Origin of the sequence: Kitasatospora sp. NPDC006697, from assembly GCF_042869935.1 — a bacterium.
In the GTDB taxonomy this organism is placed as follows: domain Bacteria; phylum Actinomycetota; class Actinomycetes; order Streptomycetales; family Streptomycetaceae; genus Kitasatospora.
Genome location: NZ_JBIAGU010000007.1, coordinates 1 through 54,881, shown reverse-complemented (window position 1 = coordinate 54,881; position 54,881 = coordinate 1). Strand labels below are relative to the sequence as shown.

Sequence of the window (54,881 nt, the reverse complement as noted above, 5' to 3'; positions counted from 1 at the left end):
AGCCGGTGTTCGATGGCGAGGGCGCCGATCGCCGCCGGTTCGAGGCCGGTCACGGCCAGGGCATCCGGGCCGTCCGCCGCCACCGTGGCACCCTCCCGCGCCAACAGGCCCGCCAGCCGCTCCGGTTCGGGCGTCCGCACGGTCACCGAGGAGCGGGTGCCGCGGGCCGCGAAGGCGGCGAGCGGTTCGCAGGCCACCAGCCGCCCGCGGCCGACCACCACCAGGTCGTCGGCGGTGTGCTCCATCTCGCTCATCAGGTGGCTGGAGACGAAGACCGTCCGCCCCTCGCCCGCCAGCCGCCGGAACAGCCCGCGCACCCAGTGCACGCCCTCCGGGTCCAGCCCGTTCAGCGGCTCGTCGAAGAGCAGCACCGGCGGGTCGCCGAGCAGCGCGGCCGCGATGCCGAGCCGCTGCTTCATGCCCAGCGAGTAGCCGCCGATCCGCCGGTCGGCCGCGCCCGCCAGCCCGACCTCGCCCAGCACCTGCTCCACCCGCTCGCGCGGCAGCCCGTTGCCCAGCGCCAGCGCCCGCAGGTGCGCCCGGCCGGTGCGGCCGCCGTGCACCTCGCCCGCGTCCAGCAGCGCGCCCACCCGGCGCAGCCCGCGCGGCTGCCCGCGGAACGGGCGGCCGCCGATCGTCGCGCTGCCGGCGGTCGGGGCGGCCAGGCCGAGCAGCAGCCGCAGGGTGGTGGACTTGCCGGCGCCGTTCGGCCCCAGGAAGCCGGTGACCCGGCCGGGCCGCACGGTGAAACTCAGGCGGTCAACGGCCGTGGCACGGCCGTAGCGCTTCGTCAGCTCATGGACTTCGATCATGCCCACCACAGTGCCCGCGGCGGCACCCGCAGGGCATCGGAGCAGGGCTGACACTTCGTCCGACCCCGGTTGTACACCCGCGGTCGGATGGCCGTTCGGATGCGACTGGCTAGGATCGCGGACATGACTCCGGCGCTGCCCCTGCTCAGACGCGTACCGCCCGCGGTGTGGACGGTGCGCCTGGTGCATCTCGGCGTTCTACCCGGCGGTCGCGGTCGGCGGCCGGCCATCCGGCGGCCACTGGGATCCGGGCACGCTCACCCTCGCCACGCTGCTCGTCCTCGCCGCCGCCGCCGCGCTCCGGCGGTGGCCGCTGCCGGCCCTCGGCCTGCTCACCCTGGCCTCGGTCGCGGTGGCCGGCGGCTGGCGCGCGCAGACCCAACTCCCGCCCTCCGCCCTGCTCGCGGTGGACGTGGCGCTCTGCCTGGTGACGGCCCGGCAGTCGCGCCGCACCTCGCGCGCCGCGCTCGGACTGGTGCTCGCCGTGCTGCTGCTCCACCTCGGCCTGGTCCGCGACAACGCCATCGGGCTGACCACCGAGACCTTCGACGGCGCGCCCGCGCCCGGCACCCTCTTCGCCCTCGGCCCCTACCAGGTGACCAGCGGCGCCCCGCACCTCGGCAGCTCCGACCAGGGCGTGCTGCTGGCGGTCATCGCCTGGCTGGTCGGCCGCTCGATCCGGCAGTCCGCCGAGCACGCCCGGGCGCTGGGCGAGCAGCTCGCCGCCCGCGCCGTGACCGCCGAACGGCTGCGGATCGCCCGGGAGATGCACGACACCGTCGCGCACAGCATCGGCGTCGTCGCCCTCCAGGCGGGCGCGGCGCGGATGGTGCTCGACACCCGGCCGGACCGGGCCCGCACCGCGCTGGCCGAAATCGAGACGGCGGGCCGGGAGACCCTGGCCGGGCTGCGCCGGATGCTCGGCGCCCTGCGCGCGGCCGACCGCGCCGACGGGACGGAGGCGGCGGCCGGGCTCGCCGACCTCGACCGGCTGGCCGCCGCGACCACCGCCGCCGGCGTCCGGGTGGAGGTGCACTGGGCGGGCGAGCCGCGCCCGCTGCCGCCGGACGTCGACCTGGCCGCCTTCCGGATCATCCAGGAGGCCGTCGCCAACGTGGTCCGGCACGCCGGCGCCCGCTCCTGCCGGGTCGCCGTCGACTGCGCCGACCCGGACCGGCTGGCCGTGGAGATCACCGACCGCGGCCGTGGCCGGGGCACCGGCCAGGGCGGCGGCTACGGCCTGATCGGCCTGCGCGAGCGGGTCGCGCTGCTGCAGGGCGAGTTCCAGGCCGGACCGCGCACCGGCGGCGGCTTCCGGGTCGCCGCCCGGCTCCCGCTGGCAGGCCGATGAGCACCCGGGTGCTGCTGGTCGACGACCAGCCGCTGGTCCGGGCCGCGCTGGAGATGGCGATCTCCGGCACCGAGGACGTCGAGGTGGCCGGGGAGGCCGGCAGCGGGGCCGAAGCGGTCCGGCTGGCCGCCGAGCTGCGCCCCGACGTGGTGGTGATGGACATCCGGATGCGCCCGCGCCCGGACGACCCGCAGGGCCCGGCCGTGCCGGACGGCATCGCGGCCACCCGGCTGATCACCGCCGCCCCGGACGCCCCGCGGGTGCTGGTGCTCACCACCTTCGACGAGGACGAGAACGTCTACGCCGCGCTGCGGGCCGGCGCCTCCGGGTTCCTGGTCAAGGACATGGCGCTGGCGGACATCCTGGCCGCGATCCGAGTGGTCGCGGCCGGCGAGGCGCTGCTCGCGCCGAGCGTCACCCGGCGGCTGATCGCCGAGTTCGCCGGCCGCCCCGAGCCGGCCGCCCGGCCCGCCCCGCAGACCGGGGCGATCAGCGGACTCACCGACCGGGAGCGGGAGTTGCTGGCCCTGATCGGCCAGGGCCGGTCCAACTCCGAGATCGCCGCCGACCTGGTGATCAGCATGGGCACGGTGAAGACCTACGTGACCAGGCTGCTCGCCAAGACCGGCGCCCGGGACCGGGTGCAGCTGGCCATCCTGGCCCACCGCTGCGGACTGGTCTCCCTCGACGGATGAACCGCCGTTCGCAGGCGTGTATAACTCCTGTCATGGCCGACAAGCCCGACAGGTCCGAGAAGCCCATGAGCGGGGCACAGGTGACGCTCAACGACGTGGCCAGGGTGGCGGGGGTGTCGCGGGCCACCGTCTCCCGGGTGGTGAACGGGAACTCCTCGGTCGCCGCCGAGCTGCGGCGCTCGGTGGAGAAGGCGATCGAGGCGACCGGCTACCTGCCCAACCTGGCCGCCCGCTCGCTGGTCACCCGGAGCAGCGGCTCGATCGCGCTGGCCGTCTCCGACATGGGCGCCGGGCAGATCTTCGCCGACCCGTTCTTCGGCCGGGTGGTGAACGGGGTGACCCAGACGGTCCGGCCGCGCGGAGTGCAGCTGGTGCTGGCGATCGTCGACGACGAGCCCTCCCGCCGCCAACTGCTCAACTACCTGCGCCAGGGCCACGTGGACGGCGTGGTGCTGGTCTCCACCCACACCGACGACCCGCTGCCGGCCGCGCTGGCCGAGGCCGGGGTGCCCGCGGTGCTCACCGGGCGGCCGGCCGATCCGCTGCCGATCAGCTTCGTCGAAGTCGACCAGCGGGCCGGGGTGTTCCTCGCCGTGGACCACCTGGTGGCCCGCGGGCGGCGCCGGATCACCACCGTCTCCGGGCCGTTGGACACCCCTGGCGGACGGGAGCGGCTGACCGCCTTCCGGGACCGGCTGGCCCACCACGGACTGGTCGAAGAAGGCTGGGCGGAAGGCGACTTCACCCAGGTCGGCGGGGCGGCGGCGATGCGCGAGCTGCTGACGGCGGCGCCGGAGGCGGACGCCGTCTTCGTCGCCTCGGACCTGATGGCGCTCGGCGCGGTGGGCGCGCTGCACCGGGCCGGGGTGCGGATACCCGGGCAGCTGGCGGTGGTCGGCTTCGACGACAGCGTGGCGGCCGTGACCTGCGACCCGCCGCTGAGCACGGTGCGCCAGCCGGTGGAGGCGATGGCCGCGCAGCTGGCCGAACTGCTGCTGGACCAGATCGCCGACCCCGGGCGGGTGCTGCAATCCCGGGTGTTCCAGCCCGAGTTGGTGGTGCGTGAAAGCAGCTGACGGGCCGCCGGCCAGTGGGCCGGCGGCCCGTCGGTTCTGCTTGGATGGTCCTCCTACGGGTCAGTAGCCGACGGCGACCTCGAGCCACTGCGGGTTGCCGTGCGAGATGAAGGAGGACTGGCCGGCCACGTCGTCGTACGGGAAGCCGTAGGCCAGGTTGTTGATCGCGTGGTCGTGCCAGAACTTGGCGTAGTAGTTGGCGGGGGCGGACCGGTAGTACTGGGTGGGGTCGGACCAGGTGGACTGCGGCAGGGTGGCCACGTGGCGGTTGAGTGCGGCGCACTCGCTCGGGTTGCTCGCCAGCGCCCCGGCGCAGCCGAAGATGTCCGAGGTGGCGGCCGAGACGCCGGCCGAGTTCGCGTACGCGGTGAAGTAGTTCGCGTTCACGCCGGCGGCCTGGAAGCTGGGGTCGCTGCCCGGCGCGATGATCCGGTTCGGCGCCTGGGTCTGGGCCAGCACCTTGAACTCCTGCGGCACGGCGTTGGTGAAGTCCTGGAAGAGCTGGGTGCGGCTCTCGTTGAAGACCGACTGGGTCTCACCGACCTGCACGTCGTAGCCGTCCTTGGCGTGCAGCCGCATCGCGATCGGCAGGCCGAAGGCGTCCACCCGGGTCGTGTTGCCGTTGAACACGCCGGTGCCGACGGTGAACTCGATGAAGTCGAAGAGCGGGCCGTTCGGGGCGCCGAGGTAGAAGTACATCCGCCCGGCCGAGTTGGCGGGCATGTCCAGATAGGGCTGGTCGGCGACGGAGTGGGTCTGGCCGTTGAAGCTCCAGTAGACCTGGCTGTCGGGGTAGGCGCCGTTGGTGCGGTTGAGGATCTTCACCTCGATGACGTTCTGGGCGGCGGGAATGGTGCTGGTGTCGCCCCAGAACGGGTCGGAACCGCCGCCGCCCGCCGGGCTGCCGTAGACCTGGAACTCCCAGAGCGAGTAGCCCCATTGGGTGGCGCGCTGGGTGCCGTACAGCCGCACGTAGCGGCCGGTGCCGGAGACGTTGAGGGTCTGGTTGCCACCGGTGCCGGTGGTGGTGGAGTAGAGGGTGGTCCAGGTGGAGCCGTCGGTGGAGGCCTGGATCTGGAAGGCGGTGGCGTAGGCGGTCTCCCAGTCGAGTTGCACCTGGGTGATGGAGTCGGTGCTGCCGAGGTCGATCTGCAGCCACTGGGGGTCGTTGAACTGGCTGGACCAGCGGGTGCCGGTGTTGCCGTCCACCGCCGCGGAGGCGGGGAAGGCGGCGCTCTCGGTGGAGGAGGCGGTGGCCGGCTTGCCCTGCGAGAGCAGGGTGTCGGCCGCGCGGGCCGGCTGCTGGCCGAGCACCAGCAGCAGGCTCGCGAGCAGGGCGGTGATCAGCACGGCGGCGAGGCCCGGGCTGCGGTGCGGGGTCGAGGTGGTGCGACGGGACCCGGTCATGGTGCGGCTCCTTGGGGCGCGCGAGGGTACGGGTGGGGGTCGCGCGGTGGAAGGCGCCCGCCGACCGGACCTGGCGGCCTGAGGGTAGGTCAGAGAGCGCTTTCTCGCAGGAAAGTTTCTAGGAGCCAATCGGGTTGATGTCAAGGCATGAAACCGTGGAGTTGTGGTGAGAGAGCGCTTTCTCGGCCGTTCCCGAAGTAGCGAAAAGGTCCGGACCGGGGTGGTCCCGGGTGTGGATCCGGTGCGCTCGTGGCGTAGCGTGTGTCACCTGCCGCGGCCCCGAGCAAGGTGGAACTCCGGGGCCGCGGCGTAGAACTGTCGGTCCGTCAGATCACGTTCTGACGGTCCGTCAGTGTGTGCTGATGCCGGGCAGCGTGGTGCCGGCGGGGGTGGACCAGCTGTCGATCGGCCACTCCTTCTCGAAGTTCAGGAACGGCAGGTCCTGCTCCGCGAGGGTGGTGCCGAGGATCGCCAGCCGGGCGAAGAGCGCGCCGTTGATGTCCAGGCCGCCGTAGAGGCCGACCGTGCCGTGGACCACCGGCGCGGCGCCGGTGCCGTCCAGCACCACCGAGCCCTTGAGCGAGGTGCGCAGGTAGGGCTCGATCGAGGCCTTGACGCCGAGCGCGTCGTAGAGCGAGACCGAGGCCTCGGCCTCCAGGCCGGTCCTGATCGAGCCGTCGCCGCTGAGGTCCAGCTTCAGCGGGGTCACGGTGGAGGTGCTGGGGTCGGTGCTGGTGGTCCAGCCCTTGCCCTGCGCGTAGTCCGAGTGGACGCCCCAACTGCCGTCGTAGCTCTGCTGGGCGTCCACGCTGACGGTGCCGTCGGCGCTGATGTCGGCGGTCAGCACCAGGTCCAGGTTGACCACCACGGGCAGCGCGCCGACCATCACCACCGGGCTGGCGCCGAGCGTGGCGATCGGGATCCTCAGCGGGGTGCCGGTGGCGGTCAGCCCGGCGGCCACGTGCCAGTCGGCGTGCGCGCCCAGCGTGAAGCCGACCCGGGCCTGCTGCGGCGCCAGCGCGCCCAGGCCGCCCTGGTAGGAGAAGTCGATGGTCGGGTTCAGCTCCACCGAGCCGTCCAGGGTGGCACTGGAGCCGTTCGGCAGCGGCACGGTGGCGTTCGCCGTCAGGCCCAGGCCGCCGGAGATCGAGCCGTTGCCGCTGGTGATGCCGGTGGCGTTGAGGCTGACCTGCAGCCCCTGGATCTGCGGCTGGATCGAGAAGGCGGCCGGGGCGACGGGCGCCTGGAGGCTGGCGTTGGTGTGGCCCAGCAGTTCGGGCAGCGTGGCGGGGCGGGTGGTGACCCTGGCCCCGTCGGGCGTGTGCTGGACGCCGGTGACCTTGACCAGCGCGCCGTGCGGGGCGCCGGCCGAGGGCGGGCTGTCGATCAGCTGGCCGGGGTGCAGCCCGGCGGCGGCCTTCGACGAGGCGGTGTCGTGCGCGGTGAGCACGGCCTGGCCGCTGTGAGCGTCGTAGGAGGAGAGCGCCAGGTCCGGGGCATCGGCCTTGGCGGCCGGGCCGGAGCCGGCGGGGGTGGCCACGGTGACGCCGGACGCAGTGGCGCCGGGCGCGGCCAGCGCGGTCCGCGCGGTGGTGGCGGGAGCGGCCTGCGGCGCGGCATCGGCGGCGTAGGCCGAGGGCAGGGCGCAGCCCCAGGCCGTGATCAGCGCCGAGGTGGCGAGGACGGGCAGGGTGAACCTTCGGACGGGCAGGGTGAACCTTCGGATGGACACGGGTCGCCTTCGGGGTCGGAAGGGTGCGGAGGGTGCGGAACGGCGGCCGTGCCGGGATCCACGACGCGGCCGCCGAGCCGCCTCACGTGCGGGAACCGCCGGCCGGCCCCGTCCGCCGGAACGTGCGCGGACAGGCCGCATCGGCACCCGCCGAGGGTGACGGCGGGCGCGCGATGGGGCGGGTGAAGGTGCGTGAAGCTGCCTGAGAACCGGTTACCGGACCGTAGGGTAGCGTGTTCGGCCGTGTTCGGAAAAGTGCCAAGTTCCCTCAGGCTGACCCTTTTTGATTCTTCATGTCTATGCAACTCTTGGTTCGCCACCGCGTCGGACGGTGCCACTCTGATGGGCCGCCGGATGTCGGGACGGGGCCGCCCGTTCGCCGGGCAGTGCGAGCGGCGGCCGGTCCGTTCCGCCTCCGACGGCCGCTGCACGTGCCCCCGGGAGCCGGTTCCCGACGGGCCCGACCAGCCGTCCGACCCCGTTCACCCACCCTCCTGGGAGCCGTGATGACAGCGCTTCGCCGCGCCCGCGTTCCGATACCCGCCCGGCTGGTCGCCCTCGCGGCCGCCGGTGCCACCGCCCTGCTCGGCCTGCCGGCCGCCGCGGTTGCCGCCGGTCCGGCCAACTCGCCCACGCTGCTTGCCCCGCAGAGCGGGTCACAGCTCTCCGCGTCCTGGACAGGTCCGTTGAGCACCCGGGGCCGCTACATCGTCGACGCCGACGGCAACCGGTTCAAGCTGAAGGCCGGCAACTGGTCCGGCGCACAAGGGACCTGGGAGGGCAGCGGTTCGACCACCGACCCGGCGGACAACCAGGCCGGGCAGGTCTCCAACGACATCCCGCTGGGCCTGGACCGCGCCCCGCTGGCCACCATCATGGCCGACCTGCACGGCCTTGGCCTGAACGCGATCCGGCTGCCGTTCGCCGACGCGCTGATCCACGACACCAGCACCGTGCCGGACTCCGCGGTGGCCGCCAACCCGCAGCTCAAGGGCGACACCCCGCTGCAGGTCTACGACGCCGTGGTGGCGGCGCTCACCGCCGACGGCTTCGCGGTGATCCTCAACAACCACACCACCAGCTACCGGTTCTGCTGCGGCCTGGACGGCAACGAGCGCTGGAACAGCGGGCAGAGCACCCAACAGTGGGAAGCCGACTGGCTGTTCATGGTGAACCGCTACAAGGCCAACAAGCGCGTGGTCGGTGCCGACCTGCGCAACGAGGTGCGCCGCGACACCTGGGACGACCCCAACTGGGGCATGGGCGACAGCCACGACGAGTACAGCGCGTTCGAGGAGGCGGGCAACCAGATCCTCCAGGCCGACCCGGACATGCTGGTCGTCATGGAGGGCATCAACTGGTACGGCATCCCGACCGCCGTCACCTCGCACGGCCGGCCGATGCTCACACCGGTGGCCACGCTCTCCAACACCCTGATCGACTCGGGCAAGCTGGTCTACTCGGCGCACTTCTACGCCTACACCGGCCCGGCCAACACCGGCGCGGGCAGCGGCCTGGGCGCCACCTCCGACCCGCGCTACGAGGACTTCACCCCGGACCAGTTGGCGCAGGTGGTCAACCAGGAGGCGCTGTTCGTCACCCAGTCCGGCCAGCACTTCACCGCGCCGGTCTGGGTGAGCGAGTTCGGCGCGGCCGGACGCGGTGAGAGCGACACCAAGGAGCAGGCCTGGTTCGACAACTTCACCGGCATCCTGGCCGCCAACGACACCGACTTCGCCATCTGGCCGCTGATCGGCTGGCTGGACGGCAACGGCAACCCGCAGGACAACTGGGCGATGGTCTCCTACAGTTCGGCCGGCCGGCGGTTGGGCGTCGAGGACGGCGGCGACTGGCGGGCGACCGACTGGAACAAGCTGGTCTCCGCGCCCTCGCTGACCGGCCCGGTCGCGCCGGTGAACCACTGGAACCTGCTCGACCTGGACCACACCGACCAGGACGTCTCCGCCGCCATGCTTGCCCAGCCCGACTGGTCCTACGGCAACCGCAAGGGCAACTGCCCCGACACCGAACGCCTGGTGGGCCTCGGCCGCAGCGACAGCCGGGGACTCTGCACGGACGCCGGCCAGCCCGCACCCTCGGGCGCGGCACCCACCGCGGTGACCGACGAGCGCTACGTCACCGAGGGCGACTGGGCCTCCGGCTACAACAAGCTGCAGTGCCCCGACAACACCTTCGCCACGGGTTACAGCGTCAACGGCAACGCGATGTCCGCCCTGCTCTGCACCCCGGCGGCGAAGGCCCTGCCGACGGGCGGCCACGACGTCTGGTTCGACCACGGCGACAACCGTCCGGCGACTGGCGGCTCCACCGCCAGCGACTGGGCACCGGGCTACTACAAGGGCCAGTGCGCCGACAACGAGTACCTGGCCGGCGTCGCCTACACCTGGAAGTGGCTCCACTACGGCGTGCCGGACGCGCTGCTCTGCCGTCCGCTGAACTGACGCGCGGACCGGGTAGGCCGTGGGGGTCTCCGGTCCCCACGGCCTACCCTGTCCCCGTGAACGCACTCCACATCGACCTGCGCGGCCACGACCTGGAAACCCTCGACGACTTCTGGGACGCGGTCACCACCCCCTGCGGCCTCCCCACCTGGTTCGGCCGCAACCTCGACGCCTGGTGGGACACCATCGACACCCGTGGCATCTCGGAGCTGATCGACCGCCACGACCAGCTGATCATCGAGGTCGACGCCCGCGGCCTCTTCGACGGCACGAACCCGGACGGCCACCGCCTGGCCGAGACCTTCGACGGGGAGACCAACCAGCTGCGGGTCCACCCGGCGTGAAGGGGAGACTGCCAGGTGCACGTCCCTGCTCGAGTGGGAGAGCGTCTTCACCGGCCGGAGCTTCGGGGTACTCGGCGATGACGATCTGCCCGAGATCGTCGCGGAGAGTGAGGACGGAGATGATCCGCTGGTTCTGGCGGTCTCCGCTGCTCTCCAGGAGGTGCTGGCCGCTGCTGATGGCGCCCGGCTCTCGGAGGTCGGGCGGTGGTGGGTCCGGGAGCGTGCGGAGGACGGTGAGGTCCTCGCGGCAGAGATCGCGGCCCGGATCATCGGCGACCTGGCCGAGCTGGGGCGGGGTCTTCGGCGTCGGCCTCGCCGCGGTCGGCGCAGGCCTGATGGTGTACGCCCGGCTCGACAGCCTCTGGATCGCCGTCCCGGTGATCGCCCTGATCGGCGTTTCCCTTGGGGCGATCAACTCCGCCCTCTCGCCGATCCTGCTGCGCGCCACCCCGCGCGAGTACCTTGGCCGGGCGATATCCACCTTCGCCCCCGTCCAGCAACTCGCCTCGCTGACCTCGGCGATCGGTGTGGGCTGGCTGGTCAGTACCGCTTGGCGGAACTTCCACCACCAGGTGGCGGGAGTCCGGTTCGGGCGGATCGACACCGTCTATCTGATCGGCGGATTCGCGATCCTGCTCAGCAGTGTGCTGGCCCTGGCCGTGCTGCGCAGAGCGGAGGCCGAGGCCCGGAGCGGGGAGGCCCGGGAAGCCGTCCCGGCACACCTCCTCGAGGCGGTGGTGCCGCAGGACCGCGCTGCGCAGCACGGGTCCGACGCCGCCACGGGATGACCCGGATCGCGCACCATGCGGCCAGTGCGGTCGCGCTCGACAGGATGACGAGTGCGACCCGGTCCGCCGAACGGAACGGAGCGGTGGCCGCGGTGAGGATGCCCGCGATCGTGGTGGCAGCCCCGAACAGCGCGGCGAACGCCAGTAGGGAGCCCAGCGCGAACCGGAGGGCGATCTCTACCCGGGTGGGCGGGACGGCCTGCGGGGACGCCTTCCGGGCCCTTCTGCCGATCGGGACCAATGGGGCCGCGATGGTGGGCATGAGCAGGATCGGAACGGTCTCGAACCAGAACCAGTAGCGGTGCATGAAGAGCCCGCCGGCGTCCCGCACGCGACCTGAACCAGGCCAGCACGCTCTCCACGAGCAGGCTCGCAACGCCTTCCACGGCGCCGGCGACGAGGGCGTCGGTGAGAGTTCCCATGTGCTCGGGCTCTGCGAGACTGGCCCGATGGACATCAGAACCGCCCGTGAGCCGGACGCCCCCGGCATCCTCGCGCTCGCCGGGCAGGTGGAGCACTGGTTCGGGCCGATGGTCGGGGAGCCCGGGTTCCACGAGGCGGTGGCCAAGCAGATCCGGCGGGGGACGGCGCTGGTCGGGGTCGAGGGGGACGGGGGAGTCGTCGGCGGGCTGCTGTTCGGGGTGAAGCCGCCGGTGTACCACGTGTACTGGCTGGTGGTCGCCGAGCGGATGCGCGGGCAGGGGGTCGGGCGGGCGTTGCTGGCGGAGGCGGAGCGGCGGTTCGTGTGCGGGGTGGGGCAGTTGGAGGTGGTCACGTTCGGGGCGGACCACCCGGGAGCCGTGGCCAGTGGTGCGCGGGTGTTCTACGAGCGGCTCGGGTTCAGCCCGGCCGAGGCCACCGGGCCCGGGCCGGAGGGCGGTTCACGGCAGGTCTTCCGCAAGGGCATCACCGGACGGGGAAGCGGTGCCGTCGGCTGAGGACGGCTCGACGGTCAGGTCGGAGGCCGCGACCAGCACCTCGCCGTTGCCGAGCCAGAGCAGCCAGTGGTCGAACTCGCCGTCCTCCGGGTCGCTGCGGTAGATCGGGAAGGTGACCAGCCGCAGGCCGTCGAAGTCGAAGACCGCCGCCAGCGAGGGCGGCTGGATGGTGACGGCGGTCAGCGGCCGGCCCTCCAGGCGGGACAGCGCCTGCTGCAGGCCCTGGTCCTCGGAGCCCGCGATGACCCGGTCGGCCGTCTCCAGGCGCCAGGCGGCCATCTGGATCCACAGGTGCCACCGGCCGTGGACGAACCCGCCGGTGTCGGGCGGCAGCGGCGGGCCGAACTCCATGGTGACGTAGCTGCCGTAGCCCTGCTCCACCCGCCAGGCGGGCTCGCCGAGCAGCGGGGCGATGAGCCGCTGGGCGCGGGCGAGGTCGACGCTCCTCGCCGTCACCCCGTCACCGCCCAGCGCGGCCCCGGGCCGGCGACCAGCAGCCGGTGCGAGGGCAGCCGCAGGGTCCAGTCCGGGAGTGCGTCCGGGGTGCGGTGGTAGAGCGGGAAGACGGTCAACTCCAGCTCGCCGAAGCGGATGTGCGCCTCCCAGCCGGGCGCGAGCAGCTCCACCGAGGTGATCTCCCGGCCGGTCAGTACGGCGAGGTCCGCCGCCAGCCGCCCCTCCCGGTCGCCGGAGGCGGCCAGCACGGCGCCCTGGCCGTCGCCCGCCGCGGCCGGCAGCCGGTCCAGGCGCCAGGCCACCGCGTTGACGCCGAGCCAGCGCAGGGCGGGCAGCCTGAGCCGGAGGCCGAAGGCACCGCCGCCCGTGGGTGGCACGTGCACCTCCGCCACCGGCGCGCCGACCAGGCCGGTCAGCAGGCGGCGGAGCCCGTCGATGTCCGTGCGCTCTTCCATTGCCCGGAGTATCGGGGACGGCGGGGCCTCCCGTACAACGGAATTCGGCGGGTGCCCCCGGTCAGGGCCCGTCCTCCCGGTCCGCCTCGTCCGCCGCGTCCTCCGCGTTTTCCTCGGCCATCCCGCTGGCCCGGGCGATCGCCTCCACCGTGTCGCGGTCGCTGCGGCGGCGGGCCTCGGCGCTGTCGATCTCGTCGCGGATCGCCCGCAGCCGCTCCGGGTCGCCGGCCACCTCGGGCGGGACCAGGCGCATCACCTGCTTCGCCGCGTCCCCGTCGCCCAGGTCGGCCACCACGTAGTCGGACCGGTCCTCGCCCTCGGGGTTCACGCCGCCCAGCAGCCCCAGCAGGACCAGCAGCTCCCGCCGCACCTCGGGGCCGAAGAGCTCGCGCTCGTGCGCGTCCATCCGCACCGAGATCCGCCCGCCGCCGGCCGCGAGGTAGCCGCGCAGCACCTCCATCAGCAACTCGTACTGGGGCCCGGGCATCCGGGCCTTCAGGGTCTCGACGTAGAGCGCGAAGCGCATCCCCGCCAACTCCTGCGGGTCGGGCTCCTCGTCGGCCGGCCCGTCCGCCGCGGGCTGGTTCTCCGCCACCTGGTCCTCCCAGCGCAGTCCCGGTGCTGCTCGATGGCTCGATGGTACGGCGCAAGCGTCCGCCCCGGGCCGAGGGCCGGCCCCGCCCCCGGGCGGAAAAAGATTTCCCGGAAAATCCTGCGCCACGATGTCGAGAACGCGCGCCCGGCTCCGTCCCCGGGGTGAGAGCGGCCAGAATGGGTCGCACCGCACCGAGGAGAGAGACCATGGCCAAGTACCTGCTGCTGAAGCACTACCGCGGCGCCCCGACCCCGGCCAACTGCGTGCCGATGAGCGAGTGGACCCCCGAGGAGGTCTCGGCGCACATCAAGTTCATGCAGGACTTCGCGGCCGAGCTGGAGAAGAGCGGCGAGTTCGTCGACGCCCAGGGGCTCGCGCCCGAGGGCACCTTCGTCCGGTACGACGGGGAGGGCCGGCCGCCGGTCACCGACGGGCCGTTCGCCGAGACCAAGGACCTGATCGCCGGCTGGATGGTGATCGACGTGGACGGCTACGACCGCGCCGTCCAGCTCGCCGGGGAGCTGTCGGCCGCCCCGGGCGCCGGCGGCGAGCCGATCCACGAGTGGATCGAGCTGCGCCCGTTCATGGCCGCGCCGCCCACCATCACGGACTGACCGGCAGCATGGACGAGGCCCTGGTCCGCAGCCTCACCCCGGGCGTGATCGGGGTCCTCGTCCGCCGCGGAGCCGACTTCGCGGCGGCCGAGGACGCCGTCCAGGACGCGCTGGTCGAAGCGCTCCGCAGCTGGCCCGGCGAGCCGCCGCGCGACCCCAAGGGCTGGCTGGTGACCGTCGCCTGGCGCCGGTTCCTCGACGCCACCCGCGCGGACGCCGCCCGGCGCCGGCGCGAGGACCAGGTGGAGGAGGAGCCGCCGCCGGGCCCGGCCCGCCCGGTGGACGACACGCTGCAGCTCTACTTCCTCTGCGCCCACCCGTCGTTGACACCCGCCTCGGCGGTGGCGCTGACCCTGCGCGCGGTCGGCGGCCTGACGACCCGTCAGATCGCCCAGGCCTACCTGGTGCCCGAGGCCACCATGGCCCAGCGGATCAGCCGCGCCAAGCGCACGGTCTCCGGCGCCCGGCTCGACCGGCCGGGGGACGTCGCCACCGTGCTCCGGGTGCTCTACCTGGTCTTCAACGAGGGCTACTCCGGCGAGGTCGACCTGGCCGCCGAGGCGATCCGGCTCACCCGCCAGCTCGCGGCCGCCATCGACCACCCCGAGGTGGCGGGCCTGCTCGCCCTGATGCTGCTGCACCACGCCCGGCGCGCCACGCGCACCGCGCCGGACGGCAGCCTGGTCCCGCTCGCCGAGCAGGACCGCCGCCGCTGGGACACCCGCATGATCGCCGAGGGCGTGGCCATCCTGCAGTCCGCCCTGGCCCGCGACCAGTTGGGCGAGTTCCAGGCCCAGGCCGCCATCGCCGCCCTGCACGCGGACGCGCCCACGGCGGAGGAGACCGACTGGGTGCAGATCGTCGAGTGGTACGACGAACTCCTCCAGCTGACCGGCAACCCGGTCGCCCGGCTCAACCGCGCCGTCGCCGTCGGCGAGGCCGACGGCCCCCGCGCGGGCCTGGCGGCGCTGGGGGAGCTGGACGACGCCCTGCCCCGGTACGCGGCGGTCGCGGCCCACCTGCACGAGCGCGCCGGCGACCCGGCCCGCGCGGCACGGCTCTACGCGGAGGCGGCGGAGAAGGCGCCGAACCTGGCGGAGCGGGACCACCTGACGAAGCAGGCGGCGCGCCTCAACACGCTGCTGCGGGAGGGGCGGAGCGGATAGCGACGCGCCTTGATCGGCACGGCCCGTGGTGACACCATGCTCGTTCTCGCTGAAAGGCACCGCCATGACACCCCCAGCCACCGCGTCCACCCGGACCGGTACCGCGATCCGGATGCCACGGTGAAGGCCGTCGTCCTCGCCGAACTCGTCAGCGCGCAGGCGGCCTGATGGACGAGGAGGAGAGCCTGCGCCGCTACGGGCTGCGCCCCCGGCGGGCCCGGCTCGGCGAGGTCCGGGCGCTGCTCCGCGAGCAGACGGAGCGCGAGCGCCGCGCCCAGGGCGAGGGCGACACCGAGCTGATGAAGCTCTGCTGCGTGCAACTGTTCAACAGCGGCGAGCCGGCGGACGTGCTGCTCATCTGGGCGGCGAAGCAGGCGAGCTTCGACGCCGCCTGCTCGATCGACGTCCAACTCCTGCTCGGGCAGGGCTTCGAGGCCACGACGGCCCAACTGGCCGCCCACCCCTCGCCGTTGGCGGCTGCGGCGCTGGCCCACCTGCAGGAGCTCGACGCCATGGGCGAGTTCGAGGGCTTTACGCCGGAGAAGCACTCCGCCGGGTACGACCGCTACTACGGCGAGGAGTGACCCGGCTGCTCCGACGGCACGTCGCGCATCCGCCGCAGCGGTGAGAAGAAGACCAGCCACCCCGCCGCCCAGAACCCCAGCACCGACACCCACATCGCCGGCCGCACCCCGAACCGCGCGCCGAGCAGGCCGCCGATCAGCGCGCCGATCGGCATGGTGCCCCAGACCACCCACCGCACGGCCGCGTTCATCCGGCCCATCAGCTCCGGCGGCGTCACCGACTGGCGGTAGCTGACCTGGGCGATGTTGTAGACCATCATCGCGAAGTAGCCGCTGCTCCAGCCCAGCGCCACCAGCAGCACGCCCCAGCCGGGCCAGGCCAGCGCCGTGACGGTCTGCGGGACGGTGAAGACCAGCGCCGACACCCAGATGATCCGGGCCGAGCCGACCCGCTTGGCCAGCCGGCCGGCCAGCATCCCGCCGGCGATGCCGCCGATCGCGCCGCCCGCCAGCACCAGCCCGGCGAAGGCGGGCCGCACCTGCAGCACCCGGATCAGGTAGACCATGGCCAGTGCCGCCGTCATGCTGCTGAACAGGTTGGCGGTGGCGGTGCAGGCCACGATCCGGCGCAGGATCGGGTGGCGGATCACGAAGCGCAGGCCCTCGGCGATCCGGCTGCGCAGCGTCTCGTCCGGCTGCCGGGCCGGCGGCGGTTCCTCGCGCTTGCGGATGGCCGCGATCGACAGGACCGAGGCCAGGTAGGAGAGCGCGTCGGCGGTCATCGCGCCCGCCGCGCCGACCATCGCGACCAGCCCGCCGCCCAGACTGGGGCCGCCGAGCTGGGAGAAGGCGCTGGTGGTGCCGAGCTTGCCGTTGGCGTCCATCAGCTGCTCGCTGTCGACCAGCACGGGCAGGTAGCTCTGGTAGGAGACGTCGAAGAAGACCGTGCAGACACCGGTGACCAATGCCACCGCGTACAGCTGGGCCATCGTCAGGACGCCCAGGGCGGCGGCCAGCGGGAGCGAGCCGATCAGCAGCAGGCGCAACAGGTCGCAGGCGATCATGACGGACCGTTTGTTGCGCCGGTCCACCAGCGCGCCGGCCGGCAGCGCGATCAGCGCGAAGGCCGCCGTGCCCGCCGCGGTCAGCAGGCCGACCTGGAAGGTGCTCGCCTTGAGCACCACCACCGCGAGCAGCGGCAGCGCGACCTGGGTGACGGCCGAGCCGAGTTCGCTGACGGCCTGTCCGCTCCACAGCAGCAGGAAGTCGCGCCGGCGCCAGAGGGAGGGCGGACCGGCCTCGGAACGGTCGGCTTCGGGCGGGTCCTGCGCTAATTCGATCACCGGGTGAACTTAGCAGCGTACCAACGACGGTGCACGATCGGTTCGACCGCGAGCACCGCCGCGGCCGCCGGCACGCCGACCAGCAGCGAGCCCGCGCCGCCGCCGTTGAGCACCGCGCCCAGACAGCCGGCCGCGATCACCAGCGGCCGCACCAAAGTCAGGGGCCCGAGCCCGATCACCACGGCCAGCGTGCCGGCCCGGAACGGCAGCAGCAGGTAGCCGGCCAGCGAGACCGCGACGGCCGCGGCGAAGCAGGCCAGCGGCAGCAGGTCGCCGCGGCCGCCCGCGGCCAGCGCGGCATAGGTCCGGTCCGGGTGGGCAGCGGTGGCCAGCAGCAGCACGGCGGTCAGGGTGGGCGCGAGCAGCAGCACGGCACCCACCGCCAGCCCGCGCAGCGCCGACCGGACGGCGGCCCGGGCCTTGCGGATGCCGGCGTCGGTGCCGGCGAAGGCACGGAAGCCGCTGAACGCCGCGTCGACCAGGCCGAGCGCGGCCAGCGGCAGCGCGGGCGTCACCGGGCGGCCGCCGCGAACTGCTCCGGGCCGAGCAGCCGGCGCGCGGCCCGGCCCAACTCGCGGCGCAGCGGCGCCTCCAGCTGCGGGCGCAGCCCCAGCACCGGCCGCAGCGTGGTGCAGAACGGGTTGGCGACCCGGCGGGGCTCGTAGAGCAGCGGCCGCATGCCGGAGGCCGCGGCGGCCCGCAGCAGCGTCTCGTCGCCGTGCGCCCGACGGGCCGAGGCCACGCCGTCGTGCCGGCCCAGCGGGTGGCGCATCCGGGCCCGATGGAAGACCCAGGCGCCGACCGGCGCCAGCCCGGTGGCCGCGATGTCGTAGTGGCAGAAGGCCAGCGCGGGGGAGTCGCCCTGGGCGCGGAAGAAGGCCGCCAGCGCCGGCTCGGGGAAGTGGTGCAGCACGCCGGTGGAGACGTACACCGTGGCGGCCTCCGGCAGCGCGAAGGCATCGCCGTGCACGAAGCGGCAGTCCAGCCGCTCCGCCCGGGCCAGCCGGTCGGCCTCGCCGACCAGCGCCGCGTCCAGGTCCACGCCGACCAGCTCGACCCGCGGGCCGAGCGCGCCGGTGGCCGCCAGCCGGCGGACCAGGTAGCCCAGGCCGCAGCCGACGTCCACCAGCCGGTACGGCCCGGCCGCGCCGGTGCTGCGGATCGCCGCGAAGAGCGGCCCGAGCAGTTGGACCAGCCGGTCGCCGATCCGCAACTCCTCGCTCAGCCGCTGCAGTTCGGTGTGGACACCGATCAGCAGCCGGTCCACGGCGGCCGGGTCGAGCACCCCGTCCGGGTCGGCGGGCAGGCCGGCGACGAGCCGTGCGGCCCGGACGTCGCCCGCGGCGCGCAGCCGCTCGACCACCTCGGCACGGGAGACCGGCAGCCGGCGGCCGGCCGGATCGACCGCCGTGATCAGGTCGGATATCTCGAGTCGGGACACGGAGCAGTACCTTACGGTGCCGCCACCCGCCGCACGCCAGGTACCGTGCTGCCCATGGGGACTGACGAGACGACCGGGACGACTGTGACCGCCGCGACGACCGAGGGTCTGCGCGCCGCCGACCGCCGGCTGCAGGCCGCACAACTCGCCGCCGACGCCGAGGGGCTGGAGCCGCTGCTGGACGACCGGCTGGTCTTCACCGGCCCGGACGGGAGCCAGTTCGGCAAGGGCGCCGACCTGGAGCTGCAGCGCAGCGGCCGGCAGCGCCTGACCCGGCTCGAGGAGGAGGAGCTGGCGGTGCTGGTCACCGGCGCGACCGGCGTCAGCTGGTTCCTCGGCACGGTGGCCGGCTCGCTGGACGGGCAGGAGTTCGCCGCCCGGGTGCGCTACACCCGCACCTGGGTGCACACGGCGGACCACGGCTGGCGGGTCATCGCCGCGCACTGCGGAGCGGTCTGACGGACAGTCAGGCTCGCTCGAAGAGGCTCAGCGGGATCGGCCCGCGGTGCAGCACGTGCGGCACGTCGCCCCAGGGCAGGGCGTGGTGGCCCGGCGGCAGGGTGCGCAGGCGCCGCAGCGCCCGGTCCGTGACCTGGGAGACGGCGCGCAGGCCGGCCGTGGTGAGCGGCAGGTAGTCGTCCGGCGTGCCCGGCTCCGCCGAGGCGGCACCGGGCTCGGTGCGCATCAGGCGGATGCAGCAGCGCGCCGGGTTGAGCCGCCCCGCGTCCAGCCTCCAGAGCGGGACGGGCGCCACCTCGCGGCCGGACTCGCGCAGCGCGTCGAAGAGCACGGTGGAGTCCACCGGGGAGAGGAAGACCACCTCCGACCAGGCGCAGTCCAGCGGGAACACCCGCTCCAGCAGCCGGTGTTCGCGGCCCCGGTACTTGCGGCCGTGCCGCTCGTGCAGGTCAGGCCAGCGCTCGCGCAGTCCGCTGAGCGGGTGCAGGGCATCCCCGCGCGGGTCGTGGACGGCGGTGTGGAAGAGGGTTCCCCGGACGGTGGGGAGGGAAGAAGAGGGCATGAAAAAAGCGTCACGACACTCGACTGCCAATCGACAGCGGTGCGGACGCCTCACTTGAAGTATACAGGACGGCGTCCGCCCGGGTCGAATCACGCAGGTGACGGTCAGTCGGACTGACGTATCCCGCGCGTCGATCACCGGCGAAGACCACCGCGGACCAGGGCGGCTCCGCTCAGCCCCGGCGCTCCCGGGTGCCGTGCCCGGCGAGCGGCCGGCCCGACTCGCCGTCCCGGCTGCCCGACTCGCCGTCCCGCCTGCCCGGCTGCTCCGGCACGCGCTCCTCGTCGCCCGGCTGCCCCCGGCCGCGCCGCCGCCGGCGCCAGAACAGCACCGACCCGGCGACCAGCACCGCCGCGCCCGCGGCGACCGCGCCCCAGGTGCCGACCGTGTGCAGCAGATTGGTGGCGGAGGCGCCGAGGAAGTAGCCGGCCGCGATGTTGAGCGTGCCCCAGGTGACCGAGGCGGCCGCGCTGTAGCCGAGGAAGGGTCGGTAGGGCATCCGCGCCGCGCCCGCCGTGAACGGCACGAAGGAGCGCACGAAGCCGATGAACCGCCCGGTGAAGACCGCCGGCCCGCCGCGCCGGCGCAGGTAGGAGGCGGCACGGTCGACCCGGCCGCCGGGCTTGATCCGGTGCCGCTCGCGCGGGCGGTCGATCCGCTTGCCGAGCAGCCGCCCGAGCCAGTACCCGGTGCTGTCGCCCACGATGCCGCCGACGATCACGGCCAGCGCGAGCAGGAACGGGTTGAGCAGGCCCCGGCTGCTGAGCGCCGCCGCGAAGAGCACCACCGTCTCGCTCGGGAGCACCACGCCGATGAACGCACTGGTCTCGCCGGCCGTCAGGCCGAAGACCAGCGCGTACGACCAGAAGCCGGCTGCCGCCACCAGAGCGGTGAGGTTCACGGCGGGCCCCCAGGGAGGTTCGGAGGTGGTGTCGGGCGTGGCACCCCGAGACGGGACAACACGCAAACCGGGTGATTGATTCCGCAGGCCGCCCGCTTGACGCTCGGGAGTAGTATGTCATCGACTGATGTCATCATATGAAGACATCGCACGGTGACAGATTGCCCGACCAGGAGGGGACACCCATGGCGACCGCCCTGCCCGAACCCGGAACCACCCTGCGCGAGCGGGCGCTGGTGCCGGTCCTTGTCTTCCTCGGCACGGTGGTGGCCGTGATCAGCAGCCTCGGCGCGCCGCTGATCCCGACCATCGCCACCGTCGACCACGTCTCGCTCTCCGACGCCCAGTGGTCGCTCACCATCACCATGCTGGTCGGCGCCGTCGCCACGCCCGTGATGGGTCGGCTGGGCGACGGGCCACGACGGCGGCCGGTGGTGATCGGCGCGGCCGCCGTGGTGGTGGCCGGCAGCGTGCTGGCCGCGCTGCCGCTCGGCTTCGGGTTCCTGGTCGCCGGGCGCGGGCTGCAGGGCGTCGGGCTGGGTCTGACCCCGCTGGCCATCGCCACCGCCCGGGACGGCGTGCCCGAGGAGCGCTCCCGCTCCGCCGTCGCGCTGCTCTCCATCACCACCGTGGCCGGCGTCGGCCTCGGCTACCCGCTCACCGGGCTGATCGCCCAGTCCTTCGGCATCCACGCCGGCTTCTGGTTCGGCGCCGTGATCAGCGCGATCGGCCTGCTGGCGGCGATCCTGGTGCTGCCCGGCACCGCGCACCGCGAGGCCCGCCCGCTGGACGGGCTCGGCGCCGTGCTGCTCGGCCTCTCGGTGGCCGGCCTGCTGCTGGTGCTCACCGAGGGCGAGTCCTGGGGCTGGGCCTCGCCGCGGCTGCTCGGCCTGGCCGTGCTCGCCGTGCTGCTGCTGGCCTGGTGGGTCCGGCACGAGCTGCGCACCGCGCACCCGCTGGTCGACCTGCGCACCCTGCGCAACCGGGTGGTGCTCACCGCCGACCTGACCGGCCTGGTGGCCGGGGTCGCGATGTACCTGCTGATGTCGATGGTCACCCGCTACGTGCAGACCCCGACCGCCGCGGGCTACGGCTTCGGCGCCACCGTGGTGGTGGCCGGCCTGACCCTGCTGCCGTTCTCGGTCTTCAGCGTGCTCTCCAGCAAGGTGGTCCCGGTGATCGCCCGGCGGTTCTCCACCGCCGCCGTGCTGCCGCTGGGCTGCGCCGTCTCGCTGGTCTCGATGCTGGTCTTCCTGTTCGCCCGGGACCACCTCTGGCAGGTGCTGGTGGTGATGGCGATCGCCGGCCTCGGCGTGGGCTGCACCTTCGCGGTGATGCCCGGACTGATCGTCGGCTCGGTGCCGGCCCGGGAGATCGGCAGCGCCGTCAGCTTCAACCAGGTGCTGCGCTACGTCGGCTACTCCACCGGCAGCGCGCTCTGCGGCGCGGTGCTGCAGGCCCACACCGCCGCCGGGCACCGGCTGCCGAGCGAGGACGGCTACCGCGCCGCGCTGCTGATCGGGTGTGTCGTCTGGGTGCTCATCGGGGTGGCTACCATCGTCCTGCCGAGGCGCGCCGCCGCGGTGGCCCGGTCCGCCCGGGCGGAGGTGGACGAGCAGCTGATGGTGGAGGAGAGCATGGCGGACATCGCACCCGGCGAGGACGAGGTCCCGCTGCGGGTGACGCGTTGACCGACCACGACGAGGTCCGGCCGCCGCGCCGGCGGGACGCCGCGCGCAGCCGCGAACTGCTGGTGCAGGCCGCCATGGAGCTGTTCGCCGACCGCGGCTACGAGCGCACCACCACCCGGGAGATCGGCGAGCGGGCCGGGGTCGACCCGGCGCTGATCGCCCGCTACTTCGGCGGCAAGCTGCAGCTCTACCTGGCCGCCGTCCGGGCCGAGCAGGGCGACCAGCCGCCCGCCGACCTGCTGGACCGGGACCGGCTGCACTGGCTGCTCGCCCGCTTCGACCAGCGCGGCGGCGGCCCGTCCTTCCCGGCGGCCGTGCTGCCCGGCGACAACGCCGAGGTGCAGCGGGCCGCCCGGGAGCACCTGCGGCACCGGATGGTCGACCCGCTGCGCGAGCGGTTCACCGCCGAGGGCGTGCCGCAGGCGCAGCTGCGCGCCGAGGTGGCGGCGGCCGCGCTGGCGGGGGTGCTGATGGCCCGGACCAGCGGGGCGTTCGAGGAGCTCACCCGGGCCGACCTGGCCGAACTGGAGCCGCTGCTGCACGCCTTCCTCGGTGCGCTGCGGCCCTAGCTAGACCAGCCGTTTGGCCCGGGAGCGCAGGGTGATGGCGTGGGCGATCTCCACCACGCCGATCAGCACCAGCCAGATCCCGGCCATCACGGCCAGCGCGAAGATCGAGCTGAACGGGTCGACCAGCAGGATCGTCCCGGCGAGGGCCGTGACGATGCCGAGGAAGACCTGCCAGCCGCGTCCGGGCGCGCTGCTCGGTTGGTCCAGCGCGGCGACCGTGCCGGTCACCCCGCGGAAGAGCAGGCCGATGCCGATCCAGAGCGAGAGCAGCAGTACCGACTGGTAGGCGCCGCGGAAGCAGAGCAGGCCCAGCAGCAGCGAGAGCGCGCCGCTGATGAAGCCGAGCACCCGCAGGCCGGTGCTGACGTGCACGGTGGAGGCCAGCACGATCTGCAGGATCCCGCTGATCACCAGGTAGACGCCGAACAGCACGCCGATCACCTCGAGGGTGCGGTCCGGCCAGGCCAGCACCACCACGCCGAGCGCCACGGCCAGCAGGCCGAGCACCAGCGCGGTGTGCCAGCCGAACTTGGCGAGCGCGGCCAGCGGAGTCGGCGGGTAGTCATCCGATGGGTATGTCATGGGGCCCACGATCGGCGCCCCGCCACCGGCCCGCACCCGAACACGTCCGAGCGGGTGACGGGCGACGGGGCGCTCGGGGGCGGAGCCTCAGGGGTTGAGCGCGCCCCCGTTGCCCGCGCGGACCGCCTCCACCGCCTGCTGGTGCAGGGTACGCGCGGTCTGCTCCTCGGACACCTCGACGGGGCTGCCCTGGAGGGTGAACCAGTCCTGGGCGTCCGTGTACTGCACGGTCAGGATCGCCTCGGTACCGGTCCAGGTGGTGTGGACGCTCAGGTCGCCGCTGAGTTGCGCCCCCTCGACGGTGCGGACCCCGCCGGGTCCGGCCCACACGTTCTTCGTCGTCCAGGTCGCCCAGGACGCCGGCTCGTCTGCCATGGCGCTGTCTCCACTTCGGGGGATCGCATGCGATGGGGGTGCGGCGGTCGTGCCGCTACACGGTGTGACAACCCGTCACATGCTAGCTGGCCCGGTGGGTGATCGCGCAGCGGGGGGTCGGCCGGGCAGCACGAACACGCCCGTCCTGGGCCCGATCCGGCCGACCCCAGCCGGATCGGGCCCAGGGGGCGTCGCGGGTGCGGCAGGCCAGGGAAACCCGCCCACCCGTGGTAGCCGGCGGCCGATCTCTGCACAGTCAGATCCGCCGGCGTTTCCGGTCGACCGACGTGCCCGGGGAAGCCGCCTGTCGTCCGGAGCCTTGGGTGCTCCATCCACTCCCTTCAGCGCCGGGGGCCCGGGAAGTGTCACACCTTTCCGAAGAATTTTTTCCGGCCGCCTCCAGCGGGTTCACCGGGCGGCGGTGAAGGCGCCCACCAGCTCGGCGAACTCCGCGCCGCGCTCGAAGAAACCCACGTGGCCGGCGTCCAGTTCGGCGTAGGCGCTGCCCGCGATCGCGGCGTGCAGGGCCCGGCTGTGCTCCACCGGCACGGTGGCGTCCTGGCCGAACCCGACCACCAGGGTCGGCGTCGTGATCCGCGGCAGCAGCGCCCGGATGTCCATCGCGAGGTCCAGTTCGAGGTGCCGCAGGGTGCCCGGGGTGGGCGGCATGTTGGGTACCAGCTGCTCCACCGCGGCCGGACCGAGGCCGTTCAGGAAGCCCCGGCTGAAGCCGGTCAGGGTGATGAGCCGGCCGAAGGCCTCGGCGTCGTGGTCGGCGATCCGGCGCCACACGGTGAAGAGGTTGCGCAGGTATTCGTCACCCTCCGTGTGCGCCCAGCCGGCGGCCAGAATCAGCCGGCGGACCAGGTCGGGGCGCAGGGCCGCGGTGGTGGCGGCGACGGCGGCGCCCATCGAGAAGCCGAGCAGGTCCACCGGGCCGGTGCCCGCGTCCTCGATCACGGCGATCAGCTGGGCGGCAAGCAGTCCGGTGCTGAGCGGGCCGCCGTCGTCGGTGGTGCGCTCGGTGCCGGACAGGTCCGGGGTGAGCACGGTGCGGTGGGCGTTCAGCCGGGGGACCAGCTCGCCCCAGGTCAGCTCCGCGCCGCTGGAGCCGGTGCCGTGCACCAGCACCAGGGCGGGGCCGGTGGCGCCGGCGGTGGGATCGTGGCGGTCGTAGCGGACCAGGGCGGTGCCGGCGGCGACGGTGTGCAGGGTGGACATGGTGACGCTCCTTCAGGGGGGCCGGTCGTTCCGTCGCCCTGAACCCTGCCGCCGGCCGGAACGGCGGGGGAGGGCATCGCGGAGCCTGGGACCGGCAGTCCCTGGATGGGGCGCGGGCGGTCCGGCAGGATGGTGATCATGACCATCAACCGCGCCGAGCTCGCCGACTTCCTCCGCCACGCCAGGGAGCGGGTCTCGCCCGCCGACCTCGGGCTGCCGGTCGGGCCGCGCCGGCGCACGCCCGGGCTGCGGCGCGAGGAGGTGGCCCAGCTGGCGGCGATGTCCGCCGACTACTACGTCCGGCTGGAGCAGGCCCGCGGCCCGCAGCCCTCGCCGCCGATGCTGGCCGCGCTGGCCCGGGCGCTGCGGTTGACCGACGACGAGCGGGACCACCTGTACCTGCTGGCCGGGCACCGCCCGCCGGCCGCGCGCGCGACCGGCGACCAGGTGGCGCCCGGCCTGCTGCACCTGCTCGACCAGCTGGCCGGCACGCCCGCCCAGGTGCTGAGCGAGCTGGGCGACGTGCTGGCGCAGAACGACACCGCCCGGGCGCTGCTCGGTGGGGTCTGCACGGTCTCCGAGCACGGGCGCAACGTGGTCTGGCGCTGGTTCACCGACCCGGCCGTGCGGGCCGGCTACCCGGTGGAGGAGCACGGCTACCTGGGCCGGCTGCACGTCGCCGACCTGCGGGCGGCCAGCGTGCGGCGGGCCGAGGAGCCGGCGGCGGCCCGGCTGGTGGCGCGGCTGACCGGGGCCAGTGCGGAGTTCGCCGAGCTCTGGGAGCGGCACGAGGTGGCGGTGCGGCGGCGCAGCCGGCTGCGGCTGGTCCACCCGGTGATCGGGCCGCTGGAGCTGGACTGCAAGGTGCTGATCGACCCGGAGAGCGATCAGCGGCTGGAGCTCTTCACGCCGCCGCCGGGCAGCGCGGCGGCGGACCGGCTGGCGCTGCTGGCGGCGGCGGTCTGACCGCTACCCGGCGGTGAGCCGCAGGGCGACGTACGGGACGGTGTCGCCGTCCAGCAGGTAGCGCTCGACCTCGGTGAAGCCCTGCGCCGCGGCGAACTGCAGGCCCTCGGTGTTGCTCGCCAGCACCACGGTCTCGATCGGGGCGCCGAAGGCCCGGGCCCGCGCCAGTCCGCGCAGGTAGAGGGTGCGGCCGTGGCCCCGGCGGCGGTGCGCGGGGAGGACGCGGGAGATCACCATGGCGACCGGCTCCTCCTCGGTCGGCGGGCGGACCGTGCTGCAGCCGATGGCGGCGTCGCCGAGGTGGGCGACCTCCAGGTGGTAGCGGCCGGACCGCTCGCGCACCTGCTCCAGGCTGAGCGGATCGGTCGGGATGACGGCGTTGTGCACCAGCTGCCAGTCGGCGGCCAGTGCGTCGCCGTCCACCTGGTGGATCACGAGCTCGGACATGGCGGTAGCCAACCGGGCGGGCCGCGGGCCGGTCAACCGGATTTCCGGGCCGGCCCGCGGTGAAGCGGGCCGGAGCCGCCGGGGGCGCTGTCGGCGGTGCGCGCTATGGTCGGCTGGTCGCGAGCCACGGGCCGACTTCCCAGGCCCTCAACCGAAGGTGAGTCATCGTCATGTCCGCGCCGTCCGCCGCGCCAGCCCCGTGGGCTTCCGAGCACGAGCCGCACGAGCCGCTGGTGGTCGAGCTGGAGGACGGCACCGTGCTGACCGGGCCCGACCGGGCGGCGCTGGGCCGGGCGCTGGACCTGCTCGCGGGCGAGGGCAACCAGTTCCTGGCGATCGGCCGGTTCCGCACCGCGCCCGAGGAGTACATCCAGGTCTACCGGCACGCGGCCGAGGGCTGGCAGGTCGAGTACCGGGACGGTTCGGCGGAGCGGCACTTCCAGGCCGTCGGCCACCAGTCCCGGCGGCGCACCGAGCAGCTGCTCTGGGGCTGGGTCAGCGCGGCGCCCGGCTGGCGGGAGGCGGCGGACTGGGTCCGGCTCGAGCCCGCCGAGCTGCTGCCCGACGCCCGGCTGGTGCGGATCCGGCACCGGCCCGGTGGCCGCACCGAGGCGGTCGGCTGGTACCGGGAGGGGCAGTTCCTCGCCGGCCGCCACCCGCTGCCGGGCGGGCCGGAGGAGCTGGTGATGCTGCACCTCTTCGACGCCGAGGGCCAGCACACCGGCACCCGGCTGCAGCCGGCCGGGGGGCCGGGCGAGGCGGCCCGGCTGCTCGGCGAGCTGCTGGCGGCGCTGCCGGAGCCGGAGGCCGGCGACATCGCGGTGCAGCCGTTCCGGATCGAGGTGCGGGGTGCCGAGTGGGGTCTGCTGGACCGCGCGGCTGAGCACGGCGGCACGGAGTGGTACGAGCTGGTGCCGCAGCGGATGGGCTTCCACGCGCCCTGGGACGGGCGGTACGAGGGCTGAGCTCAGCCGCTCAGCCCGGCCAGCGCGGTGCGCAGCCGCTCCGCCGCCTGGTCGGCCACCGCCGCCAGCTCGGGCTGGCCGGTGAAGCGGACCAGCAGCTGCGGGTCCATCGCCTCGACCACGGTGCGGCCGCCGGCCGTGCGGACCACCACGTTGCAGGGCAGCAGCAGGCCGATCCGGCGGTCCGCCTCCAGCGCCTGGTGGGCGAGCGGCGGGTTGCAGGCGCCGAGGATGACGTACTCCTCCAGTTCGACGCCGAGCTTGGCCCGCAGGGTCGCCTGGATGTCGATCTCGGTCAGCACGCCGAAGCCCTGCTCGGCCAGCGTGGCCCGGACCTTCTCGACGGTCGGCGCGAACGGCGCGTCCACGGTGGTGCTGATGCCGTACTCCATGGGTTCCTCCGGTTCCTGGTGATACCCCTATGGGTATATCCGCGACGCTGTCAGCGTACGGCGGGCCGGCGGGGTCGGGCAAATACCCCACGCGGTATGTCGTCAGGGTCCCGTCACTCGGCGGCGAGCGCCGACTCCACCAGCGCCACCCGGTCCGCCAGCGGGACGGCCGGGATCTCCAGCAGGGCGAAGCCGAAGGAGCGGTAGCTCTGCCGGTGCACCCGCTCGAAGTCCAGCGAGTCGGCGAAGCTGATCCGCCGGGCCGCCGTCGGGACGCAGAAGCCGAGGTTGCGGACGAAGAAGACGGCGGGCTGGTAGACCCGCTGGGTGGCGATCCGCTCCAGCTCCGCGCGCAGGGCCGCCGGCACCGGCAGGCCCAGATACTCGGCCAGCGCGTAGGTGCAGACCGGCGAGCGGTCGAAGAGCTGCAGCGCCGCCGGGACGGCACCGAGCTGGCGCTCGCGCTGCTCGGTGGCGATCCGCTCGATGAACTCCGGCTCGGCCCACGGCTCGTCCACCCCCGCCGCCTGGGCCCGGGCGATCACATCGGTCGCGGCCTCCGGCACCACGTTGTGGCCGCGCGCGGCCAGGGCGTGCAGCAGGGTGGTCTTCCCGGCGCCGGGGGTGCCGGTGAAGATGAAGCGGCGCATGGGAGGTGACGGCCCCTCGGGAGTGTAGAACCGGGCGAGCCCGCCGTCGGACTGACGGCGGGTCGGCGGAATGTCAACGGCGGGAGTGGCGGAGCGAAGGGCAGCGGGCGCGTGAGCGCGTGACCGGTGCGCTGAAACCACCGGGACCCCGCGCGAAACGTCGCAGGCGGATGGCCCGATGCTCGCAGTGTAGCGCAGCGGGACCCGGTGGCGGCCGAACCGGCCGGGCACGTCCCGGATCCCCGATCCGGGACGCGCCTTCGGTCAGTGCCGGGCCAGTGCGGCCCGCAGGGCTGCGCCGAGTTCGGCGAGGCCCTTGGTGTTGGTCATCGTGTGGTGGGTGGTGTGGATCGGCGTGTCGAGGATCGAGCCGGTGTAGTAGGGGCGCCAACTCCCTGCGGTCGGGGCGTCGTTGTCCCGTTCCTCGAGGGCGGTGAAGAAGAGCAGGTTGCCGTCGAAGCGGGCCGGCTTGTAGCGGGAGAGCAGGCGGCTGCTGCGGACCAGGCTCTCGGTCAGGCCGTTGGCCTCGTCCGGGGAGAGCATCGGCATCGCCGTCAGCACCTCCTCGCGCAGCTCCGCCGGGCCGGGCAGGCCCGGTTCGGCTCCCGGGTAGCAGTCCAGCACCGCCACCAGTGCGACCTGTTCGCCGGTCGCCTGCAGCTGGGCCGCCATCGCGTGGGCGACCGCGCCGCCGAAGGACCAGCCGAGCAGGTGGTACGGGCCGGCCGGCTGCACCGCACGGATCTGCTCCACGTAGTCGGCCGCCATCGCCTCCACCGTCTCCGGCAGGCCGTCGCGCTCGCTGAGGCTGCGGGCCTGCAGGGCGTAGAGCGGGCGGCCGTCGGTCAGCTCCTCGGCGAGGCCGCGGTACGACCAGCCGAGGCCGAAGCCGGGGTGCACGCAGAACAGCGGCGGCAGTTCGTTGCCGGTGCGCAGCTCCAGCAGCGGCGCGAACGGCTCGCCCTCCGGGCCGAAGCCGCCGAACGCCTCCGCCACGGTGGCGGGCGCCGGCGCGGGCGGCGGCTCGAGCAGCCGCACCGCCGGACCGCCCTTCGCCACCGTCGCCAGCCGGGCCACCGTCTGGTGGGTGAAGACGTCCCGGACCGAGAGGGTCAGGCCGGACTGCCGGGCCCGGGAGACCAGTTGGATCGAGCTGATCGAGTCGCCGCCGAGTTCGAAGAAGCCGTCGTCGGCTCCGACCGAGGGCAGCCCCAGCTGCTCGGCGAAGAGCTCGGCCAGCATCCGCTCGCGCTCGCCCTCCGGCGGCCGGCCGCTGCTCACGGCGGTGCTGAAGTCCGGTGCGGGCAGCGCCTTGCGGTCCAGCTTGCCGTTGGGCGTCACCGGCAGCGCGTCCAGCAGCAGCACGGCGGCCGGCACCAGGTGGTGCGGCAGCCGCTGCTCCAGCCAGCCGCGCAGCTCGCCCGGCCGTACCGGCCCGCTCGCCACCGCGTAGCCGACCAGCCGGTTGTCGCGGACCGCCGCAGCCGCCTGCGCCACCGCCGGGTGCTCGCCCAGCACCCCTTCCAGCTCGCCGAGTTCGATCCGGAAGCCGCGCAGCTTGATCTGTCCGTCGGTGCGGCCCAGGTACTCCAACTGCCCGTCGGAGCGCCAGCGGACCAGGTCGCCGGTGCGGTACATCCGGGTGCCCGGCGCGCCGAACGGGTCGGCCAGGAAGCGCTCGGCGGTCAGCGCCGGGCGGTCCAGGTAGCCGAGCGCGATGCCGTCGCCCGCCAGGTAGAGCTCGCCCGGCACCCCGATCGGCTGCGGATTGAGCGCCGGATCCAGCACGTACACACGGCTGTTGAGGATCGGGCGGCCGATCGGCGGGGCGCCGGTGCCGGCCGTCAGCGGATCGCTGAGGGTGACGGCGACGGTGGCCTCGGTCGGGCCGTAGGCGTTGACCATCCGGCGGCCCACCGCCCAGCGGTCCACCAGGGCGGGCGAGCAGGCCTCGCCACCGGTGGCCAGCGAGGTCACGGTGGGTAGTCCGTCGGCCGGCAGCGCCGCCAGCGCGACCGGCGGCAGCAGCATGTGGCTGACCCGCTGCTCGGCGGCCAGCTCGATCAACGGCGCGCCCGGCGCCAGCCGTTCGGCCGGGGCCAGCACCACCGTGGCGCCCGCGGTGAGCGCCGTGAACAGCTCGAAGACCGCCGCGTCGAAGCTGGGCGAGGCGAACTGCAGCACCCGGCTGTCCGGCTGCACCGCCAGCCGCTCGATCAGCGCGGCCGCCAGGCTGGCCAGCCCGTGGTGCGGCACCAGCACGCCCTTGGGGCGGCCGGTGGAGCCGGAGGTGTAGATCAGGTAGGCCGGGTGGCCGGCCCGCAGCGGTACCAGGCGCTCCTCCTCGGCCACGTTCCCGCTCGGCAGCTCGGTCAGCCGGCCGCTCAACTCCAGGTAGTCGAGCAGGAGTTGCGGGGCGTTGCCGTTCGGCAGCGGGGTGTGGCGGTCGGTCAGCACCAGGGCCGGCGCGGAGTCGGCCAGCAGGTAGGCGATCCGTTCGGCCGGGTAGCCCGGGTCCACCGGGACGTAGGCGGCGCCCGCCTTCAGCACGGCCAGCAGGGCCACCACGAAGGTCTCCGAGCGCGGCAGCGCCAGCGCCACCCGCCGGCCCGCGCCGATCCCCAGGCTCAGCAGGTGCCGGGCCAGCCGGTTGGACTCCTCGTTGAGTTGACGGTAGGTCAGCTCCGAGCGCTCGAAGGCCAGTGCGGTATGATCGGGAGTACGGGCGGCCTGTGCCTCGAAGAGCGCGGGCAGGGTGGCCGGAGTGGCCTCCAGTGTGCCGGTGTCGTTCCACTCCTCGAGGATGCGCGACCGTTCCGCCTCGCCCAGGATGTCGATCCGGCTCAGCCTGGTCTCCGGTGCTTCGGCCACGGCGGCCAGCAGCAGGCGGAACCGCTCCGCCAGCAGGGCCACGGTCTCCGGGTCGAACAGGTCGGTCGCGTACTCGATGGTGCCGGTCAGTCCGGCCGGCTCCCCTTGGGCGTCGGTGGTCTCGCCGAGCGTGAGGGAGAGGTCGAAGCGGGCGGTCCACAGGTCGGGCTCCGCCGCGCGGGCCCGCAGGCCCGGCAGCTCCAGGGTCGGTGCGGCGGTGTTCTGCCAGGCGATCACCGTCTGCACCAGGGGGTGGCGGCCCATCGTGCGGGCCGGTCTCAGCGCGTCCACCAGCTGCTCGAACGGCAGGTCCTGGTGGGCGAACGCACCGAGCGCCGACTCCCGGACCCGGTCCAGCAGTTCGGTGAAGCTGGGATCACCGGACAGGTCGGTGCGCAGCACCAGTGTGTTGACGAAGAATCCGACCAGGTCGTGCAGGGCCTCGTCGGTGCGCCCGGCGACGGGGGTGCCGATGGGGATGTCCTCGCCGGCGCCGAGCCGGCCGAGCAGGGCGGCGAGCGCGGCCTGGGCCACCATGAAGACCGTGGTCCGCCGGTCGGCGGCCAGCTTCACCAGGGCGCGGTGCAGCGCGGCGTCGGTGCGCAGCGGCACCGACTCGCCCCGGTGGCTGGCCACCGCCGGGCGGGGCCGGTCGGTCGGCAGCGCCAGCTCCTCCGGCAGGCCGGCCAGCCGCTCCGTCCAGTAGGCGAGTTGACTGGCCATCAGTTCGGTCGGCTGCTCGGCGGTGCCGAGCAGTTCGTGCTGCCAGAGGGTGTAGTCGGCGTACTGGGCGGGCAGCGGTCTCCAGCCGGGGGCGCGGCCGGCCAGCCGGGCGGTGTAGGCGGTGGAGAGGTCCTGCGCCAGCGGGCGCATCGAGGCACCGTCGGCCGCGATGTGGTGTACCGTCAGGAGCAGCACATGGCGCTCCGGATTGGTGCTGAACAGGGTCGCCCGCACCGGGAGTTCGCGGGCCAGGTCGAAGCCCCGGCGGGCGGCGGCGGCCACCTGGTCGATGATCGTGTCCGCCGAGCTCGCCACCCGTTCGAGGGCCAGCACGGCGGGGCGGATCTCCTGGTAGGGCGTGCCGTCGGGGTGTTGCGGGAAGACGGTGCGCAGCGCCTCGTGCCGGTGCAGCACGTCGACCAGGGCCCACTGGAGCGCGTCGGTGTCGATCGTGCCGGTCAGCCGGACGGTCAGTGGCAGGTTGTAGGTCGCCGCGTCCGCGCCCTCCAAGGTGCCGATGAACCAGAGGCGTTGCTGTGCGAAGGAGAGCGGGAGGCGGCGCGGGCGCGGGGCGGGGCGGACCGCCGGGCGGGTCGGTCCGTGCTGGTCGAGCAGCGGGGCCAGGACGGCGACGCTGGGGGCCTCGAAGACGGTGCGCAGCGGGAGTTCGACGCCCAGGGCGGTGCGGATCCGGCCGATCAGCCGGGTGGCGAGCAGGGAGTGACCGCCGAGCGCGAAGAAGTCGTCGTCGATCGAGACCGACTCCGCGCCCAGCACCTCGCCCACCAGCTCGCAGAGCAGCCGCTCGCGGGCGTCGCGCGGGGCCCGGCCGGTGCCGACCACCGCCTCCGGCGCGGGCAGCGCCAGCCGGTCCACCTTGCCGGTGGGCGTCAGCGGGATCGCGTCCAGCAGCACGACGGTGCTCGGCACCATGTAGTCGGGCAGCGAGCGGCCCAGGTCGGCGCGGAGTTCGGCGGGGGTGATCCGCGGGCCGTGCTGCACCGGGACGGCGTAGCCGATCAGCCGCTGGTCGCCCGGCCGGTCCTCGCGGACCAGCACGGTGGCCCGGCGGACCGCCGGGTGGTCGCTCAGCGCGGCCTCCACCTCGCCGAGTTCGACCCGGTTGCCGCGCACCTTGACCTGCGAGTCGGCGCGGCCGAGCAGCTCCAGCTCGCCGTGCCCGTCCCAGCGGGCCAGATCGCCGGTGCGGTACATCCGGGCACCCGGGGCGCCGAACGGGTCGGCGGGGAACCGCTCGGCGCTGAGCGCGGCGCGGCGCAGGTAGCCGCGGGCGAGCGCGGCCCCGCCGACGTACAGCTCGCCGACCGCCCCCGGCGGCACCGGGCGCAGGGCGTGGTCGAGCACGTAGGCCGTGGTGTTGTCGATCGGCAGGCCGATCGGCTGGCGGTCGGCGTCGACCCCGCCGATCACGGACTCGCCGCAGATCTCCGAGCAGCCGTAGAAGTTGACCAGCCGAGCGCGCGGCAGCAGCTTGGCGAAGCGGGCGGCCAGGTACGGCGGCAGGTTCTCGCCGGTGGTGATCCAGAGCTCGCAGGAGGCCAGCCGGGCGGGCTCGGCCTCGGCCAGGTCGAGCATCGCGGCGAGCAGGCTCGGCACCATGATGATCCGGCCGACCCGGTGCCGGGCGATCAGCGCGGTCAGCGCGGCCGGGTCCCTGGCCTCGGCGCCGTCGGCCAGCACCATGCCGCGCCCGAAGAGCAGCGAGGCCATGACCTCGCTGCTGCCGTCCACGAAGCTCAGCGAACTCTTCGCCAGCGAGGGGCGGTCCGGGTGGAACGGGTGCGCGCGGGCGAGCGCTGACAGGTGGTTGGCCTCGGCGGCGTGCACGCCGACCACGCCCTTCGGGCGGCCGGTCGAACCGGAGGTGTAGACGACGTAGGCCGGGTGCTCGGGGCGCAGCGGGGAGCGGCGCTCCTGCTGGGTCAAGTCTGCTGTGTCGGAGGGGAGTTCGACCTGGTCCAGGCGGATCAGCCGGTCCGGGTCGGTGGCCAGGCCGGCGGTGCCGGCGTCGGCCAGCACCACCGCGGGCGCGGCGTCGGCCAGCATGTAGCCGATCCGCTCGGCGGGCCAGGTCGGGTCCACCGGGAGGTAGGCCGCGCCGGACTTGAGCACGGCCAGCAGGGCGACCACCAGCTCGGTGGAGCGCGGCAGGGCGAGTGCCACCAGGTCCTCCGGGCCCACGCCGCGGTCCACCAGCAGCCGGGCCAGCCGGTTGGCCCGGGCGTTCAGCTCCCGGTAGTCCACCGGAACGTCTCGGCAGACCAGGGCGGTCTCGGCGGGCGTGCGGGCGGCCCGCTGCTCGAACAGCTCGGTCAGCGTCGCGCCGGGGAAGGCCGGTTCGACGGCCGGGCCGGTGCCGGCGGCGATCCGCTCGGCGGCGCCGGCCAGGTCGACGGCGGCCAGCGGCCGGGCCGGGTCGGCCTGCGCCAGCGCCTCCAGCAGGGCGCGGAACCGCCGGGTGTGCGCGGCCAGTTCCTCGGCGGTGTAGACCGCCGGGTTGGCGTCGACGGTGACCTTGACGCCGTCGCCGGACTGCCGGTCGAAGAACATGAAGGCCAGGTCGTCCACCGGCCCGGTGAGGAAGTTGTGGAAGGTGGTGCGCTGGCCGGCGAAGCTGAGGTCGTAGTCGAAGGACATCAGGTTGACCGTCGCGCCGACCAGCGGGCGGCCGGCGCCGGAGAGTTCGCGGCGCATCTCCTCGTAGCGGTAGCGCTGGTGGCGCAGCGCGGTGCGGGCGGTGGCGCTGATCTGCTTGACCAGCGCGGCCAGGCTGAGCGCGGGCGGCACGGAGATCCGCAGCGGCAGCACATTGGTGAGCATCGCGGGGACGGCGCGGGCCACCCGGCCGACCCGGGCGGTCACCGGCAGGCCGAGCACCACCTCGGTGCTCCCGGTCAGCCGGCCGGTGTAGACGGCGGCGGCCGCCATCACCAGCACCGAGCGGCTGACCCCGAGCCGGCGGGCGGCGGAGTGCAGTGCCTGCGCCTCGGCGGGGTCGAGGGCCAGCTCGTGGCGCAGGTGGGTGTGCGAGGGGCGGGCGTGGCGGCCGCCCAGCCAGGTCGGCTCGGGGCGGTCGGCGAGCTGGGCCAGCCAGAACTCGCGGTCCTTGCGGTACTGCTCGGAGCCCGCGTAGGCGGCCTCCTGCTCGATCAGCTCGCCGAAGCCCGGCAGCGCGGCGGCCGGATCGGGCTCGCGGCCCTCCACCAGCGCGGTGTAGAGCTCGGCCATCCGGGCGGCGACCAGCGGGCCGCCGTAGCCGTCGACCACGGCGTGGTGGCTGCGCTGGAACCAGAACCAGTGGTCGTCGGCGGCCCGGTAGAGGGTGGAGAGGTAGCCGGGGCCGGTGCGGGGGTCGAGCGGGATGGCCAGTTCCGTGCGGATCCGCGCCTTCGCGGCGGCCCACGGGTCCGGGTGGCCGCCGAGGTCGACGAAGGCGTACTGGGCGGGATCGGCCGCCACCAGGCGCTGGGTGGTCTCGCCGTCCACCGTGTCGAAGCGGAGCCGGAACGCCTGACAGTCCTCCAGCAGCTGCCAGTAGGCGGCCTCGAACAGGACCGGGTCGACCGGACCGTGGATCTCCACGCACTCGGAGACCTGGATGGCCGGACTGGCGGGGTCGAGCTGCTGGGCGAACCACATCCCGTGCTGGCCGGCGGTCAGCGGCCAGCTCACGGTCTTCGCGTCCGACATGGATCTTCGTGCTCCGGTTCGTGCGCGTCGCAGTGACGCGCGGTAGTGACTGCGGGCCCGGACGGGGAGGGCCCGGGCACGCTACATGATGTTGATCAACATGGTCCGAGCACCAGAGCCGCCCGGTTCGCGGGCACGGCCCACCGGTGAAGTTCAGCCAAACGTTCCATGGAAGGCTGATGGTTCCGGTGGTCGAATCCGTTGCCCCGCTTCACGAAGCGGTCGGGGCAAACAGTGCAGATCCGGACAGATGTCCTCCCATTGACGATCATTTCCGGCCAGTTTTGCTACCGCCCGGCGCGCCGCGCCGCTGTGACCACGTCATTTCGCCAATGTCCGGAACTCGATCACGCAGGGTTTCGGCCTGGCTCTGCACGGCTACGACCGGTTGGTTGCGGCCTCGGAGCAATGGTTGCGTGGATGACGGACCGTCAACTCTACTGCTGGGTAGAATCGGTGGCGTTCATGACGGGCCCCGTGGGGGCGTCGACGACCCTACAATCGAGCGGTGACACGCCCCCGCGGCCCTTACCGGAACTCCCTGGCGAAGCGCCGGCAGATCATCGAAGCCGCCCTGACCGCGTTCGCCGAGGCCGGCCGCCGCACCGTCTCGGTCCGGGACATCGCCCAGCGGGCCGGCCTGACCGACGCCGGCGTGCTGCACCACTTCGGCAGCCGGGAGGCGCTGCTGACGGCGGCTCTGGAGGCCCGGGACGCGGAGGCCGGCGAGCCGGACGGGCGGGTGGCCGGGCCCGGGATGGTCCGGCTCTTCGCCGAGGTGGCGGCTGCCGCGGCCGAGCCCGACCAGCCCGCGCACGCCTTCCTGCGCGGCCGCAACCGCCGCCGGCGGGAGCGGAGCGCCCAGGCGCTGGTCGCCGAGGGCGCCGCCGGGGCCGTGGTGGCCGGCGCCATGGACCCGGCCCGGGCGGCGCGGCTCCTGCTGGCGGCGGCCGACGGCCTCCAGCTGCAGTGGCTGGTGGAGCCGGAGCTGGACCAGGCGGGCGACCTGGCGGCGCTCACCGAGGTGCTGGCGGCGGCGGTGCGGCAGGGGAGCGCGGTCGGGCCGTAGCTCTCCCGGGCGGATTGCTATGCTGACGGCGCGTCGGGCAGGACGACCACGGGGGTGCCCGGCGTGAACCGGCCGCCCGGGTCGGCCGCCACCGGTCAGCGCCGCGCCGCCGGGGCGAGCCAGAGGGCCTCGGCAGTGGCGCAGAGGGTGCCCGTGCGGGTCAGGATGGCGCTGCCGACCAGGTGCTTGCGGCCGGAGCGGGTGATCGGCCAGCCGAGGACCAGGTGCTCCACGCCCACCTGGACGGGGTGCAGCAGGGTGGCGGACAGTGAGGCGGTCACGGTGTTGGCGGGGGCGCCGCCGAAGAGGCGGGAGACCCAGCCGCCGGGGCAGTCGAGGCCGGCCCAGACGAGTTCGGCGGGCAGGGCGTCGCCCCCGGGGTACAGGGCCGGCTCGGGGGTCCAGACGGCGACGGCGCGGGAGTGCTCCGGCAGCGGGGCGAAGAGCTGGCGCAGCCCGCGGCCGGTGGCGCGTTCGGTGTTGCAGGCGAAGCAGTCGCCGCCGTCCAGCGGTCCGGTGCGGGCGAGTTCGCGGCCGGCGCGTTCGGCCTCGCGCCAACTCGGCAGCCGGTCCGGCGCGCTGACCGGGGCGCAGGGGCGGGCGCTGGTCAGAACGGCGTCGCCGTGGACCAGTTCACGGCCGCCGCGCTCGCGCTCGCGCAGTTCGACGGGCCGGCCGACCGGGGTGGGCCGGTGGAAGGAGACCTTGGCCGAGCCGCCCGGCACCTCCCGGGCCAGTAGTCCGGCGAGGTAGCCGCCGAAGGCCACCCCGGGGAACCCGTACACGTGGTCCGGCACAGTGACGGACCGCGCCTGCTTCGCCGTGCCGCCGTTCATGCCCCGTTCCGCCCCTCTGCCGCTGCCGCACCCGACCGACGCCGGCTCACATCCTGCCACCTCAGCGGGCGTAGCCGACGGGCAGCGAGGTCCGCAGCCCGGCGCCCTCGGGAAGGCGCGGGGCGGGGCGGCCGGTCAGCTCGGCGAGGGTGAAGTCGACGGTGCCGCCCAGACGTCGGCGGCGCGGACCAGCAGGCAATGGCCGGCGCCCGCCGCCTCCGGACGGCGGATCTGCGCCAGCTCGCCGGCCCGCTCCGGCTCGCTCAACCTCCCGCTCTCCTGAGCCGTGATCTCTCCGGCACTCAGGAGCCCGCTGGGGAGAGGGGGTTGACGGGCAGTGCACCGGCTCCAAAGTCCGCGATGACGCGATGACGGAGGTCACGGGCAGCGCACCACCTGGCCCGCCCAGGAGAGCCCGCCGCCGAAGCTCAGCAGCAGCACCGGCGCGCCCGGCTCCAGCTCCCGGCGCTCCACCAGCTTGGCCAGCGCCAGCGGCACCGAGGCGGCCGAGGTGTTGCCGGAGTCCACCACGTCCCGCGCCACCACCGTCCGCTGGTCGAGTCCGAGTTGGCGCACCAGCACCTCGATGATCCGCAGGTTGGCCTGGTGCGTCACCACCCCGCCCAGCTCGGCCACCGCCACCCCGGCCCGCTCGCAGGCCGCCAGCGCGACGGCCGGCAGCTCGGTGGTGGCCCAGCGGAACACCGTCTGGCCGTCCTGGGAGAAGGCCGGATGCCAGTCGTCGACCAGCCGGACGGCCTGGCCGCGGGTGGGGTCGGAGCCCCAGACCACCGGGCCGATGCCCGGCTCCGCGGCGGCGCTGAGCACCGCCGCGCCCGCGCCGTCGCCGAGCAGCACACAGGTGGAGCGGTCGGTCCAGTCGGTGAGATCGGACATCTTCTCGGCCCCGATCACCAGCGCGTGCCGCGCCGCCCCCGCGCGCAGCGAGTGGTCCGCCAGGGCCAGCGCGGTGCAGAATCCGGCGCAGCCGTTGTTGACGTCGAAGGCCACGGCGTCCGGTATGCCCAGGCGGCCGGCCACCTGGGCGGCGGTGGACGGGCAACGGTCGATCGCGCTGCAGGTGGCGACGGTGACCAGCCCGATCTCCCCGGGCACCAGGCCGGCCGCCGCCAGCGCCTTGCCGGCGGCGGCGGTGGCCAGGTCGGCCACGCTCTCCCGCGCCCCGGCGATCCGGCGGGTGGCGATGCCGGTGCGCCGGCGGATCCACTCGTCGCTGGTGTCGACCAGCCGCGCCAGGTCGTCGTTGGTGAGGACGCGCTCGGGCTGGTGGTGGCCGAGGGCGGTGATGCGGGATCCGGTCACGGCGGGTCCTCCGGTGCTCCAAGGGACAGCGGTCAGCCGGAATATAGCAACCGATCGGTCGGAAGCTAAATGTGCGGCACTCGGTACCATGGCGCCCATGAGCCCACGCAGATCCGCCGCCGAGGCGCGCCTGACCCGGCAGCGCATCATCGACCGCAGCGTCACCATCGCCTCGGTCGAGGGCCTGGAAGGACTGACCATCGGCCGGCTGGCGACCGACCTCGGCATGAGCAAGGCGGGCGTGCTCGGCCACTTCGGCACCAAGGAGGCGCTGCAACTGGCCACCCTGGACGGTGCCGGCGCGATCTTCGCCCGGCTGGTCTGGGAGCCCTGCGCCGACGCGGCGCCCGGACTCACCCGGCTGCGCGCCATCTGCGCGGCCTGGTCCGACTACCTGCTGCGCGAGCGCGGCACCTTCCCCGGCGGCTGCCTCTTCACCACCGCCGCCGTGGAGTTCGACGCCCGCCCCGGCGCGCTGCGGGACGCCGTCGCCCGGCTCTACACCGTCTGGCGCCGCCGGCTGGCCGCCGAGCTGGCCACCGCCGTCGAACTCGGCGAGCTCCCGCCGGAGAGCGAGCCCGAGCAGATCGCCTTCGAACTCCTCGGCGCCTACTTCGCGCTCAACCACACCGTGCTGCTGCACGGGGACCCGACCGCCGCGGACCGCACCCGGCGCGCCGTGGAGCGCCTGCTCGCTGGGTGATCCTCCAGCTCACCGGCCCTCCTCCGGTGTCCGCCACCACTCGTGGCCGCCCCCGCCGTGTTGCTTCAATCGCCGCGACGGACAAGCGGCGAACCGGGCGACCGGTGACGAACGGCAGGCGGACGTGGACCTCAACACGGTGGTGGAGCTGCGCGACGCGCGGCAGGCGGGCAGCTGGCGGCCGGGCGATGCCTGGCTGGGCGGCGGCACCTACCTCTTCTCCGAACCGCAGCCGCAGCTGCGCCGGCTGCTCGACCTCAGCCGCACCGGCTGGCCGCCGCTCACCGCCACCCCCGACGGCGGCCTGGAGATCGCCGCCACCTGCACCGTCGCCCAGCTCCTCCGGCACCCCAGGCCCTGGCCGGCCGGCCCGCTCTTCGAGCAGTGCTGCCATGCCTTCCTGGCCTCCTGGAAGATCTGGCACATGGCCACCGTCGGCGGCAACCTGTGCAACTCGCTGCCCGCCGGGCCGATGATCTCGCTCACCGCCGCGCTGGACGGCAGCTGCCGGCTGATCGGCCGGGACGGCGCGGTGCGCGAGGTGCCGGTGGCCGAGTTCGTCACCGGCGCGGGCCGCAACCTGCTGCGGCCCGGCGAACTGCTGCGGGCCGTCACCCTGCCCGGCCGGGCGCTGGCCGGCCGCACCGCCTTCCGGCAGTCCTCGCTCTACGGCCTGGGCCGCTCCGCCGCCCTGCTGATCGGCCTGCTCGACCCGCTGGACGGCGGCTTCACGCTCACGGTCACCGCCGCCACCGTCCGCCCGATCCGGCTCCGCTTCCCGTTCCCGCCCAACGCCGAGGCGCTGCGCGAGGCCCTGGAACACGCCGTGCGGCCGGCGGAGTACTTCGACGACATCCACGGTCTCCCCGCCTGGCGGCGGCACCTGACCTTCCACCACGCGGAGCAGATCCGCCGCGAACTCGCCGAGGAGGACGCCCGATGAGCTTCCGCATCCGGGTCAACCAGCAGGACTGCGCGACCGAACCGCGCCCCGGCCAGTGCCTGCGCACCTACCTGCGCGAGCACGGCTGGTTCGGGGTGAAGAAGGGCTGCGACGCGGGCGACTGCGGCGCCTGCACCGTGCAGGTGGACGGCGAGCCGGTGCACAGCTGCCTCTACCCGGCGCTGCGCGCCGACGGCCGCTCGGTCACCACGGTGGAGGGCCTGGCCGCGCCGGACGGCGAACTGCACCCGATGCAGCGGCGGTTCGTGGAGGCCCAGGGCTTCCAGTGCGGATTCTGCACGGCCGGCTTCCTGATGACCGCCAGCGCCCTGACCGAGGACCAGCTCCAGGACCTGCCGCGCTCGTTGAAGGGCAACCTGTGCCGCTGCACCGGCTACCGGGCGATCGAGGACGCGATCCGCGGCGTGCGCCACACCGAACTCCCGGAGGAGGGCCGGGCGGTGGGCCGCAGCCCGGGCGCCCCGGCCGGCCCGCAGGTGGTCACCGGCACCGCCCGCTACACCTTCGACATCGAGGTCGAGGGACTGCTGCACATGAAGCTGCTGCGCTCCCCGCACCCGCACGCCAGGATCCGCGCCATCGACACCAGCGCCGCGCTCCGGGTGCCGGGCGTGCGCGCGGTGTTCACCCACCACGACGCCCCGCAGCGGCTCTACTCCTCGGCCCGCCACGAGCACCCCACCGAGGACCCGGACGACACCCGGGTGCTCGACGAGGTGGTCAGATTCGCCGGCCAGCGGGTCGCCGCCGTCGTCGCCGACAGCGAGGCCGCCGCCGAGGAGGGCTGCCGCCGGATCGAGGTCGACTACGAGCTGCTGCCCTACGTGCTCGACCCGGAGCAGGCGATGGCACCCGGCGCGCCGGTCATCCACCCCAAGGGCCCGGAATCCCGGATCGCCCGGCCCAGCGCCAACACGGTCGGCGAGGTGCACGGTGAAATCGGCTCGGTGGCAAAGGGCTTGGCCGAGGCGGCGGTGGTCTACCAGGAGACCTTCCGGACCCAGCGGGTGCAGCACGCGAGCCTGGAGACGCACGGCGCCGTCGCCTGGTTCGAACCCGACGAGACGGGCGCGGAGCGGCTGGTGGTGCGCTCCTCCACCCAGGTGCCGTTCCTCACCCGGCGCGCCCTGTGCGCCCTCTACGACCTGCCCGAGGAGTACGTCCGGGTGGTGGCCGGGCGGGTCGGCGGCGGCTTCGGCGGCAAGCAGGAGATGCTGGTCGAGGACATCCTGGTGCTGGCCGCACTGCGGCTGAAGCAGCCGGTCAAGCTGGAGTTCACCCGCGCCGAACAGTTCCTCGGCGCCACCACGCGGCACCCGTTCAGCGTCGGGATCACCCTGGGGGCAAAGGCCAACGGCGAGTTGACGGCATTTCAACTCCGGGTAGTCGCCGACACCGGGGCCTACGGAAACCACGGACCGGCCGTGATGTTCCACAGCGTCGGCGAGTCGATGGCCGTCTACCGGGCCCCGCACAAGAAGGTCGACGCCTACTCGGTCTACACCAACTCCGTTCCGGCCGGCGCCTTCCGGGGCTACGGCCTGGGCCAGGTCACCTTCGCCGTGGAGTCCGCGATGGACGAACTCGCCCGCCGGCTCGGCCTCGACCCGCTGGTGCTGCGCGAGCGCAACATCATCGGCCCGGACGAGCCGATGCTCAGCCCCGGCGGCGAGGAGGAGGACCTGCAGATCGCCAGCTACGGCCTGGACCAGTGCCTGGCCGTGGTGCGCGAGGCGATCGCCGGCGACACCAGCACCGCCGACGCGCCCGCGGGCTGGCTGGTCGGCCAGGGCAGCGCCATGTCGATGATCGCCACCGGCCCGCCCGGCGGCCACTTCGCCGACGCCGCGGTCCGGCTGCTGGACGACGGCACCTACCAGGTCGACGTCGGCACGGCCGAGTTCGGCAACGGCACGACCACCGTGCACCAGCAGATCGCGGCCGGCGCACTGGGCACCACGGTGGACCGGATCACCATCCGGCAGTCCGACACCGACCTGGTCGGCCATGACACCGGCGCCTTCGGCTCGGCCGGCACCGTGGTCGCCGGCAAGGCCGTGATGAAGGCCGCCAACGCGCTCGCCGAGCAACTGCTCAGCTTCGCCGCCGAGTACGCCCGCACCCCGCGCGCCCTGTGCCGGCTCACCCGGGAGGCCGTGCGCTGCGAGGACCGGACGGTGCCGCTGAAGGAACTGCACGCGGCCGCCCGGGAGCGCGGCGTCGAACTGGCCGGCCAGGGCCACTGGGGCGGCTCGCCCCGCTCGGTCGCCTTCAACGCCCAGTGGTTCCGGATCGCCGTCGACCCCGACACCGGCGAGATCCGGATCCTGCGCAGCGTGCACGCCGCCGACGCCGGCCGGGTGATGAACCCGATGCAGTGCCGCGGCCAGGTCGAGGGCGGGGTGGCCCAGGCCCTCGGCGCCACCCTGTTCGAACAGGTGCTGCTGGACGAGGCCGGCCAGGTCAGCACCGCGGCCTTCCGCCGCTACCGGCTGCCCGCCTTCGCGGACGTGCCGCGCACCGAGGTGCACTTCACCGAGACCTCCGACGCGATCGGCCCGCTCGGCGCCAAGTCGATGAGCGAGAGCCCGTTCAACCCCGTCGCGCCCGCCTTCGCGAATGCGCTGCGGGACGCCACAGGCGTACGTTTCACCGAAGTGCCGTTGCTGCGCGACCGGGTCTGGCAGGCCCTGGCGCGCCGCCGCGGTGGCGGAAATGACTGACCGGACCTGGAGAGCGCCTGCTTGGCCCCTTCTCAGCCGGGCAGACGGGCCCTAGTATCGCGTCCACCTCGGGGACGACGCCGTTCCCCCGACCGGTCACCGGACCGGTGGCGTCGTCCCCGCCCTGACGAGGAGGCCATCGTGGTCACCACTGAAACCCGTCCGGAGCAGGCGACCACGCCGCGCACCCTGGACGAGGTTCCCGGCTGGTTCTGGCCGATCGACCAGCAGCTGTTCGGCTGGCTGCTGGATCAGCAGAGCGAATCCGGGCTCCGCGGCGACCTGCTGGAGCTGGGCAGCTACCTGGGGCGCAGCGCCATCGTGATGGGCGCCCACCTGCGCCCGGGTGAGTCCTTCACGGTCTGCGACCTGTTCGACTCCGAGGCCCCGGACGGCGAGAACGCCGCCGAGATGGCGATGTCCTACCGCAAGACGCTCACCAGATCGGCCTTCGAGCGCAACTACCTGGCCTTCCACTCCGAGCTGCCGACCATCGTGCAGGCCCCCACCTCGGTGCTCGGCGACGGCCGGATCAGCCCCGGCAGCTGCCGCTTCGTGCACATCGACGCCTCGCACCTGTATGAGCACGTCGCCGTGGACATCCGCACCGCCAAGGCCGCGCTCGGGCCCGGCGGCATCGTCGTGCTGGACGACTTCCGCTCCCAGCACACGCCCGGCGTGGCCGCCGCGGCCTGGGAGGCGGTCTTCCGGCTCGGCCTGCGCCCGGTCTGCGTCACCCCGGAGAAGCTCTACGGTGTCTGGGGCGACCCGGAGCCGCTGCAGAGCGCACTGATCGAGCTCGGCGGGGACGTGGCGGACTGCTACCTGGACGTGGACGTGGTGGCCGGGCGGCAGCTGGTGCGGCTCTCCGGGCGCGGCGTCGCCAAGCTGATGCCGGAGGCCGAGCGGGCGCCCTGGGCCGACTCCGAGTCGGAGCCCGGGGGGGAGCAGCCGTCGGCGCCGCGCGCGCCGCAGCCGGCGCCGGCACCCCGGCCCGGCCCGTCGGCCGCCCGGCGGCTGGCCAAGGACCTGCTGCCGCCGGTCGCGGTGCGGGCGCTGCGCAAGCTCCGGGCCGGCGACCACTAGCCGGCGTGGTGAAACGTTCCTGCTGGTCGGCGGGCCGGTGACGGGTCCGGGCGGGCCGTGATCCGCACGGCCGGGTCCAGGCACCAGTCCAGCACCGCCGGCCAGCGGCCGTAGCCCGAATCCGGGTTCAGGTGGGCCCCGGCCGGCACCAGGTCGGTGTCCAGCGGCCCCAGCCACTCCGCGCCGCCCAGCCCGTACGGATCGCCCTCGCCCAGCACCAGCCGGGTCGAGGGCGGCAGTGCGGGCAGCGGCCGGGGCGCGGCGAAGGCGGCGATCTCCGGGATGCCGGCCAGCACCCCGGGGGAGGGCGGGGCGACCAGCAGCAGCCGGTCCGCGGGCGGGCAGTGCGGCACCGCCGCCGCCCGCAGCCAGAGCAGGCAGCCCAGGCTGTGGCAGACCACCACCCGCTCCCGCCAGGGCAGCACCGGCCGGTCCCGCAGCTCGGCCAGCCAGCGCTCCGGATCGGGGCGGTCCGGGTCGGGCAGCTGCGGGTAGTCCACCGCATGGCCCAGCGCGGACAGCTCCCCGGCCAGCCAGTGCTGCCAGTGGCCGGGCGGCCGGTGGTTGCGGTACCCGTGCAGCAGCAGGAAGGCCTTCGGCTCGATCGTCATGCCGGCGATTCTCACCCGGACGCCGGAACACACTCCAGTTAATCTTTACGAGTGGATCCGGTAAGCGAAACCTTCACGATCGACCTGCGGCGGCTCGGCGTGCTCCGCGAGCTGCAGCGCCGCGGCAGCCTGGCCAGGACCGCCGAGGCGCTGCACCTGACGCCCTCGGCCGTCTCCCAGCAGCTCGCCGCGCTGGCCCGGGAGGCCGGGGTGCCGCTGATCGAGCGGCAGGGCCGGGGCGTGCGGCTCACCGGGCAGGCACGGCTGCTGCTGCAGCACGCGGACCTGATCGCCGCCCAGCTGGAGCGGGCCCGGGCCGACCTGCTGGAGTTCCGGCAGGGCCGCCGGGGCGCCGTCACCATCGGGGCGTTCGGCAGCGGCATCCTGGGCCTGCTGCCCGCCACCGTGCGCTCGCTCGCCGAGGACCGGCCGGAGCTGCGGATCTCCGTCATCGAGGCCGAACCCCCGGACGCCTTCACGGCCTTGGACGGCGGGCGGTTCGACCTGGTGGTCGCCGTGGACTTCGCGGCCGCGCCCCCGCACACCGACGCCCGCTACACCCGGTTCGACCTGCTCACCGACGTGCTCGACCTGGCGCTGCCCGCCGGCCACCCGGCCGCCGCGCGCGAGGAGGTGACGCTCCGTCAGCTGGCCTCCGAGCCGTGGATCGTGGGCGATCCGAGCAGCTGTTGCGGGGCCGTCACCCGGTCGGTCTGCGCGGCCGCCGGGTTCACCCCGGAGATCCGGCACCAGGTCAACGACTGGCAGGCGCTGGCCGCGCTGGTGGAGGCGGGCGCCGGAGTCGCGCTGGTGCCGCGGCTGGTGCAGCCGCTGCGCCGGCCGGGGGTGGTGCTGCGCCGGCCGGCCGACGCCCGGCCCGCCCGCACCGTCTTCGCCGCGGTCCGGGCCGGCTCGGAGGACGACCCGGTGCTGGCCGGGGTGGTGGAGCGACTGCGGGTGATCGCTGCGAAAGCCGAGCGGGCCGGCGGCGACCTATGACATGGTCTCAGCTGACCGGCAGGCCGCCGGCCCGCCGCGCAGCTGGAGGAACGCACCCGTGGACCCCTCACTCACCGACCTGTTCTCGCTGAAGGGCCGCACCGCGCTGGTAACCGGCGGCAGTTCGGGCATCGGCCGGGGGATCGCCGAGGGCCTCTGCCGGGCCGGCGCGCAGGTGGTGCTGGCAGCCCGCGACACCGGGCGGCTGGCGCGCACCGCCGCCGAGTTCCGCGCCCTCGGCGGCAGCGCCGACTGGATCGGGGCCGACCTGAGCAGCCGGGCGGGCGTGCAGGAGCTGGCCGAGCTGACCGCCGAGCGGCACGGGCCGGTGGACGTGCTGGTCAACTCCGCGGGCATCAACCTGCGCCCGCCGATGGGTGAACTCGCGGAGCAGGAGTGGGACCTGACGATGCGGGTCAACCTGGACGCGCCGTTCCTGCTCGGCCAGCGGTTCGGGCCCGAGATGGCCGCCCGCGGCTGGGGCCGGATCATCAACCTGGCCTCCCAGCAGAGCATCCGGGCCTTCGGCAACAGCGGCGCCTACGGCGTCTCCAAGGCCGCGATCTCCGCGCTCACCCGCTCACAGGCGGAGGCCTGGTCGCCGAGCGGCGTCTGCGCCAACGCGATCGCGCCCGGCTTCGTGCACACCCCGCTGACCGAGGCGGTCTTCCGCGACCCGGCCCGCAGCGAGGCGATGGCCGGCCGGACCATGGCGGGCCGCAACGGCGGACCGGGCGACTTCACCGGCATCGCCGTCTTCCTCGCCAGCGAGGCCTGCGCCTACGTCACCGGGCAGACCATCTTCGTGGACGGCGGATTCTCGGTCACCTGACGGCCCGTCAGAAAACCGGTCGGGAACGATGCTGTCGGTGCGGGCGCGCAGCACCTAGGGTCGAGTGGGTCAGAACCGCACTGGAGAGGACGAATCGTGCGCTACCGGGAACTGGGACGCAGTGGGCTGTCGGTGTCGGAAATCGGGTACGGGGCGTGGGGGATCGGCGAGTCCTCCTGGGTCGGAGCCACCGAGGACGAGTCGCTGCGGGCCCTGCACCGGGCCATCGACCTCGGCGTCACCTTCATCGACACCGCCCGAGGCTACGGGGAGAGCGAGCGGATCGTCGGCCGGGTGGTCCGCGAGCGCAGCGCCGACCAGGTGTACGTGGCCACCAAGGTGCCGCCGAAGAACGGGATCTGGCCCGCGCCGGCCGGTGTCGACCCGGCCGAGGCCTTTCCCGGCGCGCACATCCGGCAGAGCCTGGAGACCAGCCTGCGCGCCAGTGGGCTCGACCACTTCGACGTGCTGCAGTTCCACGTCTGGAGCGACGAGTGGATGGAGCGCGGCGACTGGCTGGAGACCGTCGCCGAGCTGAAGCAGGCGGGCACCATCCGGCTGTTCGGCGTCTCGATCAACGACCACCAGCCGCAGAGCGCGCTGCGGCTGGTGCGCAGCGGCGTGGTCGACACCGTGCAGGTGATCTACAACATCTTCGACCAGAGCCCCGCCGCCGAGTTGCTGCCCGCCTGTGCGGAGCACGGCGTCGGCGTGATCGTCCGGGTGCCGCTGGACGAGGGCGGGCTGACCGGGCGGATCACCGCGGGCACCGAGTTCCCGGAGGGCGACTTCCGGGCCCGCTACTTCCGCGGCGACCGGCCCGCCCAGATCGAGCGGCGGGTCGCCGCGCTGACCGCCGACCTCGGCATCTCCACCGACGAACTCGCCGCCACCGCGCTGCGGTTCACCCTCTCCGACCCGGCCGTCTCGACCGTCATCCCCGGTATGCGGTCGGTGCGCAACGCGGAGCGCAACACCGAGGTCAGTGCGGCCGGGCCGCTCACCGAGGAGCAACTGGCGGTGCTCGCCAAGCACGCCTGGGACCGCAACTTCTACTCCTGACGGGTCGCCCCGCCGCCGTGTCCGTTTCGTTCAAGACCGGCGGCCGGGGCGCGGGCTAGCGTGGCGATCATGACTGAGAACGCACAGCCCCGCCTCGACCTGGTCGGCCTGGTCGTCGCCGACATGGCCGCCTCGCTCGCCTTCTACCGCCGCCTCGGCCTGGACCTGCCGGCCGAGGCGGACGGCGAACCGCACGTGGAGCACCGGCTCCCCGGCGGACTCCGGCTGGCCTGGGACACCGAGCAGACCGTCCGCAGCTTCGACCCCGGCTGGACGCCCGGCACCGGCGGCCACCGGATCGGCCTCGCCTTCGACTGCGGCACCCCGGCGGCCGTCGACACCGCCTACGCCGAGCTCACCGCGGCCGGCTACCACGGCCACCTGGCGCCCTGGGACGCCTTCTGGGGGCAGCGCTACGCGGTGGTGCACGACCCGGACGGCAACGGCGTGGACCTCTTCGCGGCGAACGCCTAACCCCTGGCCAGCAACTCGGTCAGCGGCACCCCGGTCAGGGCCCGGACCTCGCGGGACAGGTGGGCCTGGTCCGCGTAGCCGGACTCCGCCGCGACCAGGGCGAACGGGCGGCCGGCCCGGGCCCGGTCCAGGGCGCCGCCCAGGCGGAGCACCCGCTCCAGGGTCTTCGGGCCGTAGCCGAAGGCCGCCAGGCAGTGCCGGCGCAGCTGGCGCTCGCCGAGCCCCAGCCCTGCGGCGGTCTCGCCCACCGGGCGGCCGCGCCGGGCCGCGCGCAGCAGCGCCTCCGGCACCGCCGCCCGCCGCACCGGACCGGGCGCCGCCGCCGCGGCCAGCGCCTCCAGGGCGGCGGCCGGATCGTCCGCCGAGCCGATCCGTTCGGCGATCCCGGCCGCCGAACGGGGCCAGAGCGCGTCCAGCGGCACCCGCTGGTCGGTCAGCTCACTGGCCGGCACGCCCAGCACCAGCGGGGCCGTGCCCGGTGCGAAGCGCAGGCCGGTGTACTCCTCGCCGGCCCGGCCCGGCACCAGGTGGGCCGCGGTGTCCGGGCCGGCCACCAGCAGTTGCCGGCCGTCCCAGATCAGGTCCATGCAGCCGTCCGGCAGCACCCGAACCGGACCCGGCGCCGCGACCGCGCGACGCCGGGTCCAGAGCACCGCGCCCGGCAGCAGGGGCGAACTCCACTCGCTGTACACCCGTCCATTCAACCGCGTCGGCGGGGGCGCCGGCGCGGCGGGCGGGTCACTCCTCCGGCAGCGCCTCCACCGCGTTGGCCCGGGCCGTGCGGGCGTACCAGCGGGCGCTCGACTTCGGGATCCGGCGCTGGGTCTCGTAGTCCACGTAGAGCGCGCCGAACCGCTTCTGGTAGCCGTAGGCCCACTCGAAGTTGTCCATCAGCGACCAGAGGAAGTAGCCGCGGACGTCCGCGCCGTCCGCGATCGCCCGGTGCACCGCCGCCAGGTGGCCGTGCAGGTAGGCGACCCGCTCCGGGTCGTGCACCTCGCCGGACTCGTCCAGCCGGTCGTCGAAGGCCGCGCCGTTCTCGGTGATCAGCAGCGGCAGGCCGGGCTTGGCGCGGGCGGTCTCGGTGATCAGGTCGTAGAGCCCGGACGGGTCGATCGACCAGCCCATCGCCGTGGTCTCGCCCGGCGGCCGGTGGAAGACCACGTGCTCGGCGCCCGGCCACGGCGAGTGCTCGCTGGCGCCGTGCGCGTCGTGCTCGCTGCTGCCGCCCTCCGAGCTGTCCGCCGCCGAGACCAGGGTCGGGGTGTAGTAGTTGAGGCCCAGCAGGTCGAAGGGGGCGCCGATCGCGGCCTCGTCGCCCGGGCGCACCAGCTCGTCCCAGTCCACCACGTGCGCGGTGTCGGCCAGCAGGTCGGTCGGGTAGCCGCCGTGCAGCAGCGGCCCGGTGAAGACCCGGTTGCCCACCGCGTCGATCCGCCGCGCCGCGTCCAGATCGTCCTGACTGTCCGTCAGGGCACGCACCTGGTGCAGGTTGAGGCTGATCGCCAGCTGGGCGGAGGAGGGCAGCACCGAGCGCAGCGCGGCCACCGCCCGGCCGTGGCCGAGGTTCAGGTGGTGGGCGGCGCGCAGCGCGTCCGCCGGGTCGGTGCGGCCCGGCGCGTGCACGCCCGAGCCGTAGCCCAGGAAGGCCGAGCACCAGGGCTCGTTGAGCGTGGTCCAGACCGCCACCCGGTCGCCCAGCGCCTCGGCGGCCAACTGCGCGTACTCGCCGAACCGCTCCGCCGTGGCCCGCACCGGCCAGCCGCCCGCGTCCTCCAACTCCTGCGGCAGGTCCCAGTGGTAGAGGGTGGCCACCGGCTTGATGCCGGCCGCCAGCAGCTCGTCCACCAGCCGGCGGTAGAAGTCCAGGCCGCTTTCCAGCGCCGGACCGCGCCCGGTCGGCTGCACCCGCGACCAGGAGATCGAGAACCGGTACGCCTGGATGCCCAACTCGGCCATCAGCGCCACGTCGTCGCGGAACCGGTGGTAGTGGTCGGTGGCCACGTCGCCGGTGTCGCCGTTGACCACCTTGCCCGGAGTGTGGCTGAAGGTGTCCCAGATGGAGGGTGTGCGCCCGCCCTCCTGGGCGGCGCCCTCCACCTGGTAGGCGGCGGTGGCCGCGCCCCAGAGGAACCCGGGCGGGAAGGAGAGCCGGTCGGGCCGCAGCCCGGGGGAGTCGGCGAGGTCGGTGGTGCGAGGGGCCAGCGTCATGTGAAGCGCTCCCAATCTGTAGTGAGACAACGGCGGGTCAGCCCTTCACGGCGCCCTGGGTGATACCGCCGACGATCTGTCGGCCGAACAGGATGAAGACCAGCAGCAACGGCAGTGTGCCGATCAACGCTCCGGCCATGATGACCGACCAGTCGGTGGACCAGCCGGTGCCCAGGCCGGCCAGTGCGACCTGGACGGTCGGATTGGTCGAGCCGTTCATCGCGATGATCGGCCAGAGGAAGTCGTTCCAGGACTGCACGAAGGTGAGCATGCCCAGCACCGCCATGGCCGGCCGGGCGATCGGCACCACCACGTGCCAGACCACCCGCAGCGAGTTGGCGCCGTCCACCCGGGCCGCCTCCAGCAGTTCGGTGGGCAGCGCGCCGATCAGGTACTGGCGCATGAAGAAGACGCCGAAGGCGGTCACCAGGGTCGGCATGATCAGTGCCTCCAGGTGGTTGCCCCAGCCCAGGTTCTTCATCAGGATGAAGAGCGGGACCACGCTCAACTGGGCCGGGACCGCCAGGGTGGCGACCACCAGGCCCATCAGCATGCCGCTGCCGGCGAACCGCAGCTTGGCGAAGGCGAAGCCGGCCAGCAGCGAGAAGGCCACCGTGCCGAGCGTCACCGACCCCGCCACCAGCGTCGAGTTGACCAGTGCCACGCCCATGCCGCGGCCGCCCGCGTTGTGCCAGACGTAGGAGAGGTTCTTGAACAGGTTGGGACCCGGGATCAGCGGCGGCGGGCTGGAGACCACCCGGTGGGTGTCGGTGGAGGCCGCCACCAGGGTCCAGTACAGCGGGAAGAGCGATACCAGTGCCACCACGATCAGCACCACGTAGGTGAGCGGGCCCGCGTCGTGCGTGCGACCTGCCCTGGACATGCTCCTCCTCCTCGCGGCCGGCCGGGGCGCCGCGCCCCGCCGGGCCGCCGGCGTCGCCGGGACGCTCGCTTCGGTGGTCGTCATCTCGCGTCCCCTCACTGCGATCGCCGCAGCCAGCGGGCGATCAGGGCGTTGGCCAGGCCGAGCAGCAGGAGCAGCGCGAACATCGTCCAGGCCACCGCGGAGGCCCGGCCCAGCATGCTGTTGTGGAAGCCCTGGTCGTACATCAGCACGCCGAGCGTCTCGTACTGGTTGGCGGTGCCGCCCTGGTGGCCGCTCTGGCCGCCGAACAGGAAGGGCTCGCCGAAGAGTTGGGTGGCTCCGATGGTGGAGATCACCACCGTGAACAGGATCGTCGGGCGCAGCGCCGGCACCGTCACGTGCCAGAACTGCCGCAGCCGGTTGGCACCGTCGATCGACGCGGCCTCGTAGAGGTCACCGGGCACCGCCTGCATCGCGGCCAGGTAGATCAGCGCGTTGTAGCCGGTCCACCGCCAGGTCACGATGATGGAGATGGCGATCTGCGAAGTCCACTTGCCCGCTTCCCAGTTGATCGGCGAGAAGCCGAACAGGTGGATGAACCAGTTGGCCATCCCGCCCTCGGGGCTGAAGATCAGGGCGAACACCAGGGTGGCCGCGGCCACCGAGGTGGCGTACGGCGCCAGCAGCGCGGTGCGCAGGAAACCCCGGCCCCGCAGCTTGTAGTTGAGCAGGTGAGCCAGGCCGATCGCCATCGCCAGCTGCGGAACGGTGGAGAGCGCGCCGAGCGTGAAGGTGTTGCCCAGGGCGTTCCAGAAGAAGTGGCTGGGCGCGCCGGTGAACAGGTCGGAGTAGTTCTTGAACCCCACCCAGCGGGCCTGGCCGACGTTGTACAGGCTGACCTGGTGCAGCGAGAGCCAGCCGGTGTAGAGCAGGGGGAAGAGCCCGAAGGCAGCGAAGACGATGAAGAAGGGGGCGACGAACGCGTAGGGCGTGCCCTTGCTGTCCCAGCGGTACAACCGGCTGCGCCAGGCCTGGCGGCGCCGGTCGTCGATCGGGGTGGCCACGGGTGGTTTCCTTCCGTGGTGTCGGACCCGGGGCCGGGCGGGCGGCTGCCCGGCCCCGGGAGTTCGGATCACTGAATGCTGCTGTCGATCTGCTGGAGGGTGGCGTTCCACGCGTCGGTCGCGCTCTTGTGGTTCTGCTCGACCAGCAGGATGCCGTTGCTGAAGTCGCTCTGCAGGTCACCGGCGTGCGGACCGGTCTCGGCCGGCTGGATCGCCTTGGCCGCCGTCGAGAAGATCTGGCCGGTGGGCGCGTTCGGACCGATGTAGGGGTTCTTGTAGTCGGTCACCTCGCTGAGCGAGTAGGCGCCCTGGTTCGACGGGATGTTGCCGACCGCCTGGAACACCTTCGCCTGCTGCGGGGCCGCGGTCAGCCAGGCCACCAGCGCCTCGGCGGCGGCCTTGTGCTTGCCGGAGGACGGCACGGCGAGGAAGGATCCGCCCCAGTTGCCGGCCGCGGGGGCCTGCGCCACGTTCCACTTGCCGGCGTTGGCGGAGCCGGAGTACTTCTGGATGTTGGCCTGCTGCCAGGACGGGCAGATCGTGGTGGCGAAGGTGGAGTTCGCGAAGGCGGTCTGCCACGGCGGGTCGAACTCCTTGAGGCCCGCGGAGAGGCCGGCGGAGTCCGCCTGCATCGCCAGGTCCCAGGCGGACTTCACGCTCGGCGAGTCCTTGTAGTCGAGCTTGCCGCCCTTGTAGTACTGCTGGGTGGAGGAGGAGACCACACCGTTGAACATGCCGGTGGCGGTGTCCATGAAGAAGGTGCCCTTGGGCGCCTTGGCCTGGAAGGCCTTGCCCTGGTCGACGAACTTCGACCAGTCGCCCGCCCACAGGGCGCTGACGGCGGCGGGGTCGGTGGGCAGTCCGGCGGCCTGGAAGAGGTCCTGCCGGTAGCAGATGGCCATCGGGCCGACGTCGGTGCCCAGCGCGATGGTCCGGCCGTTGCCGGTGGCCTGCTGCCACTTCCACGGCAGGTAGTCGCCCTGGTTGACGCCCGAGACCTTGGACAGGTCCTCGAAGTCGTTGTTCATCGCGTCCGAGGTGGCCAGCGAGATGCGGCCGACCTCCAGGGCCTGGACGTCGTCCATGCCGCTGCCGGCGGCCAGGTGGGTCTGCAGGGCCGTCCAGTAGTCGGCTTCCTGGGTGGTGGTGTCTTCCTTGATGGTGATGTTCGGGTGAGCGGCCATGTAGGCGTCGAACAGCCCGGCCTCCTTGTAGCCGAAGGTGCCGAAGTCGCCCACGGTCAGGGTGATCTTCTGGCCGGCGTCCGCGCTCGGCGAGCTGCTGCCGCCGCCGCTGGAGGAGCAGGCGGTCAGCAGCAGCGCGGAGGCGGCGAGCGCGCCGGCGCCGAGCAGGGCGGATCTGCGGGGCCGGGTGGTTCGGTTCTGGTGCACAGGGGCTCCTTTAGGGCCTGGAGACCGGGAGTTGTACCTCGGTGTAGCCGTTCGGTGGGCTCTGCGGTTTACTGTGGGAGCGCTCCCAACGACTTGCCGGAAGGTTGCTGCCTGCCGGGTGTGTGTGTCAAGGGGGCTGCGTGGATGTAACCGATGCGTGTCCTGGCGGGACCGGGCAGGACCAGTGGGACCTTGAGAGGCAGGACACGGATGAGCAGCACGGGGCAGGGACGGGACCCGGTGATCGCCCGGCCCAGACCCACCTTGGAGGAGGTGGCGGCGCTGGCGGGGGTCGGCCGGGGTACGGTGTCGCGGGTGATCAACGGGTCGCCGCGGGTGAGCGAGCGGGCGCGGGCGGCGGTGGAGCAGGCGGTGGCCGAGTTGGGCTACGTGCCGAACCGGGCGGCGCGGACGCTGGTGACCTCCCGGGCGGACGCGATCGCGCTGGTGGTGCCGGAGGCGCAGACCCGGCTGTTCTCGGAGCCGTACTTCGCGGACATCATCAGCGGAGTGTCCGCCGAACTGGCGGACACCGAGATGCAGTTGCTGCTGGTGCTGGTGCGCAACCAGCGGGAGCGGGACCGGCTGTCGGCCTATCTGCGGGCGCAGCGGGTGGACGGGGTGCTGCTGGTGGCGGTGCACCGGGACGATCCGCTGCCGGGGGTGCTGGAGCAGTTGGGGATTCCGGCGGTGCTCGCGGGCCGGCGGGGCGAGCAGGAGCCGCTGAGCTACGTGGCGGCGGACAACGCGGGCGGCGCGCGGATGGCGGTGCGCCACCTGCTGCGGCGCGGCTGCCGGCGGATCGCCACCATCACCGGACCGCTGGACCACGAAGGCGCCGAGGCCCGGCTGGCGGGCTACCGGGCGGCCCTGGTCGAGGGGCTGGGCGGGGCCCGGGACGGGCGGGCGCGGGAGCGGCCGGTGGAGCTGGTCGCGGTGGCCGACTTCACCGAGCAGGGCGGGCGCCTGGCCATGGCCGAGCTGCTGCAGCGGGATCCCGGGTTGGACGCGGTGTTCTGCGCCTCGGACGTGATGGCGGCCGGGGCGCTGCAGGTGCTGCGGGCGGCCGGGCGGCGGGTGCCGGAGGAGGTGGCGCTGGTCGGCTTCGACGACTCGATCGTGGCCCGGCACACCGAGCCGCCGCTGACCAGCGTGCGCCAGCCCACCGAGGAGATGGGGCGGGCGATGGCCCGGCTGCTGCTCGACGACATCGCCGGTCCTGGGCGGGCCCGGCGGCAGCTGGTGCTGGCGACCGAGCTGGTCACCCGGGACTCCGCCTAGGGAACGCGAACCGGCCGCGGGGGGGGGGGCCCGGGGGGGGCCCCCCCCCCCCGCCGGGGGGGGGGGGCCGCGGGGGGGCCCCCCCCCGGGGCCCCGGGGGGCG

Annotated in this window: 53 protein-coding genes (1 of these 53 running past the window's edge); 26 read left to right on the top strand and 27 right to left on the bottom strand. The window is 73.9% G+C overall.

Annotation, left to right across the window (positions count from 1 at the left end; genetic code table 11):
• On the bottom strand, positions 1-812 hold the 5' portion of the coding sequence (locus ACFYNO_RS11800) for an ABC transporter ATP-binding protein (RefSeq protein WP_388009338.1). 100 nt of this gene lie to the left of the window's left edge; the window shows 812 of its 912 coding nt (coding positions 1-812); the start codon lies at positions 810-812; the stop codon falls past the left edge of the window.
• A gap of 352 nt (positions 813-1,164) precedes the next feature.
• On the opposite strand from ACFYNO_RS11800, the gene ACFYNO_RS11795 reads away from it, so the two are divergent.
• Genes ACFYNO_RS11795 through ACFYNO_RS11785 form a run of 3 tightly spaced genes read left to right on the top strand, consistent with a single transcriptional unit; the run spans position 1,165 to position 3,934 of the window.
• Positions 1,165-2,163: a sensor histidine kinase gene (locus tag ACFYNO_RS11795; protein ID WP_388009335.1), complete on the top strand. Its 999-nt coding sequence runs from the start codon at positions 1,165-1,167 to the stop codon at positions 2,161-2,163.
• Positions 2,160-2,858, top strand: a complete 699-nt coding sequence (locus tag ACFYNO_RS11790; protein ID WP_388009332.1) for a response regulator — start codon at positions 2,160-2,162, stop codon at positions 2,856-2,858. Before ACFYNO_RS11795 ends, ACFYNO_RS11790 begins: the two co-directional genes overlap by 4 nt.
• A gap of 32 nt (positions 2,859-2,890) precedes the next feature.
• Positions 2,891-3,934, top strand: a complete 1,044-nt coding sequence (locus ACFYNO_RS11785) for a LacI family DNA-binding transcriptional regulator (RefSeq protein WP_388009329.1) — start codon at positions 2,891-2,893, stop codon at positions 3,932-3,934.
• 60 nt (positions 3,935-3,994) lie between these two features.
• On the opposite strand, the gene ACFYNO_RS11780 is transcribed toward ACFYNO_RS11785, so the two are convergent.
• Together ACFYNO_RS11780 and ACFYNO_RS11775 are read right to left on the bottom strand one after the other, a co-directional pair.
• On the bottom strand, positions 3,995-5,341 hold the full coding sequence (locus ACFYNO_RS11780) for a beta-1,3-glucanase family protein (protein WP_388009326.1): 1,347 nt from the start codon (positions 5,339-5,341) through the stop codon (positions 3,995-3,997).
• A 349-nt stretch (positions 5,342-5,690) separates the two neighbouring features.
• Positions 5,691-7,073 (bottom strand): hypothetical protein, encoded by a 1,383-nt coding sequence (locus ACFYNO_RS11775; RefSeq protein WP_388009323.1) that lies wholly within the window; start codon positions 7,071-7,073, stop codon positions 5,691-5,693.
• A gap of 506 nt (positions 7,074-7,579) precedes the next feature.
• Between ACFYNO_RS11775 and ACFYNO_RS11770 the strand changes: the two genes are divergently transcribed.
• The 4 genes from ACFYNO_RS11770 to ACFYNO_RS11755 all read left to right on the top strand — a co-directional run bounded on the left by ACFYNO_RS11770 (position 7,580) and on the right by ACFYNO_RS11755 (position 11,605).
• Positions 7,580-9,535, top strand: coding sequence for a glycoside hydrolase family 5 protein (locus ACFYNO_RS11770; protein ID WP_388009320.1), 1,956 nt, complete (start codon positions 7,580-7,582; stop codon positions 9,533-9,535).
• 56 nt (positions 9,536-9,591) lie between these two features.
• Complete coding sequence (locus ACFYNO_RS11765) at positions 9,592-9,879, top strand: barstar family protein (protein WP_388009317.1); 288 nt, start codon at positions 9,592-9,594, stop codon at positions 9,877-9,879.
• Positions 9,880-10,214: 335 nt separating this feature from the next.
• Positions 10,215-10,667 (top strand): hypothetical protein, encoded by a 453-nt coding sequence (locus ACFYNO_RS11760; RefSeq protein WP_388009314.1) that lies wholly within the window; start codon positions 10,215-10,217, stop codon positions 10,665-10,667.
• 449 nt (positions 10,668-11,116) lie between these two features.
• On the top strand, positions 11,117-11,605 hold the full coding sequence (locus ACFYNO_RS11755; protein WP_388009311.1) for a GNAT family N-acetyltransferase: 489 nt from the start codon (positions 11,117-11,119) through the stop codon (positions 11,603-11,605).
• On the opposite strand, the gene ACFYNO_RS11750 is transcribed toward ACFYNO_RS11755, so the two are convergent.
• The 3 genes from ACFYNO_RS11750 to ACFYNO_RS11740 form a co-directional block, all read right to left on the bottom strand.
• On the bottom strand, positions 11,549-12,061 hold the full coding sequence (locus tag ACFYNO_RS11750) for a hypothetical protein (RefSeq protein WP_388009308.1): 513 nt from the start codon (positions 12,059-12,061) through the stop codon (positions 11,549-11,551). The two genes, ACFYNO_RS11755 and ACFYNO_RS11750, sit on opposite strands and share 57 nt — an antisense overlap.
• Positions 12,058-12,516 (bottom strand): hypothetical protein, encoded by a 459-nt coding sequence (locus ACFYNO_RS11745; RefSeq protein WP_388009305.1) that lies wholly within the window; start codon positions 12,514-12,516, stop codon positions 12,058-12,060. The genes ACFYNO_RS11750 and ACFYNO_RS11745 overlap by 4 nt, the downstream gene beginning before the upstream one ends.
• A 61-nt stretch (positions 12,517-12,577) precedes the next feature.
• Positions 12,578-13,111 carry a hypothetical protein gene (locus tag ACFYNO_RS11740; RefSeq protein ID WP_388009302.1) on the bottom strand — a complete coding sequence of 178 codons (534 nt, stop codon included), beginning with the start codon at positions 13,109-13,111 and terminating at the stop codon, positions 12,578-12,580.
• 206 nt (positions 13,112-13,317) lie between these two features.
• Here ACFYNO_RS11740 and ACFYNO_RS11735 point away from each other — a divergent pair, with 206 nt between their 5' ends.
• From ACFYNO_RS11735 to ACFYNO_RS11720, 4 genes are read left to right on the top strand one after another with little or no spacing between them, the layout of a single operon-like run.
• A complete protein-coding gene (locus tag ACFYNO_RS11735) occupies positions 13,318-13,725 on the top strand; it encodes a YciI family protein (RefSeq protein WP_388009299.1) in 408 nt (135 codons plus the stop codon).
• A gap of 8 nt (positions 13,726-13,733) precedes the next feature.
• Positions 13,734-14,891 carry an RNA polymerase sigma factor gene (locus tag ACFYNO_RS11730; RefSeq protein WP_388009296.1) on the top strand — a complete coding sequence of 386 codons (1,158 nt, stop codon included), beginning with the start codon at positions 13,734-13,736 and terminating at the stop codon, positions 14,889-14,891.
• 36 nt (positions 14,892-14,927) lie between these two features.
• On the top strand, positions 14,928-15,059 hold the full coding sequence (locus tag ACFYNO_RS11725; protein ID WP_388009293.1) for a hypothetical protein: 132 nt from the start codon (positions 14,928-14,930) through the stop codon (positions 15,057-15,059).
• A complete protein-coding gene (locus tag ACFYNO_RS11720; protein WP_388009290.1) occupies positions 15,059-15,475 on the top strand; it encodes a hypothetical protein in 417 nt (138 codons plus the stop codon). The genes ACFYNO_RS11725 and ACFYNO_RS11720 overlap by 1 nt, the downstream gene beginning before the upstream one ends.
• Here ACFYNO_RS11720 and ACFYNO_RS11715 read toward each other — a convergent pair.
• The 3 genes from ACFYNO_RS11715 to ACFYNO_RS11705 are packed head-to-tail and all read right to left on the bottom strand — an operon-like array spanning position 15,460 to position 18,199.
• A complete protein-coding gene (locus ACFYNO_RS11715) occupies positions 15,460-16,758 on the bottom strand; it encodes an MFS transporter (RefSeq protein WP_388009287.1) in 1,299 nt (432 codons plus the stop codon). The two genes, ACFYNO_RS11720 and ACFYNO_RS11715, sit on opposite strands and share 16 nt — an antisense overlap.
• Positions 16,755-17,273 carry a hypothetical protein gene (locus ACFYNO_RS11710; RefSeq protein WP_388009284.1) on the bottom strand — a complete coding sequence of 173 codons (519 nt, stop codon included), beginning with the start codon at positions 17,271-17,273 and terminating at the stop codon, positions 16,755-16,757. Before ACFYNO_RS11710 ends, ACFYNO_RS11715 begins: the two co-directional genes overlap by 4 nt.
• Positions 17,270-18,199 (bottom strand): class I SAM-dependent methyltransferase, encoded by a 930-nt coding sequence (locus ACFYNO_RS11705; RefSeq protein WP_388009281.1) that lies wholly within the window; start codon positions 18,197-18,199, stop codon positions 17,270-17,272. Before ACFYNO_RS11705 ends, ACFYNO_RS11710 begins: the two co-directional genes overlap by 4 nt.
• Positions 18,200-18,253: 54 nt before the next feature.
• On the opposite strand from ACFYNO_RS11705, the gene ACFYNO_RS11700 reads away from it, so the two are divergent.
• The gene (locus ACFYNO_RS11700) at positions 18,254-18,658 is read left to right on the top strand and encodes a nuclear transport factor 2 family protein (protein ID WP_388009278.1); all 405 of its coding nucleotides are present in this window, start codon (positions 18,254-18,256) and stop codon (positions 18,656-18,658) included.
• Positions 18,659-18,665: 7 nt separating this feature from the next.
• On the opposite strand, the gene ACFYNO_RS11695 is transcribed toward ACFYNO_RS11700, so the two are convergent.
• Positions 18,666-19,220 carry a hypothetical protein gene (locus ACFYNO_RS11695; protein WP_388009274.1) on the bottom strand — a complete coding sequence of 185 codons (555 nt, stop codon included), beginning with the start codon at positions 19,218-19,220 and terminating at the stop codon, positions 18,666-18,668.
• A gap of 172 nt (positions 19,221-19,392) precedes the next feature.
• On the bottom strand, positions 19,393-20,121 hold the full coding sequence (locus ACFYNO_RS11690) for a DedA family protein (RefSeq protein WP_388009271.1): 729 nt from the start codon (positions 20,119-20,121) through the stop codon (positions 19,393-19,395).
• Positions 20,122-20,306: 185 nt separating this feature from the next.
• Here ACFYNO_RS11690 and ACFYNO_RS11685 point away from each other — a divergent pair, with 185 nt between their 5' ends.
• A complete protein-coding gene (locus ACFYNO_RS11685; RefSeq protein WP_388009268.1) occupies positions 20,307-21,812 on the top strand; it encodes an MFS transporter in 1,506 nt (501 codons plus the stop codon).
• Positions 21,809-22,381, top strand: coding sequence for a helix-turn-helix domain-containing protein (locus ACFYNO_RS11680; protein WP_388009265.1), 573 nt, complete (start codon positions 21,809-21,811; stop codon positions 22,379-22,381). The genes ACFYNO_RS11685 and ACFYNO_RS11680 overlap by 4 nt, the downstream gene beginning before the upstream one ends.
• On the opposite strand, the gene ACFYNO_RS11675 is transcribed toward ACFYNO_RS11680, so the two are convergent.
• The 3 genes from ACFYNO_RS11675 to ACFYNO_RS11665 all read right to left on the bottom strand — a co-directional run bounded on the left by ACFYNO_RS11675 (position 22,382) and on the right by ACFYNO_RS11665 (position 24,559).
• Complete coding sequence (locus tag ACFYNO_RS11675) at positions 22,382-22,963, bottom strand: HdeD family acid-resistance protein (RefSeq protein ID WP_388009262.1); 582 nt, start codon at positions 22,961-22,963, stop codon at positions 22,382-22,384. It lies immediately after the preceding gene.
• Positions 22,964-23,050: 87 nt separating this feature from the next.
• A complete protein-coding gene (locus tag ACFYNO_RS11670) occupies positions 23,051-23,338 on the bottom strand; it encodes a hypothetical protein (RefSeq protein WP_388009259.1) in 288 nt (95 codons plus the stop codon).
• A 408-nt stretch (positions 23,339-23,746) separates the two neighbouring features.
• The gene (locus tag ACFYNO_RS11665) at positions 23,747-24,559 is read right to left on the bottom strand and encodes an alpha/beta fold hydrolase (RefSeq protein WP_388009256.1); all 813 of its coding nucleotides are present in this window, start codon (positions 24,557-24,559) and stop codon (positions 23,747-23,749) included.
• Positions 24,560-24,697: 138 nt separating this feature from the next.
• Here ACFYNO_RS11665 and ACFYNO_RS11660 point away from each other — a divergent pair, with 138 nt between their 5' ends.
• Positions 24,698-25,525 (top strand): helix-turn-helix transcriptional regulator, encoded by an 828-nt coding sequence (locus ACFYNO_RS11660; protein WP_388009253.1) that lies wholly within the window; start codon positions 24,698-24,700, stop codon positions 25,523-25,525.
• A gap of 3 nt (positions 25,526-25,528) precedes the next feature.
• Here ACFYNO_RS11660 and ACFYNO_RS11655 read toward each other — a convergent pair whose 3' ends face one another.
• Complete coding sequence (locus tag ACFYNO_RS11655; protein ID WP_388009250.1) at positions 25,529-25,972, bottom strand: GNAT family N-acetyltransferase; 444 nt, start codon at positions 25,970-25,972, stop codon at positions 25,529-25,531.
• 170 nt (positions 25,973-26,142) lie between these two features.
• Here ACFYNO_RS11655 and ACFYNO_RS11650 point away from each other — a divergent pair, with 170 nt between their 5' ends.
• Complete coding sequence (locus ACFYNO_RS11650; protein WP_388009247.1) at positions 26,143-26,937, top strand: hypothetical protein; 795 nt, start codon at positions 26,143-26,145, stop codon at positions 26,935-26,937.
• Between the two features lie 2 nt (positions 26,938-26,939).
• On the opposite strand, the gene ACFYNO_RS11645 is transcribed toward ACFYNO_RS11650, so the two are convergent.
• The 3 genes from ACFYNO_RS11645 to ACFYNO_RS11635 form a co-directional block, all read right to left on the bottom strand.
• Entirely contained in the window at positions 26,940-27,329 is a 390-nt protein-coding gene (locus tag ACFYNO_RS11645; protein WP_388009244.1) for a DUF302 domain-containing protein, read from the bottom strand.
• A gap of 113 nt (positions 27,330-27,442) precedes the next feature.
• Positions 27,443-27,979 (bottom strand): AAA family ATPase, encoded by a 537-nt coding sequence (locus ACFYNO_RS11640; RefSeq protein ID WP_388009241.1) that lies wholly within the window; start codon positions 27,977-27,979, stop codon positions 27,443-27,445.
• 264 nt (positions 27,980-28,243) lie between these two features.
• Entirely contained in the window at positions 28,244-35,284 is a 7,041-nt protein-coding gene (locus tag ACFYNO_RS11635) for an amino acid adenylation domain-containing protein (RefSeq protein WP_388009238.1), read from the bottom strand.
• A gap of 508 nt (positions 35,285-35,792) precedes the next feature.
• Between ACFYNO_RS11635 and ACFYNO_RS11630 the strand changes: the two genes are divergently transcribed.
• Positions 35,793-36,353 carry a TetR/AcrR family transcriptional regulator gene (locus tag ACFYNO_RS11630; RefSeq protein ID WP_388009235.1) on the top strand — a complete coding sequence of 187 codons (561 nt, stop codon included), beginning with the start codon at positions 35,793-35,795 and terminating at the stop codon, positions 36,351-36,353.
• A gap of 95 nt (positions 36,354-36,448) precedes the next feature.
• Here the strand turns inward: ACFYNO_RS11630 and ACFYNO_RS11625 are convergent, their stop codons facing one another.
• The 3 genes from ACFYNO_RS11625 to ACFYNO_RS11615 form a co-directional block, all read right to left on the bottom strand.
• Positions 36,449-37,189 carry a hypothetical protein gene (locus ACFYNO_RS11625; RefSeq protein ID WP_388009232.1) on the bottom strand — a complete coding sequence of 247 codons (741 nt, stop codon included), beginning with the start codon at positions 37,187-37,189 and terminating at the stop codon, positions 36,449-36,451.
• 61 nt (positions 37,190-37,250) lie between these two features.
• Positions 37,251-37,388 (bottom strand): hypothetical protein, encoded by a 138-nt coding sequence (locus ACFYNO_RS11620; RefSeq protein WP_388009229.1) that lies wholly within the window; start codon positions 37,386-37,388, stop codon positions 37,251-37,253.
• A gap of 179 nt (positions 37,389-37,567) precedes the next feature.
• The gene (locus tag ACFYNO_RS11615; protein WP_388009226.1) at positions 37,568-38,512 is read right to left on the bottom strand and encodes a beta-ketoacyl-ACP synthase III; all 945 of its coding nucleotides are present in this window, start codon (positions 38,510-38,512) and stop codon (positions 37,568-37,570) included.
• A 97-nt stretch (positions 38,513-38,609) separates the two neighbouring features.
• Between ACFYNO_RS11615 and ACFYNO_RS11610 the strand changes: the two genes are divergently transcribed.
• From ACFYNO_RS11610 to ACFYNO_RS11595, 4 genes are all read left to right on the top strand, one after another.
• Positions 38,610-39,215 (top strand): TetR/AcrR family transcriptional regulator, encoded by a 606-nt coding sequence (locus ACFYNO_RS11610; RefSeq protein WP_388009223.1) that lies wholly within the window; start codon positions 38,610-38,612, stop codon positions 39,213-39,215.
• Positions 39,216-39,339: 124 nt separating this feature from the next.
• Positions 39,340-40,158: an FAD binding domain-containing protein gene (locus ACFYNO_RS11605; protein ID WP_388009220.1), complete on the top strand. Its 819-nt coding sequence runs from the start codon at positions 39,340-39,342 to the stop codon at positions 40,156-40,158.
• Positions 40,155-42,902: a molybdopterin-dependent oxidoreductase gene (locus ACFYNO_RS11600; RefSeq protein WP_388009217.1), complete on the top strand. Its 2,748-nt coding sequence runs from the start codon at positions 40,155-40,157 to the stop codon at positions 42,900-42,902. The genes ACFYNO_RS11605 and ACFYNO_RS11600 overlap by 4 nt, the downstream gene beginning before the upstream one ends.
• A 141-nt stretch (positions 42,903-43,043) precedes the next feature.
• Positions 43,044-43,988, top strand: a complete 945-nt coding sequence (locus tag ACFYNO_RS11595; RefSeq protein WP_388009214.1) for a class I SAM-dependent methyltransferase — start codon at positions 43,044-43,046, stop codon at positions 43,986-43,988.
• On the opposite strand, the gene ACFYNO_RS11590 is transcribed toward ACFYNO_RS11595, so the two are convergent.
• Positions 43,985-44,599, bottom strand: a complete 615-nt coding sequence (locus tag ACFYNO_RS11590; protein WP_388009211.1) for an RBBP9/YdeN family alpha/beta hydrolase — start codon at positions 44,597-44,599, stop codon at positions 43,985-43,987. The two genes, ACFYNO_RS11595 and ACFYNO_RS11590, sit on opposite strands and share 4 nt — an antisense overlap.
• A gap of 51 nt (positions 44,600-44,650) precedes the next feature.
• Here ACFYNO_RS11590 and ACFYNO_RS11585 point away from each other — a divergent pair, with 51 nt between their 5' ends.
• The 4 genes from ACFYNO_RS11585 to ACFYNO_RS11570 all read left to right on the top strand — a co-directional run bounded on the left by ACFYNO_RS11585 (position 44,651) and on the right by ACFYNO_RS11570 (position 47,966).
• Complete coding sequence (locus ACFYNO_RS11585; RefSeq protein ID WP_388009208.1) at positions 44,651-45,598, top strand: LysR family transcriptional regulator; 948 nt, start codon at positions 44,651-44,653, stop codon at positions 45,596-45,598.
• A 58-nt stretch (positions 45,599-45,656) separates the two neighbouring features.
• Positions 45,657-46,430, top strand: coding sequence for an SDR family NAD(P)-dependent oxidoreductase (locus ACFYNO_RS11580; RefSeq protein WP_388009205.1), 774 nt, complete (start codon positions 45,657-45,659; stop codon positions 46,428-46,430).
• Between the two features lie 96 nt (positions 46,431-46,526).
• Complete coding sequence (locus ACFYNO_RS11575) at positions 46,527-47,492, top strand: aldo/keto reductase (RefSeq protein ID WP_388009202.1); 966 nt, start codon at positions 46,527-46,529, stop codon at positions 47,490-47,492.
• Between the two features lie 69 nt (positions 47,493-47,561).
• Entirely contained in the window at positions 47,562-47,966 is a 405-nt protein-coding gene (locus ACFYNO_RS11570) for a VOC family protein (protein WP_388009199.1), read from the top strand.
• On the opposite strand, the gene ACFYNO_RS11565 is transcribed toward ACFYNO_RS11570, so the two are convergent.
• The 5 genes from ACFYNO_RS11565 to ACFYNO_RS11545 all read right to left on the bottom strand — a co-directional run bounded on the left by ACFYNO_RS11565 (position 47,963) and on the right by ACFYNO_RS11545 (position 53,497).
• A complete protein-coding gene (locus ACFYNO_RS11565) occupies positions 47,963-48,658 on the bottom strand; it encodes a helix-turn-helix domain-containing protein (RefSeq protein ID WP_388009196.1) in 696 nt (231 codons plus the stop codon). The genes ACFYNO_RS11570 and ACFYNO_RS11565 overlap by 4 nt on opposite strands.
• A 46-nt stretch (positions 48,659-48,704) precedes the next feature.
• Positions 48,705-50,177, bottom strand: a complete 1,473-nt coding sequence (locus tag ACFYNO_RS11560) for a glycoside hydrolase family 1 protein (RefSeq protein ID WP_388009193.1) — start codon at positions 50,175-50,177, stop codon at positions 48,705-48,707.
• Positions 50,178-50,214: 37 nt separating this feature from the next.
• Positions 50,215-51,144, bottom strand: a complete 930-nt coding sequence (locus ACFYNO_RS11555; protein ID WP_388009190.1) for a carbohydrate ABC transporter permease — start codon at positions 51,142-51,144, stop codon at positions 50,215-50,217.
• An 11-nt stretch (positions 51,145-51,155) separates the two neighbouring features.
• The gene (locus tag ACFYNO_RS11550) at positions 51,156-52,106 is read right to left on the bottom strand and encodes a carbohydrate ABC transporter permease (protein ID WP_388009187.1); all 951 of its coding nucleotides are present in this window, start codon (positions 52,104-52,106) and stop codon (positions 51,156-51,158) included.
• A 68-nt stretch (positions 52,107-52,174) separates the two neighbouring features.
• The gene (locus tag ACFYNO_RS11545; RefSeq protein WP_388009184.1) at positions 52,175-53,497 is read right to left on the bottom strand and encodes an extracellular solute-binding protein; all 1,323 of its coding nucleotides are present in this window, start codon (positions 53,495-53,497) and stop codon (positions 52,175-52,177) included.
• Positions 53,498-53,707: 210 nt separating this feature from the next.
• Between ACFYNO_RS11545 and ACFYNO_RS11540 the strand changes: the two genes are divergently transcribed.
• A complete protein-coding gene (locus ACFYNO_RS11540; protein WP_388009181.1) occupies positions 53,708-54,778 on the top strand; it encodes a LacI family DNA-binding transcriptional regulator in 1,071 nt (356 codons plus the stop codon).
• Positions 54,779-54,881 lie beyond the last annotated feature (103 nt).

Excerpts from the sequence above, each read along its gene's own strand:
- ACFYNO_RS11645 (WP_388009244.1), bottom strand. The coding sequence starts at position 27,329 with ATGGAGTACGGCATCAGCACCACCGTGGACGCGCCGTTCGCGCCGACC.
- ACFYNO_RS11560 (WP_388009193.1), bottom strand. The coding sequence starts at position 50,177 with ATGACGCTGGCCCCTCGCACCACCGACCTCGCCGACTCCCCCGGGCTG.
- ACFYNO_RS11655 (WP_388009250.1), bottom strand. The coding sequence starts at position 25,972 with ATGTCCGAGCTCGTGATCCACCAGGTGGACGGCGACGCACTGGCCGCC.
- ACFYNO_RS11660 (WP_388009253.1), top strand. The coding sequence starts at position 24,698 with ATGACCATCAACCGCGCCGAGCTCGCCGACTTCCTCCGCCACGCCAGG.
- ACFYNO_RS11770 (WP_388009320.1), top strand. The coding sequence starts at position 7,580 with ATGACAGCGCTTCGCCGCGCCCGCGTTCCGATACCCGCCCGGCTGGTC.
- ACFYNO_RS11590 (WP_388009211.1), bottom strand. The coding sequence starts at position 44,599 with ATGACGATCGAGCCGAAGGCCTTCCTGCTGCTGCACGGGTACCGCAAC.
- ACFYNO_RS11555 (WP_388009190.1), bottom strand. The coding sequence starts at position 51,144 with ATGACGACCACCGAAGCGAGCGTCCCGGCGACGCCGGCGGCCCGGCGG.
- ACFYNO_RS11625 (WP_388009232.1), bottom strand. The coding sequence starts at position 37,189 with ATGAACGGCGGCACGGCGAAGCAGGCGCGGTCCGTCACTGTGCCGGAC.
- ACFYNO_RS11760 (WP_388009314.1), top strand. The coding sequence starts at position 10,215 with ATGGTGTACGCCCGGCTCGACAGCCTCTGGATCGCCGTCCCGGTGATC.
- ACFYNO_RS11720 (WP_388009290.1), top strand. The coding sequence starts at position 15,059 with ATGGACGAGGAGGAGAGCCTGCGCCGCTACGGGCTGCGCCCCCGGCGG.
- ACFYNO_RS11735 (WP_388009299.1), top strand. The coding sequence starts at position 13,318 with ATGGCCAAGTACCTGCTGCTGAAGCACTACCGCGGCGCCCCGACCCCG.
- ACFYNO_RS11785 (WP_388009329.1), top strand. The coding sequence starts at position 2,891 with ATGGCCGACAAGCCCGACAGGTCCGAGAAGCCCATGAGCGGGGCACAG.
- ACFYNO_RS11695 (WP_388009274.1), bottom strand. The coding sequence starts at position 19,220 with ATGCCCTCTTCTTCCCTCCCCACCGTCCGGGGAACCCTCTTCCACACC.
- ACFYNO_RS11780 (WP_388009326.1), bottom strand. The coding sequence starts at position 5,341 with ATGACCGGGTCCCGTCGCACCACCTCGACCCCGCACCGCAGCCCGGGC.
- ACFYNO_RS11650 (WP_388009247.1), top strand. The coding sequence starts at position 26,143 with ATGTCCGCGCCGTCCGCCGCGCCAGCCCCGTGGGCTTCCGAGCACGAG.
- ACFYNO_RS11790 (WP_388009332.1), top strand. The coding sequence starts at position 2,160 with ATGAGCACCCGGGTGCTGCTGGTCGACGACCAGCCGCTGGTCCGGGCC.
- ACFYNO_RS11635 (WP_388009238.1), bottom strand. The coding sequence starts at position 35,284 with ATGTCGGACGCGAAGACCGTGAGCTGGCCGCTGACCGCCGGCCAGCAC.
- ACFYNO_RS11725 (WP_388009293.1), top strand. The coding sequence starts at position 14,928 with ATGCTCGTTCTCGCTGAAAGGCACCGCCATGACACCCCCAGCCACCGC.
- ACFYNO_RS11665 (WP_388009256.1), bottom strand. The coding sequence starts at position 24,559 with ATGTCCACCCTGCACACCGTCGCCGCCGGCACCGCCCTGGTCCGCTAC.
- ACFYNO_RS11675 (WP_388009262.1), bottom strand. The coding sequence starts at position 22,963 with ATGACATACCCATCGGATGACTACCCGCCGACTCCGCTGGCCGCGCTC.
- ACFYNO_RS11685 (WP_388009268.1), top strand. The coding sequence starts at position 20,307 with ATGGCGACCGCCCTGCCCGAACCCGGAACCACCCTGCGCGAGCGGGCG.
- ACFYNO_RS11600 (WP_388009217.1), top strand. The coding sequence starts at position 40,155 with ATGAGCTTCCGCATCCGGGTCAACCAGCAGGACTGCGCGACCGAACCG.
- ACFYNO_RS11755 (WP_388009311.1), top strand. The coding sequence starts at position 11,117 with ATGGACATCAGAACCGCCCGTGAGCCGGACGCCCCCGGCATCCTCGCG.
- ACFYNO_RS11670 (WP_388009259.1), bottom strand. The coding sequence starts at position 23,338 with ATGGCAGACGAGCCGGCGTCCTGGGCGACCTGGACGACGAAGAACGTG.
- ACFYNO_RS11745 (WP_388009305.1), bottom strand. The coding sequence starts at position 12,516 with ATGGAAGAGCGCACGGACATCGACGGGCTCCGCCGCCTGCTGACCGGC.
- ACFYNO_RS11540 (WP_388009181.1), top strand. The coding sequence starts at position 53,708 with ATGAGCAGCACGGGGCAGGGACGGGACCCGGTGATCGCCCGGCCCAGA.
- ACFYNO_RS11700 (WP_388009278.1), top strand. The coding sequence starts at position 18,254 with ATGGGGACTGACGAGACGACCGGGACGACTGTGACCGCCGCGACGACC.
- ACFYNO_RS11730 (WP_388009296.1), top strand. The coding sequence starts at position 13,734 with ATGGACGAGGCCCTGGTCCGCAGCCTCACCCCGGGCGTGATCGGGGTC.
- ACFYNO_RS11610 (WP_388009223.1), top strand. The coding sequence starts at position 38,610 with ATGAGCCCACGCAGATCCGCCGCCGAGGCGCGCCTGACCCGGCAGCGC.
- ACFYNO_RS11640 (WP_388009241.1), bottom strand. The coding sequence starts at position 27,979 with ATGCGCCGCTTCATCTTCACCGGCACCCCCGGCGCCGGGAAGACCACC.
- ACFYNO_RS11570 (WP_388009199.1), top strand. The coding sequence starts at position 47,562 with ATGACTGAGAACGCACAGCCCCGCCTCGACCTGGTCGGCCTGGTCGTC.